The following is a 57281-nucleotide window of genomic DNA, read 5'->3' as shown; positions in this document are numbered from 1 at the left end:
ATCACGGTGGGCGCGGTCGCGTCGAGGACCCGGGCGCCCGGCCGTACGGCGGTGGCGGCGGTGTCGACGACGACCCGCAGCGGCTGGACGGCGCCGTCGATGCCCCGTACACCGAGCTGGGGGTCGTCGGTTCGGGCGGTGCCGGAGCCGACCACGACGGCGTCCGCCTCGGCGCGCAGGCGGTGGACGTCGGCGCGGGACTCGGCGGAGGTGATCCAGCGGCTGGTGGAGTCCGCGGCCGCGATCCGGCCGTCCAGGGTCGCCGCGTACTTCCAGGTGACGTGCGGGCGGCCGAGGCGCACCGAGGTCAGCCAGGCGGCGTTGACCGCTTCGGCCTCCTCGGCGAGCAGGCCCTGCTCGGCCTTGATCCCGGCGGCGCGCAGGGTGTCCGCACCACCGGTGGCCTGCGGGTTCGGGTCGCCGACCGCGTACACGACCCGGACGATCCCGGCCTCGGCGAGCGCCTGGGCACAGGGGCCGGTCCGTCCGGTGTGGTTACAGGGTTCGAGGGTGACGTACGCGGTGCCGCCACGGGCCTTCCGGCCGGCCGCGCGCAGGGCGTGGATCTCGGCGTGCGGCCCTCCGGCGCGCTGGTGGAAGCCCTCACCGACGATGCGTCCCGTCGCGTCGAGGACGACGCATCCGACGACCGGATTGGGGCTGGTGGAGCCGAGACCGCGGGCGGCGAGCATGACGGCTCGGCGCATGGCGGTGGTGTCGGCTGCGGTGTCCACCGGGTCCTCCTGCCTCTTCGGGCACGGACTCCGGGGCCTGTCGATGACGACAGATGAAGCGGAACGCTGAACAGGGACGCCGAATGCCCGAAAAACGGATGGATCGGTCGCCCGAAAACCATCCGCCGACGGCGGCGTACCCGCGAAACGGCCCGCCGCGCACTGCCTCCCATCCGGACTTTAACCGTCGGTCCAGGAATCTCACCTGGTCAACCGGCCGCTGGATGCGGACGGGTCGCGGACTATAACCGCCGGTTCGGAATTGCACCGACCCCGGAGTGCGCTGCTGCTGGTACACGATCAGTGTGCCACGACTGGCCGTGACCCATACGGGTGAACGCTGTGGAGTGGCTCACAAACAGGCTGCGACAGCGGCTCTTTTCGGACACTCGCACCCTATTGGTCCAGACCTATTGACGCAGTGGTCTAGTCCTCTTAATCTCTGCGTCACCTCCGAGGAACGGTTCCGCGGTGTGCGCACACCCGGGAACCAACGCGACCCACCCCCTTGCCAGTTGTGTTCTGCCGACCTCCCCAGGAGGAACCGAACGTGCTGTCCCCCACCCGCGCGAGAGCCACGCTGCTCGCAGCCGGCGCCAGTGTCGCCGCACTGCTGATCGGCTCGCTCTCCGCAACCGTGTCGCACGCCGCCGACCAGGAGTCCTGTCGCCCCGACGGGCTTTACGAGACCCCGGGCGTCGCCGTCCCGTACTGCTCCGTTTACGACTCCGAGGGCCGCGAGAAGATGGGCGCCGACCACCCGCGGCGAGTCATCGGGTACTTCACCAACTGGCGGACCGGCAAGGACGGCAAGCCCGCCTACCTCGCCTCCGACATCCCCTGGGACAAGGTCACCCACCTCAACTACGCGTTCGCCCACGTCGACGGCGCCAACAAGCTTTCGGTCGGTGCCGACGGCCCGGACAACGCCTCGACCGGCATGACGTGGCCGGGAGTCGCCGGTGCCGAAATGGACCCGGGTCTCCCCTACAAGGGCCATTTCAACCTGCTCAACAAGTTCAAGAAGCAGTACCCGAACGTGAAGACGATGGTGTCCGTGGGCGGCTGGGCCGAGACCGGCGGCTACTTCGACGACAGCGGCAAGCGGGTGGACTCCGGCGGCTTCTACTCGATGGCGACCAACGCCGACGGCTCGGTCAACCAGGCCGGGATCAACACCTTCGCCGACTCGACGGTCGACTTCATCAAGAAGTACGGCTTCAACGGCGTCGACATCGACTACGAGTACCCGACCACCATGAAGGACGCCGGCAACCCGCTGGACTGGACCCTGTCCAACGCCCGCCGGGCCGGTCTCGTCAAGAGCTACGCCGCGCTGATGAAGACCCTGCGCGAGAAGCTCGACCGCGCGTCCGCGGCCGACGGCAGGCACTACCTGCTCAGCGTCGCCGCGCCCTCGTCCGGCTATCTGCTGCGCGGCATGGAGACCTTCCAGGTCCAGAAGTACCTGGACTACGTCAACATCATGTCGTACGACCTGCACGGCGCCTGGAACGAGTACGTCGGCCCGAACGCCGCGCTGTTCGACGACGGCAAGGACGCCGAACTCACCCAGGCGAGCGTCTACTCGACCTCGCAGTACGGCGGGACCGGCTACCTCAACACCGACTGGGCCTACCACTACTTCCGCGGTTCGATGCCGTCCGGCCGGATCAACATCGGCCTGCCGTACTACACCCGCGGCTTCAAGAACGTGCAGGGCGGCACCGACGGCCTGTGGGGCAAGGCGGCCACGACCGACTGCCCGGCCGGTGCGGGGCTGACCAAGTGCGGGGACGGCGCCGTCGGCATCGACAACCTCTGGCACGACCTGGACACCAACGGCAAGGAGGCGCCGGCCGGCTCCAACCCGATGTGGCACGCGAAGAACCTGGAGAAGGGCGTCGTCGGCGACTACGTCACGGACTACGGATTCCCCGCGGACACCAAGCTGTCGGGCACCTACGTCCGCAAGTACGACTCCACGCTGGTCGCCCCCTGGCTGTGGAACGCCGAGAAGAAGGTCTTCCTCTCGACCGAGGACGAGCAGTCGGTCAAGACCAAGGCGGACTACGTGGCCGACAAGGGCATCGGCGGCACGATGATCTGGGAACTCGCGGGCGACTACGGCTGGAACGCCGCGAAGGGCCAGTACGAGCCGGGCTCCACCCTCACCTCGACGATGTACGACACCTTCAAGTCGGCCGCGCCGTACGGGGCCAAGCGCTCCACCATCGACCTGCCGGCCCAGGCGCTGGACATCGACGTCTCCTTCGACCAGTTCCCGCTGGGTGACTCCAACTACCCGATCAGCCCCAAGCTGAAGATCACCAACAACACGAAGGCGACGCTGCCCGGCGGCACGGAGTTCCAGTTCGACTACGCGACCTCGGCGCCCGCCAACGCCAAGGACCAGTCGGGCTTCGGCACCACGATCGTGCGCAGCGACCACACCGCCGCCAACAACATCGGCGGGCTGAAGGGCGACTACAACCGCGTCTCTCTGAAGCTCCCGGCCTGGCAGACCCTGGCGCCCGGCGCCTCGGTGCAGGTGGACTTCACCTACTACCTGCCGACGTCCACACCGTCGAACTGGACGGTGACCTTCGGCGGACAGTCGTACGCGCTGGCCGCCGACCTGGCGCGCGGTACGACGGTCGTCGAGCCCGGCACGGGCGGCACGCCGTCACCCGACCCGACCGGCACGACCGGGCCGAGCCCGGACCCGACGGGCGGCGCGTGCGCCGCGGCTGCGTGGAGCGCGAGCTCCGAGTACGGCGCCGGTGCGACGGTCAGCCACGGTTCGCACCAGTGGAAGGCCAAGTGGTGGACGAAGGGTGACACGCCCGGATCCACCGGCGAATGGGGTGTCTGGCAGGACCTCGGGGCCTGCTGACGCTCCCCCCACAGCCGCCCGCCGGTGACCGGATCGCCCCCGGTCACCGTCGGGCTCCGCCGTTTCCGGGGTGCGGGGTTCCGTCCTCAATCGCCGGACGGGCTTGGGTGCGGGTGCTCCGCGGGGGGGTGCGCCGTTCCCCGGTGGGTGGGGGTCCGGGGCCCCTCCGGGGTGTCTCCTCAAACGACGAACGTTCCGCGGGTACGCATAGCAGGTCGGGTATCTGTTCGTCGTCCTGCGGGGACTCCCCTGCACGGCCCCGGACCCGGCCGTCTGGCGTCTGCGGCCGTTGTATCGCCGGTGTGCAGACGCGGGTGAGGCCGGGTGGGGCCGTGCAGGGGCGTCCCCGCAGGAAATGGCGTACGACCCGGGTTCACCGCGTTGCCGGGTGCACACGCCATTTCTGAGGAGACGCCCCGGAGGGGACCCACCCCCACCCACCGGACAAGGCGCACCCGCAGCCACGGAACCCCACTCACACCACCGGGGTGAACAGCGCGTCCTGAGCCGCCTCGCGGGCAGCGAGCAGCGCGCCGCGCAGGACCGCGGTGCCGCCGAGCAGGCCGGCTCTGACCTCGGTGCGCAGCGGGGACATCATGGCCAGCCGTTCCTCCACGCGTGCGGCCAGCGCGTCGCCCCCCGCATGACCGACCTCGCCCGCCAGCAGGACACAACCCGGGTCGAGGACCGAGGCGACCGCGGCGACGCCCAGTGCGAGGCGGTGCGCGAGGGTGTCGAGGAAGGCTTCGCTGTCCCCCTGCCCCGCAAGCGCCGCGCGCACGACGCCCGCGGCGCCGGGCTCCTGTCCCGCAACCGGTGCGGTGATGCCGTGGGCGGCGGCCAGTTCACAGAGCGACGCCGAGCCCGCCAGGGAGTGGAAGCCGCCGTCGCAGTTGACGGCCGAAGGGAACCCGATCGTGCCGGGTACCGGCAGAAAGCCGATTTCGCCCGCACCGCCCGAGGCGCCGCGGCGCAGCTTCCCGTCCAGCATCACGGCCGCCCCGACACCGTGGCCGAGCCAGAGCAGGACGAAGGTGTCGTGGCCGCGGGCGGCTCCGACGCGGTGCTCGGCGACGGCGGCAAGGTTGGTCTCGTTCTCCACGAGCACGGTCGCGGGCAGGCGCTGCTGGAGTGCCCGGACCAGTCGACGGTGCCAGGCGGGCAGTCCGGTGGTGTCCCGCAGCTCCCCGGTGACCGGGTCGATCAGGCCGGGGGCTCCGACGCCGACGCTGTGGAGCGGCGCCGTGCCGGCCGTGTGCGCCGTGCGTTCCAGGAGGGCGACGGCCTGTTCGACGGCGTCATCGGCCGGGGTGTCGCTGCCGATCGGCAGGGTGGCCTCGGCAAGGGTCACGCCAAGCAGGTCGGCGACGACCACGGCGACGCTGTCCGTACGCACGTCGAGGCCGGCCAGATGGGCGCCGTCGGCGACGATGCCGTAGAGCCGGGCGTTGGGGCCGCGGCGGTCGGCCCCGGCCTCTCCGACCACCCTGATCAGTCCCGCGCCCTGCAGCCGTTCGACCAGGTCGGCGACCGTGGGCCGGGAGAGCCCGGTCAGGGTCTTCAACTGCGTGGCCGTCAGCGGGCCGTCCTGCTGGAGGTGGCGCAGGGCGAGCCGGTCGTTGATGGCCCGGGCGGTACTCGGTGATGCGGGCATGCCGGGATCCTTCCAGATCACTGCCGCGGTCCCGGCAGTCTATTTATCAGGCAGGGTTCCTGATAGTTTACTGCCCGCATCGTGGAGAAGGCCGCCGAGGAGCGCCGAGAACCACGCGGACAGAGCATTTCCAGGGGAGGGCACGGCGGTATGACGACGAATTCCACGGTTCCGGTCTTCGGAGCGCAAGAGGTGCGGCGGGCCAGGTACGCCGTCGCCGCGGTCTTCACCGTGCACGGCGCGGTGACCGGCAGTTTCGCCACCCGGGTGCCCTGGATCCAGGACCACGCCGGGGTCAGCGCCGGGCAGCTCGGTATCGCTCTGGCCTTCCCGGCGATCGGCGCCTCGCTCGCGATGCCGCTCGCCGGTGCCGTCAGCCACCGCTTCGGCGCCAGAACCGCGTTGCGCGGGTTGCTGGCCCTGTGGACGCTGGCCCTGATCCTGCCCGCCCTGGCCCCCAACCTGCTCACGCTGTGCGCGGCGCTCTTCGTTTACGGGGCGTCGGCCGGCATGTCCGACGTGGCGATGAACGCGCTCGGTGTCGAGGTGGAGAACCGCCTCGACAAGTCGATCATGTCCGGGCTGCACGGGATGTGGAGCGTCGGAGCCCTGATCGGTTCGGCGGCGGGCACGGTGGCCGCCCATGTGGGGGCGGACGCGCGGCTGCACCACACGATCGTCGCGCTCGTCCTGACCGCCCTGGGTCTGATCGCCTGTCAGCGCGTACTGGATCTGCGCAGCGAACCGGACGAGGAACCGCCGCCGCGCTTCGCCCTGCCGCCGAAGTCGGCCCTGATCATCGGCGCGGTCGGCTTCTGCGCGGTGTTCGCGGAAGGGGCCAGCCTGGACTGGTCGGCGGTCTACCTCCGCGACGTCCTGGACAGTTCGGCCGGACTGGCGGCCGCGTCGACGACCGCGTTCGCCCTGACCATGGCGATCGCCCGCATCGCCGGCGACCGGATCGTCGACCGCTTCGGCGCGGTACGGACCGTCCGGACCGGCGGCGTTCTCGCGACCGTCGGCGGGATCATGGTGGTCACCGCCCCGAACGCGGCCCTGGCGATGTCCGGTTTCGGACTGCTGGGGCTCGGCATCGCCGTGGTCGTCCCGCTCGCCTTCGCGGCGGCCGGGCGCAGCGGCCCGAACCCGAGCCAGGCGATCGCCGGTGTCGCGACGATCACGTACACCTCGGGGCTCATCGCCCCGTCGGCCATCGGGTCCCTGGCCGAGGCCACCTCGCTGGTCGTCTCGTTCGGCGTGGTGTCGGTGCTGGCGTTCGGGCTGGTGCTCGGCGCCGGGGTGCTGCGGGCCGGCGACCGCAAGACCGTGGCCGCCTCGGACGCCGGTGCCCCGAGCGCGGCACCGGCCGGACCGCGCCCCTGAGACGTACTGCCCCCGGCTCCGCCTGGCGAGTTCCCGCTCACGCCGGACGTACGTAAGCGTCGGCCGGCGTGAGCGATCCCGAAGCGCACGGGGATCACTGACGCGCCACCTGGGGCTGCTCACCCATGGGGCACCCGGATGCCCGGACCGCGGCGGTCTCTGTATCGGCGATGGCGCCGTCGCCGCCTGCGGTCTCGCCCCGAGGGGCCTCGCGGCCCGGCTCAGCCGCGAACTCGCCGCCGCTGGGGCGACGAGCCTTCCGGCCACTGCTCGAGCGAGGCGCCGCTCCCGCGTGCCCGGAGCCCGGCCGGGACCGCACCTCGCTCCGGCACTAACATGGCGCTGATCATTTCCTCGGCGTACGTCGGGCCCTCGGGCTCGGCGCCCAGCACGTGGTCGCGATGTCCGGCACCTCGTCACACCCATGACGACCACGGACAGCCGGCGCTTCCCCACAGGACAGGGGGTGCGCCAGGCGGGTGCTCACTCCACGGCAGGCCCTGTCGACGTGCCGCTGAACCGTTTGTCCCGCCAATGATCGAAGCCGTCCGACCTCATCGGCCGGGCCTCATCACCACCCAGCAACACATCAAGGAGCAAGACCATGGCGGGCTTCGGCTGGAAGCTGCACGGCGACGGCAAGAGCCTCGCACCGGGCGAAGTCGTGAAACCGGATGAGCGGCTCACCTGGGGGCGCACCGCCGGCCTCGGTGCACAACACGTGGTCTCCATGATCGGAGCCTGCTTCGTCGCCCCGATCCTGATGGGTCTGGACGCCAACCTCGCCGTCATGGCATCCGGTGTGGCCACCATCCTCTTCCTGCTCATCACCCGTGGCCGCATCCCCAGCTATCTCGGCAGCAGCCTGTCGTTCATCGGCGTGGCCGCCGTCATCAAGACTCAGGGCGGCGACGCGGCGACCCTCACCGGCGCGCTGCTGGTCGTCGGCGCGGTCCTCTTCCTGTGCGGGGCAGTCGTTCGCGCTCTCGGCGCCCGCGTCATCCACGCCGTCCTTCCGCCGGTGGTCACCGGCGCTGTGGTCATGCTCATCGGGTTCAACCTGGCTCCTGTCACCGCAGGCACCTACTGGCCCCAGGATCAGTGGACCGCGCTGCTCACCATGCTCTTCACGGGCTTCGCCCTCGTCGTGCTGCGCGGCTTCTGGTCCCGTATCGCGATCTTCCTCGGCCTGGCGTTCGGCTACCTGATCTCCTGGGTCCTCGACCGCGTCTTCGGCAAGATCCACTCCCCCGCCGGAGGCACCGAATCGGTCGACCACTGGCGCCTCGACCTCTCGGGGGTGGCCAAGGCCGACTGGGTCGGCTTTCCCACCTTCCACGCCCCGAGCTTCTCCCTCTCCGCGGTTCTCGTCGCCCTGCCCGTCGTCATCGCCCTCATCGCCGAGAACGCCGGACACGTCAAGGCCGTGGGCGAGATGACCGGCGACCCGCTGGACGACAAGCTCGGCACGGCGATCATGGCCGACGGTGCTGCCACCGTGCTGTCCACGTCGGTCGGCGGCCCCGCCACGACCACGTACGCCGAAAACATCGGCGTCATGGCCGCCACCCGCGTCTACTCGACCGCCGCCTACTGGTGCGCCGCCGGCTTCGCGATCCTGTTCGGGCTCTGCCCCAAGTTCGGTGCCGTCGTGGCCGCCATCCCCGGCGGGGTCCTCGGCGGAATCACCGTCATCCTCTACGGCATGATCGGCCTGCTGGGCGCCCAGATCTGGGTCCGCTCCCGCGTCGACCTGTCCAACCCGCTCCACCTCGTGCCGGTGGCCGCGGGGCTCATCGTGGGAATCGGCAACGTCGGTCTGACGCTCACCGACAACTTCGAGCTCAGCGGCATCGCGCTGGGGACATTGATCGTCGTCGTCGGCTACCACGCCCTTCGGGCCCTGGCACCTGCTCACATGAAGACCGAGCCGCCGCTCACCGGACCGGACGATCCGGGGTACGTGCGGTAGCGGCGCCCGCCGTCAGGACGGTCGTCCGGGCCGCACCGGCCAGTGACGTCGTCGGGTCGGCGCGACACCAGGCCTCGTGGTGTCACATGCCTCGCCGCGGTGTCCGGTGGTGTTCCACCTGGCCGGAGCCCCCGCAGCCCACTGCCGTCCGGCACCGGACGGCAGTGGGCTCGTCGCTACAGCTCCACATAGATCGCCGAAGCGTCGTCATGCGTTTTGCCGCGGCGGTGTTCACGCCGCAGCGGGTCGGCCGACTCCGCCGCCCTCACCTGGTCGACGAGCCCGTGCGGGCCCTCCTTGCGCAGCAGGCCGAGCAGGGCCTCCCAGTCGCCGAGCCCGAAGACCTCCGTCCAACGAGTCGCGCCGTCGGTGAGTGCCGCCAGCGCCGCGACCTCGGCGCGCGGCGTACTTCCTGTCACCGCGCGACGGGCGACGTCCGGGTCGGTCGCGGCGGTGAAGAACCCGCCCTCGGCATTGCGCAGTCCCTCCACCGCCCGCCCGTACTCCCGCCTCGCCGCCTCCTGTTCCGGGGAATCGAGCGGCAGCTCCTGTACCCGGTCGCGCAGCGCCCTCAGCGGCGGCGGCAGTTCGAGCACGGGCCTGTCGAACACCACGCGCAGCGCTCCGTCCGGCGCCTTGAGCAGCAGCGTCGAGTCGGACAGGACCAGGTGTTCCACTCGGTCCTGGTCCCAGCGCACCGCGACGACGGTGGTCTGCGGGGTGTGTACGTGCGTCAGGTCGCAGCTCGTACGGTGTGCTCCGGCTGTCCGCTCGATCGCCTCGGCCAGGCACTCAGCCAGGGTCAGTTCGTGCCGCGTCCCCACCAGCCCGTGCAGCGCGGCGCCGAGGCGGGCGGTGAACCAGGGCACCGAGTGCACGCACCCCGTGTCGCCGTCGGCCGGCGGGGTCACGCCGTCCAGCACGACGAGTGAGCCGCCGCCGCTGGAGGAGGGAAGAGAGACGGCGACCAGGTCTTCGTTGGGGACATCCGGCGCTCCGGGCACACAGGCCAGTTCGATGCGCATGGCTCCGCTCCTTCCTCGCGGCGGGGGGGGGTGCCAGTCGGACGCGACGTCGTCGCGCCGAGGGCCGTCGACGACATGTCAATGAACGACGACTTCGGCTGCTGAGACGGGAAGGACGCGAGCAAGGATGCGTCGTTCCTGGATGAACATGTCCTGCGGCAGGGCGTCGACGGCGAAGAAGGCCGCCTCCTTGACCTCCGACGCGTCGAGCGCAAGGGAGCCTGGCGGACACGGTGCCGAGTACACCATGGTGACCTTGTAGATCTCGTCGCCGTTCGGATAGCGGTAGTAGAACTCCGGGCCGGAGAAGACGCCCAGAAGGGTGAGGTCTTCCACGACGAGTCCGATCTCCTCCCGGACTTCACGGCAGGCCGTGTCCGTGATGGTCTCCCCGGGTTCCATATGGCCTCCGGGCAAGCTCCATTCGCCGGTGTCCGTGCGCCGGGTGAGCAAGATCCTTCCCTTGTCGTCGATGAGGGCGACCAGTGCTCCGGGCAGCAGGAGCGGTCGCGTTCCGACGTGGCTGCGCAATTCCTTGATGTAGTCCATGTCATCTCCTGTCGACGGTCAGGCCGTGGTGGTCCGGGTGAGGTGGGGCCAGGTCCGGCCGGTACGACAGTCGCTGGCCGGGTCCTTGCGGTGCAGAGATTCCGTCAGCGCCAGGAGATCGCTGTAGGGGGCTTCTGCGTAGTCCTTGAAATCTCCCGCGTCGAGCCGGCCCTTGATCTCCCGGATTCCGTCCACCACCCGTAGGCCGGCGGAGAAATCGAGGTCGCGATGGATGCGGCTGAAGTCGACCCGGTAGTCACGGCTGTCGGTCACGGTGTCCTGCATGACCAGTTCGGTTCCGGGCACCTCCGCGGCGATCAGGCGTGCGACGTCGATGATCTGGTGTCCGTCCGCGAGCGGCCCGCAGTTGTAGACCTGCGGGGTGATGGTCGTGCGGTCCGCCGCCAGCGCCAGGTGGATGGCCTTCGCCGCGTCCTGGACATGCAGGAACGGCCGCCATTGACGTCCCCCGTGCACCGTCACCCTGCCCTTGTGTACGGCGTCGCCGGTCATGACGTTGACAGCCAGGTCGAAACGCATTCTCGGCGCGAGCCCGTACAGCGTGGCGAAGCGCAGGATGAAAGGAGTGAAGTGTTCGTCCCGGTTCACCAGAAGATGGTGCTCGGCCTGCACCTTCGATGCCGCGTACACCGACTGCGGATAGAGCGGCGAGGTGACTTCGGCCGGATCGCTCCCGGAGATCCCGTAGTTGCTGCAGGTCGAGGCGAACACGAAGCGTCCGACACCCGCTCTGCGGCACGCCTCCGCCAGGCGGACTGTCCCCAAGTAGTTCACTTGCCAGGCAAGTTGCGGCGCCAGGCTGCACGCCGGGTCCCCCACCACAGCGGCGAGGTGCACCACGCTGTCCACGCCGGCCAGTTCGTGGGCCCAATCTCCGCAGTCACGAACGTCGGCACGGACGTACGAGACACCGGGTTCTCCCTCCGTACGGCCCGACGTCAGGCCGCTGTCCACGACGACGACGTCGTGTTCGCCGCCCTCGGCAAGCCTCTTCACCAGGGCTGATCCCACGTATCCGCCACCACCGGTGATCAATATGCGTGTCCGCATTCACTCTCCCTGTCGACAACAACGAGACGTACTCAGATCACCAGGTCGTCCGGTATCACGGACCCTGCGAACCATGGTTGTTCGCGGCGCAGCCAGGCCAGCAGCCCGGCGGGTTCCTGTCGTCCCCGCGTACGGAGCCGTGCCCGTATCCGTACGGTGCCGTCGGCGCCGGGCACGGGTTCCAGCTCGCAGGCATCGACCCCCGGAGCGGACTCCACGAGCGAGCGGGTCATCCGCAGATCGACCGCCACCTGGCTGCGGTGGCCTCGCAACAGGCCGCCGGAATCGGGAAAGGCGGGGATGGGGAGGTCCGAGAGTCCGGTGTCCGGGCGGTCGCGGAGCGCGCGGATGACGGCCAGGCAGTGCTGCAGCACGGTGGGGGCGTCTCGGTGCGCGATCACCGGCCGGCGTGCGGTGAGCCACAGGTGGGGTTCCGGCAGATGACGTACCACCAGGACGAGTTCCGGTTTCCCCGAGTGGGGGTCGACACCGGTGGTGGCCAGGTGGACCTCGTCGGTCTCCGGCAGGCGGAGGGATCCCGCCTCCTCGGGGCCCAGGGCGGGGAGGTAGTTGACCTCGAAGGCCGGCTGGAATGCGGCACCGTTGAACATCGTCTCCGAGTTCAGCCACTCCAGGAGTGCGTTCGCGTCGTACACACCGCGCTGAAACGCCGACGCCAGGCTGCGAGCGGTCTTCGCGGCCCTCTCACGCACGGAGTCGTCCTCGCTCCCGTCGATCAGGGCGAAGACCGGCTGGGCCAGCTGCGCGACGGCGCGGAAGTCCGCGGGCCAGAGGCGGTTCGCGAAGGTGACCTTGAATACCTGGCGATGGCTCCCGGACAGTCGGCTCGCGACGACGCTCATGGCAGTGACCCACGCGGTGTGCGGGCTGATGCCGAGCTCCTTGCAAGCGCCTTCCATCCCCTCGGCCTCTTCGGGGTCGAGCGGCTCGTGCGCCTCCTGACAGAGCTCTTCCTTCTCTCGTCTCACCGCGCCGTACGTGCATGATCTCGGAGCGTCGGCGAGAGCCTTCCGCCAATGCTCCGTATTCCTCACGACCATGGGGTCCTCGGGCGATCTGGCGAACGCACCGGCCTGACGCGGAGCACGGAACCCGGGGTCGACGTCCCCGGCGAGGAGCTGCCGCAGATGACGGGCGACGACCTGCGCTCCCAGCGCGTCCACGAACACGTGCGAGAGGGTGAGCTTGATCGCGACGACGAGGGCGGCCCGGGTGAACAGCACGGCCCTCAGGGCGCCTTGTCCGGGCGGCACCGGGACGGGTTGCCAGTCGTCCCCGCCGTCGTCCCGATGCTCGGCCGTCTCCACCAGCTCCGCGAGACGCGCCGCCGACGCGGCCACCTCGGGCGGCAGGACCTCTTGGACCAGCCTGCCCGCCTCATCTCGGGCGAGCCTGCTGCGGAGCCCCTCGTGTGCGCGTATCAGCTCCCCGAGCGCCTCCAGGGTCTCGGCCGCGGTCGCTTCGTGGCGTACACGCAGCTCCAGGTTGAGGGCCCTGTGGGGCAGGTCGGAAGCAGCCCAGTTACGCAGGTTGCGCAGCTGCGACGGATTGAGCTCCAGCAAGGTCCGCTCGTCGCCCATGATCCTCCTCGTCTCCTTCCGGAAATCCTGTCGTCGGCGTGCCGGGCGGGCGGCACTCGTCCGCCGGGCCTCAGCCATCGGCTCTTCGGAGATTGCGTACCGCCGGGACGGCCAGCAGGAGGGCGCAGACGACCAGCCCCATACCCGCGGCCGTGACCAGCACGGGGACCGTCCCCAGGACCACCGCGACCGGGGCGGCTATCGCCTGCCCGACCGGCAGCATGACCAGTGACCCGGCGGCGTCGTAGGCGTGGACCCGTCCGAGGACATGCTGAGGGATGAGGGTCTGCACGCTCGTGTGGAACATGACGCTCCAGAACGCCAGGCCGGCACCACCGATGGCGAAGCAGACCGCGACGAGCGACGCGGAGAGACCGACGGCCACCGCCAGCGGCATGAGGACGTACACGCTCACCGCGAGAGTGGCGGCCCTGAGCGGGTACTCAGGGCGAAGCCTCAGCGCCACCAGGCCGCCGAGCACGTTCCCGACTCCGAACGCCGACATGATCAGACCGAACACCGAGGCCCCGTGGTCGGTCACCAGCGTGCTGTACCCGAGGGTGAGAGTGGGCCCCCAGGAGCTGAGCTGCAGGACCATCCAGAGCACGATGACGCTCCACAGCCACGTCCTGGCGCGGAACTCGCGCCACCCCTCGATCAGGTCCAGACGCAACGACTTCGCCGCGCCGCCGCCCGCACCGGTCATCGACACCGAGCGGACCATGAGCAGGCACACCCCGCTCACAGCGAAGGTCGCTCCGTCGCATGCGACCACCCACCCGGGCGACGCGAACGCCAGCAGCAACCCGGCGAGCGAAGGGCCGACCACCGTGGTGACCGACTGCGCGACGCCGAGGGTGGCGTTCGCCTTCTGCACATCCCGGGCGATCCGCGGCGTGACGCTCGCGACACCGGGCTGGAAGACCGCTCCGCCGGCACCGGTGAGCGCCATCAGCGCAAGGATCTGCCACAGTTCCGGCCGGCCCAGGAGGAACAGCAGGGCGAGTGCCCCCTGGCACACCAGCCGGGCCGCGTCCGCGATCACCATCAGCCTGCGGGCGCCGAACCTGTCCGACAGCACCCCGCCGAAGATCAGAAGGGCAGCAAACGGTGCCACCTGCGCGGCGAGCGCGTAGCCGACGCCTTCCGCGCCGTAACCCGCCTCGATCACGGCGGCCGTGATGGCGACGGGCAGCATCACGTCTCCGAGGAGCGATGCGAAGCGAGCGATGAAGAACAGCAGGAAATCCCGAGTCCACAAGCCCGTCACAGGCTGAGGGTTTCTGATGCGCAGGGCATGAACCATGGACGATCCAGTCAGTGGTGGCTCAACAGGACGGCGCGCTGCTAGGTGTCGGAGCCCTTGAGGGTTCGCGGGGCATCCGGGCTCTTCGGCCGGCGGGGACCGGCTGCCACGGAGAGGAGTTCGACCGGTGCGCCTCCCGGTGTCTCGATCAGGGCCATGCGGACCGATCGGCCGTCGACGGCCGTGGTGATCGGAGCGGCGCGCAGCGCCGCGCCGGCGTCGACCGCTCGGGAACAGTCGGCGTCGACGGCGGTGCTCAGGACACCGATCGAAGGGAAGCCCTGATCGTTCATCGCGTGGCCCACGCCTGCTCGGGTGGACGCGCCGACGGTCCGCGGCTCCAGGACGAGGGCGCCGGAGCTCCCGGGAAACGGCGAAGGAAGGTGCCCCCACGCTTCGTCGGCCGTGACACGAACCCACTTGGCCTTCGCGAAGTCGCTCCAGAACTCCGCCTCGCGCGGCACGTCCCGCACGGAGCACAGGATGCCCGCGAGCCCGTCGGCTGCCGCCGAAGCGTCGAACCAGGCCTCGCCGTGCGGCGCGGGTACCGCCACGCACACCGGATGCTTCACCACGCCTGCCCGGCGCAGCAGTTCACGGGTACGCGGGCGGTCCCGTACCGGCAGACCGCCCGGGGGGCGGCACGCGAAGACGCCGGTGTACGCGCCCGGAACGCCGGACGTCCGGCGGTGCTGCACGACCTCCAGTTTGAGACCGGGGCCGGTCAGAAGGGCGAGCGGCAGCTTGTGGGCGTCGTCCTCGACCTGCTCGAAGGAAGCCGGAAGCGCGACTTCGTCACGGAACCGGAGTCCCAGACCCCATGTCGTAGCGGCGTCGACGCCCCGATCCAGGTTCGCCTCCATCGTCAGGTGCGTGATCCCGGCGATCATCGCTGCCCTTCTGCGGGCGTACCGGCGGTGTTCGTGCCCTGCCATGAGCTGCGCAGACTGCGCGGCACGCCGGGCAGGGCATCCCAGCGCGCGACAACGTGCGGACGGTCCAGTTTGTCCTGACCACCCCGGGGCAGCGGCTCGGTGGTCAGCACCACACGGCATGGCGCCCGTTGCACTCCCAGGGCCTCTCGGAGCCAGGTCAGCAGGGTTGCGGCACTCGCCTCGCCGCCGTCCACGAGCCGGGCCAGGACACCGATGTCCTCACTGCTGTCGGCAAGGCGCAGAGGCACTCCGGCGGCCTCCAGGACATCGGGGTGAGACAACGCCACCTCCTCCACCTCGTTCAGGTGGATGGCATAACTGCCCTTCATCACCACGTCCTTGCTCCGCCCCACCAGGTGGTAGAAGCCGTCCGTGTCACGGCGCGCGATGTCGCCGGTGCGCAGCCAACCGTCGACAAGCGTCTCCCGCGTCGCCGGCTCGTTGCGGTAGTAGCCACCGAAGACCTGAGCGCCGCGCAGTTCGATCTCGCCCTCTCCCGTTCCTTCGACGACCCGTCCCGTCAGGTCACGCAACCGCGCTTCGGCGCGCTCGGGGACCCCGATGCTGTTGGTCGCGAGCCCGTCCCCTCCCCGCCGGCCGAAGAAGGCGGCGGACGAGGTCTCGGAGAGCCCGTACGCGTTGAACAGGGGGAGGCCGAACCGTTGCTGGAATCGGTCCTGTATCCGCGCGGACAGCGGTGCGCTGCCCGTGAAGCAGAGCGGACCGGCACCGGACGTGTCACGGTCGGCGGCGAATCGGTTGATCACATCGATCAACTGCGGGACGAGGAAGGTCTGATCGATGTCGTGCGCCGCCAGCCGGGCCCAGTAGTCCCGCGCGTTCCTGACGGTCAGTTCGGGCAGCACCACCACGCACGCGCCCAGTACGGCGCCCCATGTGTGGTGCAGGTTGATGACTCCGGAGCCGGACATCCGCATCGACCGGGCGATGTGCCGTGGACGGGAGCCGCGCAGACGTTCCGACGCGGAAGCATTGCCGAGCGTGCCTTCGTGAAGGCGTTCGTGCGTGAACACGATGGCCTTCGGGTCGCCGGTGCTGCCGGATGTGTAACCGATGAACATCGCGTCCGCCGGGGCATGTTCACCGGAGTCCGGGCCGATGCGGCGTATGCGTGGCTCGGGTCCGGGTTCGATGAGGAAACCGGGGGTGCTGTGGGCGAGTACGGCTTCGCTGAGCCGGGATCCCCACTTGGGGTCGAGCAGCACCGGAGGGGAGTCGAGCTGCCACAGAGCCAGCAGGAGGGGAACGAGATCCGGGTGGTCGCGCAAAACGAGGGCACACACCCGGTGCCGGCGCACACCGTTCTCCAGCAGGACCTGGCGCAGTTTCTCAGCCCGCACACACAAGTCGGACCAGGTGAGCGTCGTCCCGGCGTGCGACTCGTTGCGGTAGCTGATGGCGGGGTCGTCAGGGCGGGTCCCGGCAAGGTACTCGTGACGCCTGAGTAATTCCCTCACGTTCCGGAAACCTCCCATTTGAGGTGGTGACTCTCCAGCTCGAACCCATTGCGGAGATAGGTTCTGTGCGCCCGCTTCCGGTGATATCCGGTATCCAGGTGGACCGCCTCACAATCGAGTCCTTCAGCCACCTTCTTCACATGTTCGAGAAGGGCTGCCCCCAGACCTTCCCCCCGCTTCTCCTCCAGGACTCCGAGGTCGTCCAGATAGATGATGCGCCCCCACGCCATGGAGTTGACCAAACGGTACCCAGCGATTCCCAGAACCTCATCTTCTCTCTCCAGGAATGAAATTCTGTACCCCTCGGCCCGCTGCTGCCTCCACCGGTCCACATACAGCTCTTCGTCCGGAATGTTGTGGCGCAGTTCACGGAAAACAGGCCAGCATCTGCGGATTTCCTGCTCCGTCTCCGCCTCCGCGATACGCCACTCTCTACCGCGTTTCGCGGTCCGTTCCGTCCCGGCCATCAGGTTTCGACCCTCCTGCGTGATGAGTCATGCAAGTTCGGCGTGGACCCCGTCCCGGAGTGCCGGCATCCGATCGCCCCGGCCAGTTCCATGCCGCCGAGGCAGAGCCCGAATTGCCTGATGAAGCCGTCGCCGGGCTCGCGCTCTCCTCGATGAGCAGATGAGCAGCAGACGAGAGGACGAGCGCGATCTCGTCGATCAGCCGCCCGGCTCACGGTGAGGCCCTCTGCGATCCCAGGCCCCGGGACACGCGTCAGCTTCTGCTTCGACGCACGGACGAGCGGTTGCGGAGTACACCTACGCGAGACCCACATGCATGCGATCCCGAGCGATATCGCGAGACTGACATGTCGAACTCCCAGTGAAATCGACCGAAGGATATCCAAAACAGGCCACACACGACTCAGCGGCCTCGGGGCCATGGATTCAGGCTCGATGGAGGCCCGGTAGAGCATGCAGAACATCGCAACCGTCGTCAATCAGCATCTCAAAATGTGAAATGCACAGTCGGCGCCTCTCCGGCAGGTCCGCCGAGCGCACCTTTCTGTCCCCGGAGCCATCAGGCGCAACATGTTGTTGCCCATCCAACCGACCGGCATCGAAGAAAAGTGCGTTCTGGCTCCGGACCGCGTTCCCGACATTCCGATTCGTCCGGTTGCACGTGTATGGTGACCGCCGTCGCAGGCCCTCCTGAGCCATCACGTGGCTGAACGCTTGCTCGTCCCCGTGGTGGCACCATCATGAGTCGAGGTGCGCATGGTCCTTTGGGACAATCTCAACGACGCCGTTTTCAATGTCGTGGTCAACTCAGCGGGACAGCGGTCACTCTGGCCGGCGGAACGCCACCTCCCCGGCGGTTGGCGACCGACGGGCTTCTCGGGGCACCGCGAGGCGTGCCTCGCGCACATCGACAGGACGAGCGCCGCGACCACGAGCGCCGCGACCCCGCCGTCCGCCCTCCCGGCCCCTGCCGGCACGCCCCGCACCGCACCGTCCGACAGCACTGCGGTCGCGTCCGGATTACGCCGCTCGGTGCCCGATACCTCCATCACCGCACTGGTGAGGGCGCAGGACATCCCAGCCGACCGGCTCGCCGCGACGCACGGCCCGGACCGCATCACCCGCGGGGAGCTGCTGAACACCGCCGCCGCATGGGCTCACGCCCTGGCCGAAGCGGGGTGCCGCCGTGAGGTACCGGTCGCCGTTCTGCTGCCCCGCAGCCTGGACGCGCTGACCGCGGTCCTCGCCGTCCTGGACTCCGGGGGCGCCTACCTGCCTCTGTCATGCGAACTGCCCCTGGAGCGGATCGAGGCGATTCTGCAGGACTCCGGCACCCGTATCGTCATCGCCACCGAGGAGCTTGCGGATCGGATCGCGGCTCCGGGCCGCACCACGCTGACAGTCCGGCAGCTGCGTGCCACTGCGCCGCCCTCCGCGTCCGCGCCGGCCACGGCCGGAGCGGACGATCTGGCCTTTGTCTTCTACACCTCAGGCACGACCGGCGAGCCCAAGGGCGTCGAAGGCACCCATCGGCAGCTGGTCAACTACGCGCTGTGGTGCGGGAACGCGTTCGATCACCGACCTGACGAATCGACGTTCCTGAGCGCGTCCCTGTTCTTCCTGGGCTCCCTGACCACGATCTTCACGCCCCTCCTGAAGGGCTGGCCCCTCACCGTCGTCCCCGAAGGCGCGAGCACCGACGACCTGCTGGAACTGTCGACGACGGCGCGGGGCGGTCTGCTCAAGCTCACTCCGACACACGTCCGCATGATGACGGCGCGCGGGGTCCCGGGTACCGGGCTCGCGCGGCAACTCATGGTGGGCAGCGAAGCGTTGTCCTTCACCGGCGAGCTCAAGGAATGGATGGCCGGATCGCCCGAGCGGGTGGTCGTCAACCACTACGGGCTGACTGAGACGCACGGCTGCTTCTGTCACTGGCTCGGGGGCGACGAGAGGGGCGGAAGCAGGGTGCCCGTCGGACGGCCGATCGACAATGTGGACGCGTACGTCGTCGACAGCAACGGCGAGCCGGTAGGCATCGACGAGGTCGGCGAACTCCTGGTGGGCGGACCGTCGTTGGGGCGCGGTTACCGCAACAGGCCCGGGCTGACGGCTCAGCGTTGGATACCCGATCCATGGGCCTCGGACGGCTCCCGGCTCCTGCGGACCGGCGATCTGGCACGCATGGACGCCGCTGGCGTGACCACGGTCCTCGGCCGCGCCGACCGGCAGGTCAAGATCCGCGGCCATCGCGTCGAGCCCAGCGCCGTGGAGCAGGCTCTGCGGGGCGTGCCGGGGGTCCAGGAGGCACTGGTGCTGCCGCGGACGCGGGACGGCCGGATGACGCTGGAGGCGTTCCTGCTCCACGGTCCGCAGGCCACTCCTGAACCACATGCGGCGAAGTCCGCGCTGGAGGCCCTGTATCCGCCGCAGTGGGTGCCCACGCACTGGGCGGTCCTGTCCGCGTTTCCGGTGAACGCCAACGGCAAGGTGGACACTCAGGCCCTCCCCGAGCCGCTGCCCCTGGGCGCCGGCTCGCCGCACCCACCGGGCGAGCCGAACCGCTGGAGCCGAACGCACCGCATCGTGGCGGCGGCGTACAGCGACGTCCTGGACATCGACGAGATCGGTCTGCACGACAGCTTCTACGCGCTGGGCGGTGATTCCCTGGCCGCCGTCAACGTCGCCGTGCGCATCGGAGAGGAATTGGGCCACGAGGTTCCGGTCCCGTCCGCGGACGCCGCGACCGTACGGGCGTACGCCGAGAAGATCGGCTCGACCACGGCCCCGCGGAGCGCCGTATGACAGCCACTCCGTCCGTGACGCTGCTCACCGGGGCGACCGGGTTTCTCGGCTCAGCGCTGGTGGGACGCTTCCTGGCGGTCGGCGACCGCGTGCGGTGCGTCGTGCGGGGCGCGACGAGTGACGACCGCACCGGGAGACTCCGCTCCGCCGTCGGCGACCTGCCGCCCGGTGCCCAGGAGAGACTGGAGGTGGTTTCCGGTGATCTCGGCGAGCCGCTTCTGGGGCTGTCTAGCGGGGAGTACGAGCACCTCGGGCAGGACGTGACGCGGGTCGTGCACTGCGGTGCCCGGGTCAACATGGCTCTCCCCTACGCCTCGCTCCATCCGTCCAATGTCGCTTCCACGGAAAGCCTGTTGGCACTCTCCGAATCCCGTGGCGCCCGCTTCTGCCACATCGGCAGTCTCGCGGCGGTGGCGCACACCGTGACCGGCGAGCCCTTCGAACTCGTCGATCCGGTCACGGGTGGATACCCACAGTCGAAGTGGGCGGCCGACCGTCTCGTCAGTACCGCCCATCAGGAGACGCGTCTGAACGCGGCCATCTTCCGGCCGGGCCGGGTCACGACGGACTCCCGCACGGGCCGTTCGAACCCCGGCGACCTGCTGGAGCTGGTCCTCCGCCGCTGTGTGCACCTCGGCGTGGTCCCGGATCTGACCGGTTCCGTCCGGCTCAGCCCCGTCGACTGGGTCGCGTCGCTCATCGTGACCCTGTCCGGCCGCACGGACTCCTGCGGCCGTGCGTACCACTTGGTGTCCGAGGAGGCGCTGCCCTGGCGTGACGCGGTCGACGTGCTGCGCGCGGCCGGGTACGAACTCGACGAGGTCCCTTACGCGAAGTGGCGTTCCCTGGTGTACCGCGCGGCGCGCGAGGACGCAGCGACCGCTCGGCTCGCGGCGTCCCTGCCCGAGCGACCGCTTGTCTTCGACAACCGTCCCGGGCTGCGCGCCACCCGTGCACGGAAACAGCTCGACCAGGAGTACCCCCTGCTGCCGCCCGCGGCAGCTCTGCTGGCCGAATGGGTCCGGACCTGGCCCGAGCAGGACCGGAGCGACTCCAGGTCCGCCGTCCGCGGCCCTCAGCCACAGGGAGCGCGATGACCCGGCACCGGCTTCTGCTGCATGACGAGCACACCCGACTCGGCGCTCGCATGGTCGAGTCCGACGACTGGCTGCTCCCGCTCGAATTCGGCGGCCCGTTCAAGGAGTACCAGGCCCACCGCAGACGCTCCGTGGTGTGGGACTCGTCCAATCTGGGGCGCGTCCGGGTAGCGGGCTCCGGTGCCTTCGAAGCGGTCCAGCGCACCTTCACCAATGACTTGCGGCGCACACGGCCGGGCCGCAGCCAGTACACGTTCCTGCTGTCACCTGACACCGGCGACGTGGTCGACGACCTGATGGTGTGGTGGGTGCGCGACGAGGAGTTCATCCTCACGCCGGGCCGGCCCGAGGCCGTGCTCGACGCGCTGCGCGGCACACACGCCGAGGCAACCACAGGGCCGTGCGACATCGAGGACGTCGCAGCCGGTCGCGTTCTGCTTGCACTACAAGGGGCGTGCGCAACCGAAGAGTTGGCCGCGCTGGGGGTGGACCCGGCCGAACTGCCGCTCTCCGCGGTGCGCGAGGTGCTGCTGGACGGGCATCCAGCCCGAATCGCCACTACCGGATTCGGGCGGCAGATCGGCTTCGAGCTGGACCTGCCGGTGGCCGTCGCACGCTCCGTGTACCGACGCCTGGTCGACGCGGGGGTCACACCGGCGGGCCTGGCCATGCGCGAGACGCACCGTCTGGAAGCCGGCATCCCCAGGCCGGGATGCGAACTCGGCCCGTCCATCTCCCCCATGGAGGCCGGCGGTTCACGGTTGGTCGCGCTCGAAACCGAGTTCGTGGGCCGTGCCGCCCTCATCGCGCGTACCCGCCGCGGGCTCGATCGTGTCCTGCGTGCCGTGGTGATGGACACCCGCGAGGCCCCGCCGGCAGGCGCCGTACTGCTCCACCACGGGGATGTGGTGGGCCGTGTCACCAGCGGGAACTACGCCCCTCGGCTGCACCGCGGCCTGGGGTTCGCGTTCGTGTGCCCGCACATCGGCGTGGGGTCCGCCGTGGCCGTGGGCGGCCCCCACGGAGAACTCGGGGGCAGGATCAGCGCGGTCCCCGTCGATCCGGAGGTGGTGTTGTGAGTACACCGGAGCAAGGCAACGGCCCCCCGGGGTTGCGCGACCCGGAGGACGCCCGGCTTCCGAGCGGCCCGGTCGCGGCCGGGCAGCCCTACCCGGCGTATCGCATCGACCCCGGCCTGCGCCGGGTCGCCCGGCTGTACCGGCGCGTCGATCATGCCGACGCGCAGGCCGCACGTCGCGAGGCCGCCCGCCGTGTCAGAGTGGCGCAGCTGGCGGGCCTGTGGACGGCGACCGACCCCGCCGTGCACGTCGAGGACCACGTCGTGCGCGACGACACGGGCCATGAGGTGGCGGTACGGACCTACCGCGCCAAGGCCGAGCCGGGCCCTCGGCCCGCCGTGATGTACCTGCATGGTGGTGCCTTCATCTCGGGCGACCTCGACTTCGAGCACCCTCGCTGCCTGGAGACCTGTCGGGAGACGGGGTGCACCGTTGTGGCCGTGGACTACCGCCTGGCGCCGGAACACCCTTACCCCGCCGCCCTCGACGACTGCGTTGCCGCCTACCGGTGGCTGTGCTCCGAGGGCGCGTCGATCGGCGTGGAGACAGCACGGATCGCGATCGCCGGGGCCAGCGCGGGCGGCGCCCTCGCAGCGGCTCTGTGCATGCGCGCCCGGGACGGCGGACTCCCGGCACCCGCACTGCAGATGCTGTTGTATCCCGTGATGGACGACCGGCTCCGGACGGCTTCCGTGCGGGTGTTCACCGACACGCCCGCATGGGACGCGCCCAACTGCACGCACATGTGGAACCACTACCTGGGGCCGGTGGAGCGCCGCGGCAACGTGTCCCCGTATGCCGCTCCCGGTCGGGCCACCGACCTGTCGGAACTGCCGGACGCCTACGTGATGACCGCCGAGCTCGACCCGTTGAGGGACGAGGGTGCGCACTACGCGCAGGCGCTGGCGGACGCCGGCGTCCCCACCGAACTGCACTGTTTCGCCGGGGCGTTCCACGCCTTCGACACGCTGTCCACGGCGTCGCTCTCGCTCCGGGCCCGACGCGAGCACCACGAAGTGCTGCGCACCGGGCTCGGCCGGAACTCCGGCCGGGCCCGCCGAACCGAGGCACCGGCCACCACCTGAGGAGAATGTCCATGCCCTCCGAGGACGCATTCGTCCAGAACGCCCTTCAGTTCCTGCAAGAGATCGGCGCCGACACGTCGCTGGTGACTGCCGACACCCATCTCTTCGAGGCAGGGTTGCTGGACTCCCTGGGAACGCTCGCCTTCCTCGACTTCCTCGAACAGCAGCGCGGTGCGGAGGTCGAGATCGACTCGCTCGACTTCGACGCGATCGCGACGCTGCGCAGCACCTACGCGTTCGTCTTCCCGCGTTGACACCGTTCGGTCCGACGGAAGGGACTTCGTCATGAAGGTTGGATTCATCGGCCCCGGTCTGATGGGGGCACCAATGGTGGAACGGCTCCTCGCCGCGGAGCACGAGGTCGTGGTCTCCTCGCGGGCCCCCGGCCGGCTGCCGGCCGGGTGGAACGTCGTCGGCTCGCCCGAAGCGGCGGCCGAAGGCGCGGAGGTCATCTGCTCGATCCTGCCGGACTCCGCCGAGGTCGAGTCGGTGGTCGACGCGGTGCTGACCGTGGCCGAGCCGGGTTCGGTCCTCCTGGAAATGACGACGCATTCGCCCCGGGTGGCCCGCCGGCTCGCTGCCCGCGCCGAGCGACACGGTGTGAGCTACCTGGACAGCCCGGCCGGAGGCGGAATCGCCGCGGTACGCGACGGCACACTGGCGTTCTGGGTCGGCGGGCCGCGGGAGGCGCTCGAGCGGGCGCGGCCCGTCCTCACCGCGGTGGGCGACGGGGAACGTCTGCGGCACTGCGGGCCCGTCGGCTCCGGCCTCACCGTCAAGCTGGTCAACAACTACCTGGTCGCGGTGAACGCGGTGGCCTCCGGCGAGGCCCTGGCGATGGTGCGCGAGGCCGGACTCGATGTCTCCGTGGCCATCGACGCCATCACGTCCGGCGGTGGGGGCGCCAACGCCCAGCTGGCGAACCTGTACCCGAAACGGGTCATGGTGGGCGACTTCACTGCGGGCTTCAAGCTGGAGTACATGGTCAAGGACCTGGGGCACGCCTTCGATCTGGCGGCGGAACTGGGCGTCGGCTCCCCCGTCGGGCGCGCCGCCGGGGACCGCATGTCCGAGGCGCTCGATCAGTACGGTGGCGAGGTCGACTTCGGCTCGGTGTCCCACCTCAACGAATGGTGACCGCCTCGCCGACGCCACGCCGTCCCGAGGCTCCGGCTCGTGGACTCCCGTCGGCCGGTCCCATGTGCTCTGACGCCAGAAGCGATGAGGAGTGACGAAATGCAGCCGTGGTTCCATGTCCCCGCACTCACCGGCTCCCTGGTCCGGTTGGAGCCGTTGTCCGCCGATCACGCGGCCGACCTCGCTCAGGCCGTCGAGGAGGATCGCAGCAACTACACCTTCACGCTCGTCCCCCGGGCCGAGGAGGTGGTCGGCTATCTGGCAGCTCAGTTCGACCGCATGACGGACGGACTCGTCCCGTTCGCGCTGGTCCGGCGGAGCGACGGTCGCGCCGTGGGCTGCACGGCGTACTGGGAACCCCGGTACTGGCCGGGTCGAAAGGATCTGCAGGCTGTCGAGATCGGCTTCACCTGGCTCGGCGCCTCCGCGCAGGGCAGTGGGATCAACGCCGAGGCCAAGCTGCTGTTGATGCGCTACGCGTTCGAGGAACTGCGGGTGGTCCGGGTCGATCTCAAGACGGACGCCCGCAACCATCGGTCACGCCGGGCCATCGAGGCGACCGGCGCCACCTACGAGGGTGTCCTGCGCAACTGGTCGATGTCATGGGCCCCCGGCGAGGAGGGGCGGCTCAGGGACTCCGCCATGTACTCCGTCGTGAGCGCGGAATGGGCCGGCGTCGAGGCCCGCTTGCTCGAACGGCTCGCCGAGCAGCATGGCAGCATCCGGACGGAGCGCCCCGGGATCTCCGAAGGCTCGGCCGCCTGAGACGGAGAGGGGAACACCCGACTCAGCCGGGCCAAAGGGCCCGTGAAGGTTGCCGGCCCAACTGTGCGAATGCCGTGGAATTCCTATGAATGGGCGGCCGGGCGCCGCACCACCCCGCCAGAAAAGACCAGTTCCTTACTTACCGCCTATTGCCAATTGAAGACAGGCGTGGAAGGGACACGGTCCGACGGGTCAAGAGATCCCAGTCGCGGGTTTCAGAGGCTTCCCCTACCGGAACCGATACCCATTCCGGGCAACACGGTCACCAGCCATTGCGCAGGCCCCGGTGGCTGATTTGTTTCGCTGCCCGCAATGGCATCATCGCCACAGGAGCGGCGGCGTCGAGTGCCGGCTCCCGATGGCGTTCGACGCCGTCCGCCTCCGTCGAATCCCTTCGACGTCTCAGTCATCGGACTTGACGGTCTTCATCGTCAGGTGCGAGTTCACCCTCGTCACGACGGGCAGCACGATGAGCCTGCCGGTCAGGAACTTCTCGTACGCCACAAGGTCCTCAACTGCGACCCGGATGAAGAAATCGGGCTGCCCGAACATCCGCCGCACCTCGATGACCTCGTCGTACGCGGCCACCTGACGCTCGAACTCCTCCAGCGAGGCGAGGTCGCGGCCACCGACATCGACGGCGATGACGACCTCGACGTTGCGTCCCATGACCGCCGGGTCGATACGGGCGCGGTAGCCGGCGATCACGCCCGCCTCACGCAGACGCTTGACCCTGCGCAGGCAGGGCGGGGGGCTCAAGCCCACACGCTGCGCCAGCTCAACGTTGGTGAGCCGCCCGTTTCTGGACAGTTGGAGCAATATTGCGCGGTCTATGGCATCCAGTGACCGGTCGCTACTCATGAGAAGCACTTTAGCAACGAAGTCGAACAACTTCCGTTTCTTTAGAGTTCTTGAATAACTCGACATCGCACTCGGCGGTCTCATTAACTGAGATGGCACTTGCTGAACCCACGGGCAACTCGTGTACCGTGAAGTCTACTTAATGGATTCAACGGCCCCTGACTCACTGATTCGACATATCTGTCCACAAGTGGCGTTGGACTGAAATCCCGTTATTCACTGCACTGCCGGTCCGGAACCCGAGTTCGTCTCTTCGGGGCGGTGGGCGTGATTCACGCCTCAGGGGCTGCACGCGTAAGCCGGCCGGGGAAGTGATGCGGTCTACGTCGCCCACCCGGTGCACGGTCACGTCGCACATCCTCAACGGGCCGCTCCGGCCCGGCGCGTGACGATGCGCGAGCCGGCCCGCGCAGCTCATCACCGGACCCTGGACCACGCAACGCCGGCGGCGGACTCCCCCGGGGCATCCGCCGCCCGACGCTCCGGACGAACCACCCTCCTGTGCACCACGACTGCTGTCACGGCGAGATCCACGAGGGGAAGCCATGCCCGTGTCTGTGTCCTTGTCGAACACCCACCTTGCCGGTATCGACACGGCGGCGGCATTTCGCGCCGCCGTGGGTGCGTCACCGGATCCGAACTGCCTGGCCGGCGTCCTCGGCGCGTGCCTGCGCCCGCTCGTGTACAGCCGCCACCACTGGCTGGTGTACCGGGGCGAGTACCGGGTGCGCGCCGACTTGCGCTCGGCCCTGGAGTCGCTGCGCGAGCGTGCCCCCGGGGAATGGCACGACGAGGAGGCGGACCTCGCCCTGACCCTGTTCGCGCTGGACGCCGCCGCCGTCGGACTCGACGAGCTCGAGGACCGGGCGGACTCGGCGGCGGCGCGCACCACGCTGCTCGCGCGCCACGCGCTGTACGCGTCCGTCCTCGATCCGGACGAGTCCGCCCCGCAAGCCCTGCTCGACCTGGCATTCCGGGTGGCGCGCATGCGCGCACTGGTCGAGGAGACGCACGAGCTGTACTCGGTCATCGACGGCCGCGCCTGGTTCCGTACCGAGGGAGTGATCCCGGGCAAGGACATCGATCGCAGCGTGCTCCCGGTGCCGGTCGAGGAAGCACTCGACGCCCTGCCCGGCTCCGGCAACGGGACCTCCGCGTCCGCTCGCCTGACCGCCGCGACGCGCAAGGCCGTCGCCCTGGACGCACAGAGCGCCTCCGTGCTCCGCGCGATCATGGCGGCGGCTCTCGAGGACCCTGTGCTGCGCGCGGACCATGTCACACTCACCTGCCCCATGGGCAACATGCTGGACCAGCCGCACGAAATGACGACCAGTCAGGCGTTTTTCACCGAAACGCAGTTGCGCGAGGGAATCGAACTGGAGGACTTCGCCGATCGGTTGGGGCACGCGTCCGACGAGCAACTGCAGCGCACCGTGCGCGCCCGCATGCTGAAGCTGAAGCGCGGGGCCATCCGCAGCCTGTACGGCCCCGGCTGCATGCAGGGCCAGTTCGTGGAGAAGCACGGCGGACACATGCTGTTCCGCAACGAGGACGCCCACTACCGGGGCCACCAGAGCATCGGTTGCTCCAGCGGCGGCCGGGCCTCGTTCGCCCTGGGCTACCGCCTGGCCGAAGGCGCCGAGCACGTGCTGACATCCATGGTCGGCGACTTCCGGGTCGTGCGGATGAGCCACGACCCGCGCGACGAGTTCACCGTCGACGAACTCAAGCACACCATCCGCTACGCCGAGTGGATCCGGGTCGTGGTGGAGGAGACCTACCGGGCCGGCGCGGTCATCCGCAGGGACGACGCGTAGGCATCGGCGAAGCCCCCGTCCGAGAGGAGACGTCATGCGCATGTGGATCGACCAGTCCCAGTGCCAGAACAGCGGCCTGTGCGAGGAGGAGGCACCGGAGCTGTTCGCCATCGGGGACGGCTTCCTGGCGTACGTGCGCCAGGACGGCGAAGTCCTCGACCAGCCAGGCGGCGAGGGCAGCCAGGCCGAGGTGCCCGAGCACCAGGTGGCACTCGCCGAGCAGTGCGCCAAGGCGTGCCCTGCCTTGTGCATCCACCTCGTGGACTGAAGAGAGGCGGGCCGCCGGACGTGGACCGACAGACCCGGAGCCCGTCGCACCACTCAAGGAACACAGACACCCAACGTAACGGAGCAGATGTGACCGTCATTTCGGATCAGCCGTCTCAGCTCTCGCTCGACGAGGCGCACAGCCGCATCCAGGCCCTGGCACACGGATGCGCCGAGCACCCCGCCGTGAAAAACGCCTTCTACGACATGTGGATCGCCGAAGAGCTCACGGCCGACGAGGTGGAACTCGTCGCCAAGAACTTCTACGAGCGCGTGCGACGCACCCCGATCCGCATCGCACTGGCCTTTCTGCACATGGAGGACATCACCGCACGTGCCGAGACGGTGGAGAACCTCTATGACGAGATGGGGCACGGAGATCCCGCCAAGGCCCACTCGGTGATACTGCGCGACTTCCTGGAGAGCCTGTTGAGCCGGATGCGCGGCCACGCCGTCGACCTGGCCACGGTGAAGGCCCCGGTGCTGCCGTCGACACTGCGCCTCATCGAGGAGAGCGAGAAGGTGTTCAGCAGCCCGTATCCGCAGGAGGTCTGCGGCGCCCTGCTCGCCCAGGAGTGGCACGCGTATCCGCAGCTGGTCAGCCTGTACGAGGGTGTGCGCAACTACCGCCGTCACTACGGGTTCGAGGAGTTCCACGAGCAGTGTGAGTTCTTCTATCTGCACATAGGGGCCACGGAGAAGGAACACAAGGTCCACTCCCTGTCGACCGCCGCCAGGGCCTGCAGCTCGCCGGAGGACATCGAACAACTGGAGAAGGGCTTCGCGACCTACCTCGACCTGCTCGCCGAGAACTGGGCCGAGATCCATAGCGTGCTCAGGCCCAGCTGAACCACGGCCGCCGGCCCGGCACCGAACACCCTGGCACCCCGGCACCGGGCCGGTGCGCGCCAGGGTGTTCGGTCCGGCCATGGCCGCCCCGGCCGACTCACACGACAGGAGTCCGTAATCGCCACGCAAGCTGCCCTGATTCCTGCGCACAGCATCGGCCGAGGGCCGTGCGCCGCGGAGCCCGACCATATGTGGGGGACCTTGTTCGAGAAGGTCTCGGCCCTGTCGCGACGTGAGTTCGAGGTCTTCTGTCTCCTGGCCGAGGGGGCTTCGAACCGTTCGATCTCGAATTTCCTGAAGGTCACCGAACGGACGGTGAAGGCCCACGTGGCACAGGTGCTGGCCAAGCTCGACGTGGAGTCCCGTCTGCAGGCGGGGATCGTCGCCTTCGCCTGGGCGGTGCACATCAGCAACCGCACCTCACCCGTACTGCCCTCACCTCCGTGCTCCACGCCTCTCGTGCACGCCCGCGGACACGGCTGATCCGGCGGATGCCCGCCCCCGCCCGTGCACCGGACGGGCACCGTGCGCGCTCAGGAGACACCCACCAGCCGCAGCAGGGCCGTGCACGCGGCGGCCGCCAGGACCACCACGACGAACGGCACCTTGCGCCAGGCGAGAAGACCTCCCACCAGCACTCCGATCGGGCGGGCCACCCCCACCCACTCATGGGCCTCGAACAGCGCGGCGGTGGCGACCAGGGCGGCGAGCAGCACCACTGCGGAGCGCTCCATGAGCTTCTCCACCGCGGGCGGGAACGCGACCTTGGAGCGCAACGCCGGGCCCGCCAGACGGAATGCGTACGTACCGACGGCCAGCACGAGCATCGCCCCCACCAGCAACGGAGTGTTCGTCATCGCGCGCCTTCTTCCTCTCGTACCCGCCCGGTCGCCAGGACGAGACCGGCCAGCGCCAGCAGGACGGGCAGCCCGACCGGCAGGAACGGTGTCGCGACAAGGGCGAGCGCGGAACCGGCGAGTGCCGCGTTCCGGGTCTTCCGGTCTCGCAGGGCCGGCAGGATGAGCGCCAGGATGACCGCCGGGAACATGGCGTCCAGGCCGAGGGCATCCGTATCCTTGATCACCGAACCGGCCATGCCGCCCAGGAGGGCGCCGAGCGGCCAGCACACCAGGATGCCGAGTCCGCACAGCCGGTACGCGGCACGCTTGGCGGGCAGCTCCTTCTGCGCCAGGGCGAAGACGACGGTCTCGTCGTTCATCAGGTGGGTACTGAGGAGCCGGCTCCAGCCGCGGCCGATGACCTCCGGGATCGCCAGCCCGAAGGGCAGGTGCCGGGCGTTGACGAGCAGCCCCGCCAGAACGGCCGCGATGGGGCTGCCGCCCGCGGCGATGATCCCGATGAACAGGAACTCCGAGGACGCGGCGACGACGAGCACTCCCAGCAGGACCGGCGCCCACAGAGGAAACCCGGATGCCACCGCGATCGCGCCGTAGGACAGACCGATGACACCGACCGCCAGACACACCAATGCCACGTCCCGCAGCACTTCGCGCTCTAGAGTTCTCCATAACGAACGCATGGGATACATAATGAACGCCACGACGGTCGTTCGTCAAGGCGAACACTCGACCGGTGGAGCGAACGACAATGAAGACACCCCCGACAGCGGCCGACTCCACGAAGCCCCCGATCGAGGCCATCGCCGCCGCTCTGCGCCGAGAACGCAACCGCGCCGGCCTGAGCCTCAGCGAGGTCGCGCAGCGGGCCGGGATCGCCAAATCCACCCTCTCCCAACTGGAATCGGGCTCGGGAAACCCCAGCCTGGAGACTCTCTGGGCGCTGTGCGTCGCACTGGACACGCCGTTCTCCCGGTTGGTCGAACCCCGCCAGCCCCAGGTCCACGTGATCAGGGCCGGGGAAGGTGCCGCCGTCTCCTCCACCCAGGCCGACTACCACGCGGTGCTTCTGTCGGCCTGCCCGCCCGGCGCGCGACGCGACATCTACCGCGTCACCGCCGAGCCGGGGCACCAGCGCACGTCGGATCCGCACATGCCGGGAGTCATGGAGCACGTGGTGCTGGGCGCCGGCCGCGCGCTGGTGGGGCCCGCCGACGACGCCGTGGAACTGGGCCCCGGTGACGCCATCACCTACCCGGCCGATCTGCCCCATGTGTTCCGCGCGCTGGAGCCGGGCACCTGGGCCGTACTCGTCAGCGAGCACGTGTAGGGCCCGCGGGGTTCAGTGCCCCATCCCCATGCCGCCGTCCACGGGGATGACGGCCCCGGTGATGTACGAGGCCTCGTCCGACGTCAGGAACCGTATCGTCGCCGCGACCTCCTCCGGCGTGGCCAGACGTGCCAGCGGGATCTTCGCGAGCGCGGCGTCGCGCTGCTTTTCGGTCAGAGCCCGGGTCATGTCGGTGTCGACGAAGCCGGGGGCAACGACGTTGCAGGTGACGCCGCGCGGGCCCATCTCACGGGCGTAGGAACGCGCCAGGCCCACCAAGCCCGCTTTGGAGGCGGCGTAGTTGGTCTGCCCGGCGGAGCCGTGCAGACCAACTACGGACGAGACCAGGACGACCCGCCCCTTGCGGGCCTGCAGCATGCCCGCCGTGGCCCGTTTGAGGACACGGAAGGTCCCGACGAGGTTCGTCTCGAGCACCGCGCCGAGGTCGGCCTCCGGCATGCGCAGCAGCAGGTTGTCCCGTGTGATGCCGGCGTTGGCGACCAGCACATCGACGGGGCCGTGCCGTGCCTCGACGTCCTTGAAGGCCATCTCCACCTGCTCGGTGTCCGTGACATCGCAACGCACCGCGAGACAGCCCGCGTCCACGAGGTCACGAGGCGGCTCGCCGGAACGGTGGGTGATCGCCACCCGCTCGCCGGCTTCCGCGAAGGCCCGCGCTACCGCGTGGCCTATGCCCCGATTCCCTCCGGTGACGAGTACGGATCGGCTCACCGAATTCCTCCCTCTGATCGTGTCGGGCGTGCGGTGCGGGCGGTGCTCAGGCGAGTTTGTGGACCCAGCCGTAAGGGTCGGGACGCTCGCCGGCCTGGATGCCCATGAGCTCGTCCCGCAGCCGTATGGTGACGGGCCCGACGTCGCCACCGCCGACCGTCCACTGGCCATCGGCGCTCCTGACCCGGCTCACGGGGGTGATCATCGACGAGGTGCCGCAGGAGAACACCTCCGTGAGCGCTCCGGCTTCCGCGTCCGCACGCCACTGGTCGACGCTGATCCTCCCCTCCTCCGCCCTGTAACCGAGATCCCCGGCCAGGGTCAGCAGGGAGTCCCTGGTGACGCCCGGCAGCAGCGTGCCGGTCAACTCCGGTGTGACCAGACGGCTTCCGTAGACGAAGAACAGGTTGCTGGTGCCCATCTCCTCCACCCAGCGACGCTCCACCGCGTCCAGCCACACCACCTGTTCGCATCCCTGCTGCCGGGCCTCCTCCATGGCCAACAGTGTCCCCGCGTAGTTGCCGCCGCACTTCGCGGCACCCGTGCCACCCGGCGCTGCCCGCACGTGCTCGCTCGGCACCCACACGGAGACGGGCTGGGGCCCGGCCTTGAAGTAGGAGGCCGCCGGCGACGCGATCACCACGAACAGGTACTCGGTGGACGGCTGGTAGAAGCCTATGGACCGTTGCGTCGCGATCATGAAGGGCCGCAGGTACAGACTGTGTCCAGCCCGGCGGGGAACCCACTTCCGGTCGGCGGCGACCAAGCGCTCCAGCGCTTCGACGTAGGTGTCCTCGGGGAGGGGCGGCATCGCCATCCGCCGGCAGGAGGAGTTCAGCCGCGCGGCATTCGCGTAGGGCCGGAACGACACCACCGACGCGTCCGGGCGGCGATACGCCTTCATGCCCTCGAAGAGGGCCTGTCCGTAGTGGAAGACCTGGGCGGAGGGCTCAAGGGCGATCGGGCCGTACGGCTCGACCCGGGCGTCGTACCAGCCGCGTCCCTCCGCCCATCTGATCGTCACCATGTGATCGGTGAACACGTCGCCGAAGGCGGGGTCGGACATCAGCCGCTCCCGCTCGGAGTCCGGGGTCGGGACGGCGGGCTGGTGGGTGAACTCGACCGGCATGGGGCTCCTCCGGGACGGGGTGGGCTGGGGCGTTCAGACTGGTGGGTTGCCGTGCTTGCGCGCCGGCTGCTCACCGCACTTGGCGCGCAGCATCGTCAGCGCGCGCACAAGGGTGACGCGGGTGTCGGCGGGATCGATGACATCGTCGACGAGGCCGCGCTCCGCCGCGTAGTACGGATGCATGAGCTCGGCCTTGTACTCCTTGACGACTTGCTCGCGTACCGCCTCGGGGTCCTCCGCCTCGGCGATCCGCCGGCGGAAGACGACGTTGGCGGCGCCTTCCGCGCCCATCACGGCTATCTCGTTGGTCGGCCAGGCGAAGGAGAGGTCGGCTCCGATGGAGCGGGAGTCCATCACGATGTACGCCCCTCCGTATGCCTTGCGCAGAATCAGCTGGACGCGGGGCACGGTGGCGGTGCAGTAGGCGTAGAGCAGTTTGGCGCCGTGCCGGATGATGCCGTTGTGCTCCTGGGCCACACCGGGCAGGAAGCCCGGCACGTCGAGCAACGTGATGAGCGGAATGTCGAAGGCATCGCACATCTGCACGAAGCGTGCGGCCTTCTCCGATGCCTTGATGTCCAACACCCCTGCGAGACGCAGCGGTTGGCTGGCCACGATGCCGACCGTCCGGCCGTCGAGGCGCGCCAGACAGCAGATCACGTTGGGCGCCCAGCGCTCGTGGATCTCAAGGCACTCGCCGTCGTCGACAATCCCTTCGATGACCTCCCTCATGTCGTACGGCACCTTGCCGTCGGTCGGGACGATGCGCAGCAGGTCCTCGCAGCGACGGTCAGGAGGGTCGGTCGTCGGGCAGACGGGCGGCGTCTCCCTGTTGTTGGAAGGCAGCAGCGACAGCAGGTAGCGCACCTCGGAGAGGCACGTCGCCTCGTCGGCGAACGAGAAGTGCGCGACGCCCGATGTCCCGGCGTGCACGTCCGCGCCTCCGAGCCCGTTCTGCGTGACCTCCTCGCCGGTGACCGCCCTGACCACGTCAGGCCCGGTGATGAACATCTGCGACGTGTCGCGAACCATGAAGACGAAGTCGGTCAGAGCCGGGGCGTACGCGGCCCCTCCGGCGCACGGGCCCAGGATCACCGAGATCTGCGGAATGACGCCGGAGGCCCGGGCGTTGCGGCGGAAGATGCCGCCGTAGCCGGCGAGCGCGCTGACGCCCTCCTGGATGCGGGCGCCCGCGCCGTCGTTGAGGGAGACGAGTGGCGCTCCTGCCGCCACCGCCATGTCCATGATCTTGTGGATCTTCTCGGCGTGGGCCTCACCCAGCGCACCGCCGAAGATGCGGAAGTCGTGGGCGTACACGAAGACGGTCCGGCCCTCCACGGAGCCCCATCCCGTGACCACGCCATCCGTGTGCGGCCTCTTCGCCTCGAGGCCGAAGCCCGTGGCGCGGTGGCGGCGCAGTGCCTCCACCTCGGTGAACGAGCCCGGGTCCAGCAGCAGCTCGATCCGCTCCCGCGCCGTGAGTTTGCCCTTGGCGTGCTGGGCCTCCGTGGCGCGCTCGCTCGGTCCGCGACGCGCCACCCGCTTGATCTCCCGCAGTTCGGCCAGGCGGCTCAAGGCGTCAGTGGGTACCGCCGGATCTTCGTACGTCCGTGCCTGAGGGGGCATCACCAGCTATCTCCTTCCGAGACCGGCAGCGTGCCGGGGACGGTGACGGCCTCCTTCTCGCTGCCGAAGGCGCGGCAACGCTGGCGTTGTGCGCCGAGGCCAGCCACCTCCGCCTCAAGCAGGTCTCCGGGGCGAAGAAAGTCCACGTCGGGCCGGGCCAGAGAGATGCCCGCGGGAGAACCGGTCAGCACCACGTCTCCCGGTTGAAGCACCATGAACTGGCTGAGGTACCACACGAGATGGGAGACGTCGAAGACCATGTCACCGGAGTGGCCGTCCTGCATCCGCCGTCCGTTCACATCACAGGTGAGCCTCAGCGACCGCAGATCACCCACCTCGTCCGGGGTCACCAGGTGCGGCCCCAGCGGGGTGAAGGTCTCGAACGACTTGCCCTTGATCCACTGCCCGCCCCGCTCCAGCAGCCAGCCGCGCTCCGAGACGTCGTTGGCGGTGCAGAAGCCTGCGACGTGGTCGAGAGCGTGGTCCGGGCCGGCCAGGTACTGCGCACGACGCCCGATGATCACTGCGAGTTCCACCTCCCAGTCCGTCTTGCGGCTGCCGGGCGGAATGACGAGGCCGTCGAAGGGCCCGACCACCGTCGAAGGCGCCTTGCTGGAGACGTAGGGCTCGGCGGGCACCTCCATCCCGGCCTCCAGCGCGTGCGCCCGGTAGTTCAGGCCGATGGACAGCACGTGGCCGCCGGGCCGCACGGGCGGGCCGACCCGCTCGTGCGGCCCGGCGACGGGCAGACTCGGACCCTCGTGTCCCAGGCGCTCGCCGAGTTCACGCAGCCGGCAGGGATCGAGTGCGGCGGCGCTCCAGTCGGGAACCCATGCCGACAGATCGCGCACCGTGCCGTCGGTGTGGACGGCGCACGGGCGCTCCTGCCCCGCCGGTCCGATCCGCAGCAGGCGCATTCACTCCTCCTCTTCGAGGAACTTCGCGAAGAAGTTGAACTCCGCTTCGGTGAGCCGACGTGGGCGCCCTGCCTTGTAGTCGAAGGGGGCCATGACCGTCGAGGCGGACGCGTACACGGTGTCGCCGTCCTTGACGTCGTAGTCGACGGCGACCGTGGCCGACTGGAGCCGCGACACCCACATCTCGATCTCGACCGGCTCATGCCGGTGAACCAGCTGCCGCTTGTACGAGATCTCGTGGCTCACCACCACGGAACCGTCCCTGAAGAAGGCGTCGCCCTCGGTCGGGGCCATGCGGAAGACGAAGTCGACGCGGGCCTCCTCCAGATACCGGAGGAAGTTGACGTTGTTGACGATTCCGTAGACGTCCATGTCCGCCCAGCGCAGCGGGCAGTGGTACACGTGCCGGGCCATGGTCACTTCTCTCCTGTCGCGGTGGCAAAGGGGCCGGCCCCGGTGAGCGCCTGGAAGGCGGAGACGTAGTCGTCCGCGGCTATCGGGGCGCGGAGCAGCTCGGGCGACAGCCGGAAGCCGTCGATGAGCAGCGACGTGTGCGGGAGAACGCGTGTGCACGTCTCATCGATCAGAGCAGGCAGCGCCCGCACCTCGTGAGCAGTCAGCGCGCCCTGCGCCAGGTACCAGCCCGCATCGCGCTGGAGCTCGGTCAGTGCGTAGAGCAGGGCCAGTTCGTGCAGCGCGGCACGGACGGACGGATCGTGCGCTTCGGCGACGGCGTCGGTGAAGCAGCCGAGCGTCACCCGTACGGCCTGCGTACGGGCCATGGCCAGCGCGGAGTTCATGGTGCTGTTCCACGCTTCGAAGTACGTGCGGTCGTCGCCGTCCGTCATCCGGGCGCGGCCCTCCTCGTGCAGCGACCGCTCCCGCTCGCCCAGGATCCCCACCAGCAGGCCCAGGTCCAGGAGACCGTCGGGACCACGCCGGGCCCGGCGCTCCGCGGCGGGCTCGGCGGGCTCGGCGGGCTCGGCGGCCGGTCGGGCGAGCATCTGGCCCGCGGTGGTCGCGAGCAACACCTGGTTGTCACCCTCCGCAGTGACCAGGCCCTGGAGCAGGGAACCGTAGTCCGCTATCCGGTTGGCGCTGAAGATGCCCTGGGCGCCGCATCGTTCACGGCAGACGGCGATGGTCTCCGTCATCTCCCAGGTGGTGAGGGTCTTGGTGAGAGCGATGAGCACGTTGAGCTCGGCCGAGACCTCGCCGGCCTCGCTCACGTAACGCCGCTTGGCGTGGTTGAGCAGGAAGGTCATCGCGTAGACCTTGGCCAGCTGCGTGAAGAGGGACAGCTGGTGGCTTCGGTATTCGAGGACGGGCATGTCGTTGCGGCCGGGGGCGTTGGTGAGCCGCTGCGCGGCGTACCTCAGGGCGATGTACACGCTCGCCCGGCCCGCTCCGACGGCCGCGCTGGACACACAGAGCCTGCCGGGCTGTATGCGGCTCATCGCCTTCAGGAACCGCTTGCGCTGATTGCCGGCGGCCGGCTTGAAGGCGCCGTCCCGCGTGAACTCGCCCATGTCGCCGAGAAGCAGGTTGCGGCGCGGCACGCGCACCTGGTCGAACCGGGTCAGGCCGTTGTCGAGACCCTGCACGGGCTTCTCGGGACAGGGCACGGCGTGGATGCCTTCGCGCAGGCCCGTCGCATCGCTGATGCGGACGACGAAGGGGTAGACGCCGTGATCCTTTCCTTCGGCCTTCAGCCTGGCCAGCACCACCGCTACCTTCGGAACATCCTGGAAACCGCTGTACGACATGTACTTCTGTGCGAGCGGGTCAGGCGTGTCGATGACGAAGGTCTCGGTGTGGCGGTCGTAGACCGCCTCCGTGCGCAGGGCCGCCACGTTGTTGCCGTAACCGAGTTCGGTGGCCATGTACGGGCCGAAGGACTCCAGGCCGTCGAGCTCTTCCAGGTAGTCCTTCAGGTCCTCCCGGTCGCCGCCGTGCTCCGCCACGGTGCCCAGGCAGAGGTTGTAGTGGACCATCAGCAGCGAGAACGTCGACACGTCCAGCAGGGCGGGCCATTCAGCCAGAGCGAACAGCCGGCGCGGGTTCTTCAGGATCTCCAGCGGCCGCTCGATGCGCCCGTGAACGAAGCGGGAGCGCTCGTAGCTCAGGCGCCCCGCCTCGGGCAGGCTCAGTCCGTCACGGGCGTCGAAGACCGGGTCCAGCAGCAGGGCCCGGATGTCGGCGTGCACGTCCTCGTAGGCGCCGTCGAAGAGCAGTCGGGTCAGCTCTGCACGAGCGGCGTCGTCCTCGCCGGACTCGGCCGGGCCCGAAACTGTGGCACTGGTCATCTCGTCTCGGTCTCCTCATATGCGTGGTCGGTCAGGGCTTTGAGGTCAAGGGGCGATCAGCAGAGCCGTGTTCTGGCCGCCGAAGCCGAAGGAATTGCTCAGAGCGATGTCGACGGAGCCCGCGCGTGGCTCCTTGTAGACAAGGTCCACGTCGATACGCGAGTCCGGATCCTCGAGGTTCGCCGTCGGCGGGACGAGCCCGTGGTACGCGGCGAGCGCGGCGAAGGCCGCCTCGATGGCGCCCGCCGCGCCGAGCGGGTGGCCGGTGACACCCTTCGTGGAGCTGACCGCGGCGTCGGGGCCGATCACGCGGCGGATGACACCGGCCTCGATGACGTCGTTGAGCGGGGTGGACGTGCCGTGCGCGTTGACGTACCGCACGTCGGACCCGCTCACAGCGGCATCGGCGAGCGCCGCGCGCACCGCCAGTTCCGCGCCCCGCCCCTCAGGATGCGGGGACGTCACGTGATGGGCATCGGCCGAAGCGCCGTAGCCGATCACCTTGCCGTACGTACGCGCCCCGCGCGCCCGGGCGTGCTCCTCGGACTCCAGGACGACCACTCCGGCACCCTCGCCGAGCACGAACCCGTCTCGCGTCCCGTCGAAGGGCCGTGACGCCGTCTCCGGTGTGTCCGTCCGGCGCGACAGCGCGCGCATGCGGGCGAACGTCGACGCGTACAAGGGCGTGACGGGAGCCTCCGCACCGCCGGCGATGACGATGTCGGCGACACCGGTCCGCAGCATCTCGCGCCCGATCCCGATGGCGCTGGCCCCGGAGGCACAGGCCGAGCAGGGCGCCAGGCAGGGGCCGTTGGCGCCTACGTCGATCGCCAGCTGGCCGGCCGCCATGTTGAGCAGCCCCATGGGCAGCGTCAGGGCCGAGACCTCCGAAGGCCCTTCCTCCAGCAGGATCCTGTGCTGGGCCTCGAGCGTCGCGGTACCGCCGGCACCCGATCCGATCACCACGGCCACTCGGGCACTGTCCGCCCAAGCGCCCGGCTGGTGCCCGGCATCGGCCAGGGCTTCACGCGCGGCCACGATGGCGAATTGCGCGTACCGGTCGAACTGCCAGGCGTTGCGCAGCCCGCTGCGCGCCGGGGAGAAGCCCGGTACCCGGCATGCGATGTCCACGGGAAGACCCGTCAGTTCGGGATCACGGGCGGCCGTCTTCTTCGCCTTGAGGACGTTCTGCCAGTTCTCCTCGACCCCCGTCCCGGCCGGCGTCACCAGGCCGATTCCTGTGATCGCGGCGGCGAAAGAGGTCATCGGACATTCACGCCCTTCTCCTCGACCAGAGAGACCAGGTCGGCGACCACGGAGATCTCGGACAACTCCTCGTCCGATATCTCCACTCCGAGCCGCTTCTTCACAGCGGTCGCGAGTTCGAGCTGAGAAAGCGAGTCGAGGCCCAGATCGTCGAAGGTCGCGGTCGGCGAGATCGCGTCCTTGTCGATGTCGAACCTGTTGACGAAGACCTCGATGACAGAATCCTGGACAGAGCTCATTCTTTTCCTCCCGGAAGACATGGCTTGATTTGATTCTCGGTGGTCCGGCTACTGCACGCCCTCGACCGGGATGTCCGGCCAGGTGAGCACGGTCGATCCCCAGGAAAGGCCGGCGCCGAACGCGGACAGCAGCACGCGGTGACCGGGCCGGAGGGCGCCGGAATGCGCGATGTCGTTCAACAACAGCGGAACCGAAGCGGACAGCGTGTTTCCGACCCGGTCGATATTGACCGCGACGCGGTTCCTCTCCACTTCCAGCTCGTCCGCCACGGCGTTGACGATGCGGACGTTTGCCTGGTGGCCCACGAACCAGTCGATGTCCGCGACCGACCACCCCTTGCGGTCGAGCACGCCCCGCGACGACTCGGCCATCCGCTCCACGGCCTGCTGAAAGAGCGGCCGGCCCTCCATCCGCAGATACCAGTCCCCGGCCGGGACCTCGGCGTGGCCGAGTCCCGCCGAAGCCGAGCGCTGGCGCGAACCGCCCGCGGGGATGGCGAGCAGATCGGCGCGCGCGCCGTCACTGCCGAGGTCGAAGGGCCCGAGTGCGCCCTGCTCGTCCGCGTCGCCCCGGCGGAGTACCACCGCACCCGCGCCGTCTCCGAAGATCGGCGCCGTACTGCGGTCCTCGGGGTTGACCAGGGTGGTGAAGGCCTCCGCCCCGATGAACAGCACGCGGTCGGCCACGCCCGATGCGATCAGCCCGCTACTGGTTGCGAGTCCGTACAGGAAGCCGCTGCACGCCGAGGTCAGGTCGAAGGCGGGAACCGTCCCGAGTCCGAGCAGATGCGCGACCTCCGGAGCCACCGCGGGGCACAACCGGTCGAAGGACGTGGTCGCGAGAACGACTGCGTCGACCGTCGCCGTTCCGGCCGACTTCAGGGCCTTCGCGCCTGCCTCGACAGCCAGATCACGGGTCGACAGGCCATTCGACACCATGCGCCGCTCAGATATGCCGGTGCGGGTCTCTATCCATTCGTGGGTGGTGTCGAGCGTTGTGCACAGATCTCCGTTCGTGACAATCCGGGGTGGAAGCCATCCCCCGATTCCCTCGATCACTGCCGCCATGAGAATCCCCCCTTCGTGGATGACGCTTCGGCGAGTCTCACCGAAAAGGCAAGACCAACTCAATTGGCCTTTGGTGCATACATGTCCGGCCGTACCAAAGGACAATTGAGGGTTGCCTGAGCCGCGGATACCGTACTCACGTGGACACAACAGCCCTGGAGAAAACGGTCCTGGAAATCGTGCACGCCCTTCCGCCCGGGCGCGTCGTCACCGACCCCGCCATCCTCGCCACCTATGCGCGAGACGAAGCGGAAGGCGCCCCCTACTCCACACCCGCCGCCGTCGTACGACCGCATGAGACCGCCGAGGTCGCGGCAGTGGTCTCCAGATGCGCCGAGCGGGGTGTCACCGTCGTGGCCCGCGGAGCGGGTACGGGTCTTTCGGGCGGAGCCAACGCGGTGCCCGGCTGCGTGGTGGTCTCCTTCGAGGCGATGAACGGGATCCTGAGCATCGACCCGGACGAGCGCGTCGCGGTCGTGCAACCCGGTGTCATCAACGATGGACTGCGGGACGCCTGCGCACAGTGGGGATTGTGGTACCCACCCGATCCGGCCAGCTCTCCGTGGTCGACCATCGGCGGTAACGTCGCCACCAACGCGGGTGGCGTGTGCTGCGTGAAGTACGGGGTGACGCGCGACTACGTGCTGGGGCTGGAAGCCGTGGTGGGCCACGGCGAGGTGGTCCGGCTCGGCCACCGCACGGCAAAGAGCTCCGCCGGCTACGAACTCGCCTCTCTGATGGTCGGTTCCGAGGGAACCCTGGGACTGATCACCGAGGTCACGCTTCGGCTGCGCGGGGCCCGCTCCCCGGAACGCACCGTCCTCGGCTACTTCGACGACCTGGTCGCCGCCGGACGCGCGGTCGCCGCTGTGACCGCGTCCGGTGTGGTTCCCAGCGCGCTGGAACTCGTCGACCGTTACTGCCTCCAGGCAGTGGACGAGTGGAAGAACATGGGCCTGGCCGACGGCGGCAACATACTGCTCCTCGCCCGGACCGACGCACCGGGAACGGCCGGCGCCGAGGAGGCCGACACCGTCCTGCGCGCCTTTCGTTCGGCGGGCGCGACGTCGAGTGCGCAATCGTCCGACGCCACCGAGGCCGAGGCTCTGTTCGCGGCGCGGAGACTGGTCTACCCCGCACTCGAGCGGCTCGGCTCGGTGCTCACCGAGGACGTCTGCGTACCGCGTATGAGCGTGCCCGACATGCTCGACCGCATCGAGCGCATCGCCGCCGGGCGAGGTGTGCGCATCGCCGGCCTCGCGCACGCGGGGGACGGCAATCTGCATCCCATGGTGGTGGTGGCGCACGGCGACGAGGACGCCCGCCGTCGCGGCCACGAAGCCCTGGAGCAGATCGTCGACGAGGCGGTCGGAATGGGCGGCACCGTCACCGGCGAGCACGGCGTCGGACTGCTCAAGATGCGCGGTCTGACAGCTGAGTTGAGCCCGGCCACACTCGACCTCCACCGGCGGGTCAAGCACGCCATGGACCCGGCGGGCATCTTCAATCCCGGCAAGGTCTTCGCCCCGTGACCCCGGCCACCTGTCCTTCGCTCCGGCAGTCCGCCCCGCCGCGGCACTGTTAAGACAGAGCCATGACGTCATCACCTCCACGACCTCTTCGGTCACCCAGGAGCACGGCCGACGACGCCCGTGGGCCGAAAGGCTTCTGGACTCCCGACCTCGCGCTGTTCTTCACCGCACGCACCATGGCCAGGCTCGGCGACATGATGCTTCCGGTCGCCCTCGCCGCCGGGCTCGTCCGGCACGGCTATGCCGCGGGGGGAGTCGGGCTCGCGCTGGCGGCGTACACCGCTTGCTTCGCGGGATTCGTCATCTTCGGCGGCGTAGCCGCGGACCTCTTCGGCGCCCGGCGCCTCATGATCGGTGCTGACCTCGTGCGGGTCGGTACGCAGTCCACGGCGGCAGCGCTCTTCTTCTCCGGGAACGTCACCCTGTGGCACCTCTGTGCGATCGGTGCGGCCAACGGCGTCTGCGCGGCCTTCTTCCAGCCGGGCATCGCCAGTACCGTGCCCGGCATCACCAACGATGTGCAGAAGGCGAACGGCGTCATCCGCACCGGGGAGTCCGTGATGGCCGTCCTCGGGCCCGCGTTCGCCGGCGTGCTGATCGGAATCGCCTCCGTGGGCTGGGTGTTCGCGGTGCACGCCGCCACCTACCTGGTCAGCGCCCTGTGTCTGGGGCTCCTCCGCTCCCCCACCCGCGCCAGAACCCGGCCGAAGGGGTTCTTCGCGGGGCTGGTCGGCGGCTGGCAGGAGTTCCGCAGTCGCACGTGGATCTGGTCGGTCATCGTCATCTGGATGGTCTTCATGGTCACCGTGTGGGGTCCGACGATCCCGCTGGCGGCCGCGGAGCTGATCACGGAGCACGGCGAGCGCGCGTACGGCATCGTCAACTCCGGTCTCGGTGCGGGTATGGCGGTCGGTGGGCTGCTCGCACTGCGCATCCGGCCGGTACACCCGTTGCGCGCCGGCGCCATCGCGTTGTTCGGGTTCGTCCTGGAGCCGCTGACGGTCGGGGCCCGCGTTCCCCTCGCGGCAGTCGTGCTGGGATGGGCGGTGGCAGGCGCTGCCATGGCCTTCTGGAGCGTGATGTGGGCCACCAGCATCCAGACCCAGTTGCCCAACGACGTCCTGAACCGCATCGCCGCCTACGAGGTCGCCGGTTCCGTCGCCATGATGCCGGTCGGCCAGCTGATCGCGGGTCCCGTCTCCGGAGTCGTCGGAACTCACCACGTGCTCCTGGTGAGCGCCGGGCTGGCCCTCTGTACCTGCACGGCCCTGCTGACCGTGCCCGCCATCCGCGACCTCGTACGGGTCGACGCCCCCGGATGAACGCGCCGTTCACGATCACGGTGGGCGCCTCCGGCCGCCGGGGCGCGCGGCGTCTCACTCACCAGGGTCGGGCGCCCGGCCGTCCCCCGTCGACGTGACGGGCACGGAGAGCCAAGCCGCCTCGTCGGAGGTGTCCCCGGGTGCCCCGTCGCACAGCACGTAGCGTGCCGGCGCGATGGCTCCGTCGAAGTCGGGCAGGGCCGCCATACAGGCCTGGTGCAGAGCGTACGAGGTCAGCGAGGTTCCCGAGCCGTCCACGTACGCGACCAGTTCGCCCCTGCCCGGGGCCGACGCGTCCGTCACGAAGACCGCCGAGCGGCGCCCGCGCGCCACGGCCTCCACGAGTCCGCGGACCGCGTCCACGTCCACCAGGGAGCCGGCGATCGGCTGCCACTGCGGACCGCGCGGCACCGGCACGACTCCGCTGATCTCCTGGAGCCGGCCCAGAGGGATGTCCTCCTTCGCCGCAGCCACCAGGAGCCTCTCCATTCCGGTGAGGAACGCCCGCAGCTCGGGCTCCGGGAGATAGCGGGTGTCGGACCACAGGGCGATCTCTGCCGTGCCGTCCGTGCGCACGACGCGCAGAAAGAACCGGACCGGCATGAACGTGGCCTGCTCCACGCGGATGGTCGACCTCTCTCCGGGCGCGGCCTGGTCACTCACCTCGATGCCGCCCGGCACGCTGCGGTCGTTGAACACGCAGTCCCTGGCGAAGCGGATGCCCCGCCGGGACCCCGCCTTCTCCATCCGGTCCCAGAGCTCCAGCGGATGGACCTGACTGTGCTGATACGCCGCGAGACTCCCCGTCCAGGCCCGCCGTACCAGTGCGTCGAACGTCCCGTCGCCCGGTGTGAGCAGGACCAGTGCGTCCTGGGAGATGGTGCCGACGTACCGTGCCGTGCGCGGTGTGTTCCGATTCGCGGCTATCGCGGTGAGCGCGCACCGGGACAGACCGGCCCGGTGGGCGAGTACTGCGGCGGTGGCGGCCAGCATGACGGCGGAAGTGCTCGCCCTGGTCCTGGCCGCGATCACGGGGAGCGCCTCCGCGACGGCGCGGGACTCCAGCACGCCGCAGACGTAGCGGTCGGCGTCACCGCCCGTGGCCACCGGCACGGCGAGCATGGACTGCGGGACGCGCTCCATGGCCTTGTCCCAGTGGCGCAGGGCGGCGGCGTTGCGCTCCTGCCAGGCAGGCGACTGCTGCTCCAGGCCCAGTTCGAGCGGTTGCGCGGCGCCGGAGCCGCCGGGTTCCCCTCGTCCGGTCAGCGCGTTGTGCAGGTCCTCGATGACGATCCGGAGCCCTTCGCCGTCCACCGCGATGTGGGAGTAGACGACGACCAGCCGGGCGGGACGGCCCCCGGGCGCCAGGACCGCCGCTCGGAGGGGGAATTCCCGGGCGAAGTCGAAGGGGTTGTGAGTCAGCGAGTCGACGACGCGTTCGAGCGCCTCCTCGTCGTCAGGCACGTCGTGCACTGTCAGCGTCAACCCGCCTCTCCCCGAGACGTGTTGACGCCTGCCGTCGTCGGCGTAGACCGTGCGCAGGGACTCGTGTGCCACCAGGAGCGCGGCGACAGCCTCGGCCACCCCGCTCCGTGACGTGGCGACCGGCAGCTCGGCGGTATGGGTGAGGAAGGAGCTGTACCGGTCGTGCGGGTATCGGGCGCGCCGGTGGAACGTCTTGAGCTGAGCCCAGCTGGTCGGGCCTTCCTTGTCCGGTCCGGCGTCGAAGCTGACGGTGAGCGTGTCCGACGGGTGCACCTAGGGCCTTTCGTTTGGATCAGGCCGGATCAGGGAGGCGGGTCCGGTGCGGGCGGCTGCAAGGCGGAGGAGGGAGTCACTGAGTCGCTGCGGGCATTGGCGACCGACGACAACGCCGCAGATGTGCGTGCCGCACCCCGCGAGCCCGGCATGATCCCGACGAGAGGTCCTAGGACCGTTCGTTGGTTCGGCGCCTGCCAGGGGTGGTGATCGCCGTCCGCAGGACGTCGGGCCAGTTGTCCGGATCGCCGCCGAGGTGGCCGTGTATCCATTCCGCCCAGCGGTCCAGGCCGAATCCCACACAGGCGGAGTGGGCCGGTGTGCCGTCGGGCAGGGTGATGCCGAACTCGACCCCGAAATGCTGTTTGTGCAGATTGACGGAAGTTACGGCCACCGCCGACGAACCGTCCGCCGGCAGTCCGCGCAGCTCGTGCTTGAGGCTCAGCGCCGACTGGTATCCCAGCAGGTCGGCACGCTCGGAGGTGAAGAAGGGGTCGCTGGCCGTCGTGAGCGTGCTGGGCAGACCCACGTCGCGGGCGAGGTCCGCGACGGCGTTCAGCATGGTGTCGCGGAACGACTTGGCACCGGCGGCGTCCCCGACGAAGACCAGCTCCCTCATGTCGAAGGACCACAGGCGAGTGGCGACGGCCTGCGCCCCGGCCTCGTACCGGCCGCACATGCCGCGCGCGGTGAGGGTGATGGGGGCGGGCAGCGTGCCGTCCGCGAGTCCGGCGAACAGGTTCATGCACACCGCGGGTGCCAGTGCCACGGGAGCAGGGGTCAGCTCGGCGGCCGCGGCCACCACGTCCGGTGCCTGGGCAAGCCGGTCGAGTGCCCGCAAGTCCTCCCGCACCACCGCGCAGGCCGTCAGATGCTGGGGGAAGTTGCGCGTGTACCCGGTGCGGCGGAGCGTCTCCCAGGACACCAGGTGCGGCACGAGCCGCTCCATGGCGCCCACCTCGTCCGCCAGTCCGAGGAGTAGCGTGTCCAACGCGCGGACCAGACGGGCCAGTTGCGTTCCGCCGACACGCAGTCCGGGCCCTACCCACGTCGCATCCGACGGAGGCGCACCGGAGCCGGAAGGGCCGTCGAACTCGTACAGCACGTGCGGTGCGCGCGCGGTCTCCAGCGCCGCCCGCGCGTGGGCCTCATCGAGCAGTACGGCGGTCGCCTCCGTGCTGTGACCGGGCGCCGCGACGTAGCGCACCTTCACCCCGGGTTCCGTGTGCTCCAGCCAGAACCTGCCGTCGCCGGGCAGGCAGTAGGACAGAAGATCCTCGAACACCCGGCGCTGGGAGGGTGCCAGCGGCGTCGGCGCCTGCCAGGTCACCACGTCGCTCATGTCGTCCTCACCGCGCCGCTCATGCCGTCCTCACCACGTCGCTCACCACGTCGCTCATGTCGTCCCGCCCGCGTCGCTCACGGCACGGAGCCGGTAGGCGCATTCGGAGTCGCGGACCGCGCGGAAGGTGCGGCCCTGAGCCGTGGCCAACGGCCCTCCGGTCAGCTCGAGTTCCTCGATCCGGTCCAGCACGCCGTGGAGCACGATCTCCAGCTCCTGCTGGGCCAGTCCCATGCCAAGACAGACGTGCCGCCCCATGCCGAAGGTGAGCGGCGTCCTGGCCGTCCGCTCCGGGTCCCACACGTGCGGACTCGGGTACACGGCAGGGTCACGGTTCGCGCTGGCGAGCACCACCTGGAGCGGCGCGCCTTCGGGAATGTCGACGCCGCCGAGTGTCACATCCCGGGAGGCGAAGCGCAGAGTGACGTGAAGGGGCGGCTCGTGACGCAGCGTCTCGGTCACGACCGCGGGGACCAGGGAGCGGTCGTCGCTCAGGCGTCGGAAGACCTCCGGCTCGGCGGCCACCCGGCTGAGCAGATTGGTGATGCCCGCCGCCGTGGTCTCCGTACCCGCCGCCAGCAGCAGTACGGAGGTGTTGACGACGTCGGCCTCACTGAGTGTCCCGTTCTCGGCCAGCGCGTTCAGCAGGCCGTCGGCACCCGGACCCGCCGGCAGCGCGTCGCGCAGGTAGTCCCGCAACTCACCGCGCGCGGCCACGACTTCCTCCAGGCTCACGGTGCCGTGATCCACGTACTCCACCAGGGGCCGCATCAGGTCGCGCAGCCTGCCGGAATCGCCGTCGGGGAGGCCCATGACGTGGCAGACGACCGCCATGGGCAGCCGCTCGGCGAGCCGGGCGACGAAGTCACCGCGCCGTTGCCTCAGGAGGTCGTCCAGCATCCCTTCGGCCAGCGGCGCCACCACGCGGCGGCCGAACTCCGTGGCCGCACGGGGCCGGAAGGGCGCGGCCGCCGCCGACCTCAGCCGTGCGTGATGCTCCCCCTCCTGGTCGAGCATGGTCGGCCCGAAGGCCCGGCGGCTGACCCGGAAGGGGTGGAACGCGGTGAAGCCGGGCGACGTCATCACCCGGCGTACGTGTTCGTAGCCGAAGACGAAGTAGGCGCCATAGCGCTGCGACAGATGCACGGGCTCGTGCTCCCGGTACCAGTCGTACGACGGCCAGGGGTCCCGCTGGAATTCCGCCGCCGCGAAGTCGATGTCGTCGACGGGCCGGTTCCCCCGCAGGCTGTCCTTCGTGCTGGTGGACACGTGCGACCTCCTCGGCTAGGGGTTGAACTTGAGTGGGCCGGAACCCGCGATGAACTCGTCGAGGCCCGTGAGATCGGCCAGTGTCCGCTGCTGCTCGCGCATCGTCCGGCGCAGCCGGTCCTCCCGCACGCGCAGTACCGAGCCCGAGGCGAGAACGGCCGATACATGGCTCTCCGGCAGGAGCAGGAAGCCGTCCTCGTCGCCGAAGATCCAGTCCCCGGGGGTCAAGCGGCATCCCGCCACATCCACCGTGTCGGGTACGGCCTCGGCCAGTACCGAGGTGGTCCTCGCCGACACGAAGTTCACCTCGGTGGAGAAGACCGGCACAGGGATGTCGGCGAGGGCCTCGAGGTCCCGTACCGCCCCGTTCACTACGATCCCGCCCAGGCGCTGCACTTCGGCGGAGGCGACATAGATGTCGCCCGCCAGCCCTTCGGACGGGCTGATCTCGTTGTGGATGAAGATCACCCAGCCCGCGGGCGCAGCGGCCAGCGCCTGGAGGCAGGGCAGCATGTCGTCCGACGTGGTGACAGGGAAGACCGGTCCGCATACCCGGGGCAGGCCGTTGCGTGCCACCAGCGGCAGCGCGAGCGCGTTGGTGAACTCGGCTGCGCTGTCAGCGAGTTGTGCGCACGACACCTCGGCGAAGCGGCTCCGGAGGGCGGCGATCTGCTCTTCGCTGTACTTGGAGGACACGGTTGTCATCGGGTGGCCCCCTCCGCCTGGACGAGATCCCACAGGCCGCGCATGGTGTAGAAGCTCTCGATGTCGTGCTCGGCCAGGTCGAGGGAGCAGCCCGTCAGTGTCTCGATGAAGACGATCATGCGGATCACCGAGAAGGACGTGACCAGACCGAGATCGAAGAGGTTGTCATCGTGCCCGAGCCCCTCCAGTACGACCCGTTTGGCCTCCTGGTCCGGCTGCATCGACAGCAGGGATCCCCGTAGCTCGTCGTAGAATGTGGCGCTTTCCATGTGTCCTCCTGAGTTCTCCCATGGGGTGGGACGGATCACGCCCGGCTGCCTGCCAGCGCTCCGCCCACCACGTCAAGGCCTTCGATGATCTGTTCCAGTGGCGTGGTCAAAGGGGGAGCTATCCGGATCCGCCGGCCTCGGGCGCCCCCGGACAGCATCAGCACTCCGCAGTCGAAAGCCGTCTGCACGGCCTCACCGCTGGCCACCTTCGTGGGCTCGAACGACAGCGCCGGGCCCGTGACGTGCAGGTCACGCACCAGGCCGTCGGCCGACCACTTCCCGGCCCGGTCGCGGAAGAGTTCCGCTATGCGCTCCCCCATCCCGGCCACCGGGTTGCTGTCCAGATAGCCGAAGACCCGAAGTGCGGCGCGGAATCCGAGAGTTGCCGTCTGGAAGGTGTGCGCGAGGTGGACCCTCCCGGCGACGGATCGCTCCAGTTCGGCCTGATAGACGACGGCGGAGAGCGGATACGTCCCGTTGGTCAGGGACTTCCCGAACAGGACGATGTCCGGGGTGAGCCCCCACGCCCGTGACGGACTCAGCGAGCCGTGCCGGTGGAATCCGCACTGGATCTCGTCGGAGATGGTGAGCACACCGTTCTTCCGGGCCCTTCCCTCCAGCTCCGTGAGCCAGCCGGCATCGAGCGGCACATAGCCGTTCGCGCCCTGGACCGGTTCGTAGATGACCGCCGAGATGTCCTGCCAGTTCTCCGGGAAGGAGCCCACGGGCAGGTGCTCGATCTGCCCGGACAACAGGGCGGACAGCCCGGTGTCCTGCAGCGCGATGTCCCGCTGCACGGTTGTCGCGGCCAGCGCGTCCAGGCCCAGTCCGTGAAACGCCCCTTCGATGGCCACGATCCGACCCGGCCTGCGCCTGCGGGCCAGCGCGAAGGCGGTGGACACCGCGAAACTGCCGCCCACCTGGTACAGAACTCTCCGCGCGCCACCGCCGACCGCGGCGCACAGCCGCCGGGAGAGCAGTTCCGCCTCCTCCGGGTAGAAGAGGGCCGCGAGGTCCGACCCGAGGGTGAGAGCCTCTTCCACCTCCCGGTTGCGGTGCCCGAAGTTGACGGAGGCGTAGGCCGACATGAAATCGGAGCACGTACGCTCCCGGCCGTTGGTGTCGCGGAGCACGAGGGTGGCGTTGTCGGCGTCGACCAGCACATGCGGGTCACCCAGCGCCCCACTCTCGTCCAGACCGCTGAGACTCCGATGACCTGAGGGATTTAGCGTGTCCATGCCATTCCTTCCAGGAAGACTCGCATCCGGCTCATCGCTTCGGTCAACCGCTCGACCGACTCCGTGCAGGCGATCCGCACATGCCCGCCGCCTTGCCGGCCATAGGCGCTGCCCGGCACCACGGACACCCCGGCCTCGGTCAGCAGGCGGCGGGAGAACTCCCGGTCCGACAGTCCCGTCCCCCTGATGTCAGGGAACAGATAGAACCCTTCGCCCACCGCTTCCGACCGGACACCGGGCATGCTGACGAGTTCGCCGTGCACGAGGTGTCTGCGCCGGGCCGCCTCAGCCACACGCCCGGTGATCCACTCCCGGCTGTTCAGGGCCGCCGGGATGACTCTCTGGACCATGGCCGGCATGCAGCAGGTGGTGTTCACCATCAGGTCCGCCAGGTCCTTGGCCAGCTCCGGCGCGGTGATGGCGATACCGGCCCGCCAGCCGCACATGGAGTGACTCTTGGACAGGGACTCCATGAAGACCGCCCGCGGGTGCGCCGCAAGGTCCCCGTGCAGGGACGACCGGCCTCCGCCGGGCTTGAACTCCCGGTAGGCCTCGTCGAAGACCACGTACAGTCCGCGGTGGTCGACGACCTCCATGATCTCCTCGATCAGTCCGGCGGGGATCACCGAACCCGTCGGATTGTTCGGGGAGTTGATGATGATCAGTCGGGTGCGCCGGGTGACCAGGGAGCCGATCTCGTCCGCGTCGGGCAGGAAGCCCGCCTCACGACGCAACGGATAGGGCACGGGAACCGCGCCCGCGAGCCGGACCAGCTCCGCGTACGGCGGGAATCCTGGATCCGGTAACAGCACCTCGTCCCCGTGCCCCGCGACGGCAAGCAGCGTGAGGTAGAGCACCATGTTGCTGCCCGGCACCAGCACGACGCGCCCGGGGTCGACCCGCGAGCCCATCAACTCCGTATAGCTGGACGCGACTTGCAGGCGTACGTCAAGCTCTCCGGCCGCCTCCGTGTACCGCCGGCCACCATCGGCGAGGGCGGCCGGGAGCGCGTCGATCACGGCAGGCGGTGGCTGCCAGTCCGGCTCACCCAGCTCCAGGTGCACAACGTCCTGGCCCGCTCTCTCAAGGCGCGCGGCTTCGGCCCGCACGGCGAACGCCGAGCCCCGTTCCAGGCGGTGCACCGGCGCCGCCCGCGACCGGGTGTCCACGAGGGCGGTCGCCGGAGCGGTCCGGGCAGCGGTCGAGGCCACTTCCGCGCAACTCATCGGCCGTCCTTCAGCAGCTTCAGCGCGGCGTCCACCACGTCCTGCTCCAGCGGCCATGTGTGCTGCTCCAGGGCCGGCGTCGACGGCACAGGCACATCAGGGCAGCACACGAACTCGACCCTGCCGCCCAGTCGCGCGGCCACGCCCTCCACGTCGTACAGCGCGGAGAGGATCTGGGCGGGTGCACCCGACCGTGGCCCGTCGTCGACGAACACCAGGCGTCCGGTGCGACGCACCGACTGTGCGATCGTGCCGACATCCAGGGGAACGAGGGTCCTGGGGTCGATCAGATCGCAGTGCACCCCCTGCGAGGCGAGCAGCGCCGCCGCCTCCACTCCGACCTTCACCGCACCGCCGATGGCCAGCAGGGTCACGTCCGACCCGGAGCTCAGCGTCGCGGCCCGGCCGAAAGGGATCGGCTCGGCGGCCAGGGCGGCCGCCAGGCGCACGCCACGCGCCAGCTCCGGCGCCACGAAGAACATCGTCGGGCCGGCGTCCCGGACGGCTGTGCGCAGCAGACCGCACGCGTCCTCGGCCGACCCCGGCACCACCACCTGAAACCCCGGAAGCTGCATGAACACCCCGTACGGGCACTGCTCGTTCTGCGGGCCGAGCTGCTGACGGCCGCGGGTGGCCGACGTGACGACCATGGGTACCCGGTAGCCGCCGTCGGACATGTAGTGCAGCCTGGCGGCGTGGTTGACCAGCTGATCCATGACGAGGAAGGTGAAGGACGCACGGTTGAGGTCGAGGACGGGCCGCAGTCCGGTCATCGCGGCCCCGACCGCCATGCCGGTCATGGCCTGCTCGGATATGGGGCAGGTGCGGATGCGCTCCGGCCCGAACTCCTGCTGCCAGGCCGGGGACGTACCGGTTGCGAGAAGGACGATGCGCTCGTCCCGCCGCATTTCCTCTTCCAGTACGAGGTCGAGCACGGCCAACTCGTTCACGACGCCTCCGGCCGGATGTGGGTGAATACCTGGCTCCGCTCGGGCCACGGCGCGGTCCGGGATCGCTCCACGGCATCCGTGACGACAGCCCGTGACCGTGCCTGGGCGCGGTCCAGCTCCTCCTGCGCGACACCGTCGTCCAGAAGCCGCCGGGCCAGCAGGGTCAGTGGATCGCGCGACCGCCAGTGCCGCAGCTCTTCCTCCGGGCGCTTCTCCGTCGACGGCCTGTCGAACTGGAGATGGAACTCCGTCAGGTACGTACGGGCCTCGATGAAGGAGGGTCCCGCTCCGGCCCGTGCCGCCGAGACCGCTTCACTCGCTGCGCGATACACGGCCGTCACGTCGTTGCCGTCGACCGAAACGGCACGCATACGGTGTCCTTGGGCCACCCTGAGCAGCGAGGCGTCCGGGTACACCTCCTCGGTGCGCGTGCCGCCCTGGTAGCCGTTGTGCTCACACACCATGATCAGGGGAAGGCGCTGCACCACAGCCATGTTGAGGGTCTCGTGGACCACCCCGCTGCCGAGCGCCCCGTCGCCGAAGAAGACCACGGCCACGCCGCCGGTGCCGCGCACCTGCTCCGTCATCGCCGCGCCGGCCGCGATCGGAACGCCCGCACCCACCAGGCCGCTGGAGACCAGGATGTTGTTGGCCGGGTCGGATATGAGTGCCGCCGCCTTGCCGCCGCACAACCCCGTGCTCCTGCCGAACAGTTCGGCGGTCAGAGCGACCGGTGACGTGCCCCGGGCCAGCGCGTGCCCATGTCCGCGGTAGTGGCTCACCAACTGGTCCCGCGGCTCCAGCGCATCGCAGACTCCGACGGCGACGGCCTCCTGCCCGACATACGGATGGACCGGCCCGACCACCTCGCGCGCCGTCCGCAGTTCCATCATGCGGTGTTCGTACACACGGATGAGGCTCATGGTCTCGTAGGAGGACAGCAGGTCCTGAGAAGAGCTCATGTCCTTGGCCGGGACATCAACCAGCCCGGTATCACTCATCAGTCGTCTCCTGGAGTGAGGAAAGAGAATCGCGCACGGCCACACGGAGTACGCCGTGGAAGAGAACGGGCGGCATTCCCGGGTCGTCCGTGGAACGCACGGACGGCGAAGAGGGCCGATCCGTCGTCGCGTCTCAGTCGTGACGCTTGGTGGCCACCATGATCCCGCTGCTCACGGGGAGATCCACCGCCACGAGACGCGGATCGGAGAGAATCGAGTCGCGTACACGGGTCACCGATTCACGGTGCTCGGTGGATTGGTAGCGGGACAGGTCCATGTCGTCGACGACCAGCATTCCCGAGGGCCGCAACGCCGCCACGGTCAGGTCGAGTCCGGACCACTTTCCGCCTTCGGCGTCGGCGAAGATCAAGTCGAAGCGTCCCAGCTCCGGGAGCTCCTTCTCCACGTCGGCAACCCGCACCTCGACCCACTCGGGCCATGGCAACTCGCGTGCGGTGGCAGCAAGTTCCGGGTCCCGCTCCAGCGTAAGAACCGTCGCGTCACTTCGGTGCCCGAGCCCCGAGGCCAGCCAGGCCGCACCCACGCCGGCGCCGGTGCCCAGTTCGAGGACCCGCCCGCCGGGAGGAACAGCACTTGCGAGAGCGGCCAGGAGTCTGCCCACCGTTTCCTCGCAGGACAGCTTGAAGCCCCGCGCCTCCGCGGACTTCATGGTCTCAAGAACAAGTTCAGGAACGTTACTCATCGCCATCCGATTCCTCGATCCCGTACCTACATGCACGCCGTGACCCGTGGCGCGCGCAAGGCAAACCCACAGGCAATATCAGGCAATGCGCCAATACGCCGCCGTTGCGTCGTCGTGAAGCTTCGTCAGACTATTCCGAGCGCCGCGGAAGGCCCTTTGCTCCGCGTCCCGGATCCTTCGTACGAGAGCGGCGGGTTCATCCTCCAGAGTGTCGAGCAGCCCCGCCCAGTCCATGAGCCGGTAGCGGTCGACGGCACACGACACCCCATCCGTCATCAGCGCGAGGCGCCGGACGTCACCTACCGGAAAGCTCCCTTTCACCGCCGCCCAGGCTGCCGCCGGTTCGCTTGCCGCCACCCAGTAGCCGCCAGGCGTGTTGCGTCGTCGTCTCTTCGCCTCGAGCAACGCGGCGTACGCGGAGCGCGTCGGATCCTTCAGCACAGCCCTGCGCTCCGGGAGGTCGAGCGCGGACAGACGGTCGTCGGTGATCCGCTGTACGGTCCCGCCGATGTCCGCCACGATCGTGCAGTCGCACAGGACCAGGTACTCCATACGCCCCTGGCGCTCCCGCACCACGGCCAGGGCCGCGGCCGGCGGATCGGGCAGCGAGAGATCGCACGCATCACCGTGCAACCCGACGACGTCGGCCAAGGCCCGGTACAGCACGTCATCAAGGCCGCCTTCCGGCGCCTGAGCATGTTCCAGCAAGCGGCCCGCAAGCTCACCCGCGAACCAGGCCGTGCCGTGATGGCACCCGGACCCGTTCCCCGGCACAGTACTGACACCGTCGAGCACCACCACCGTCGTGCCCTCCGCGGCCACGAAGTCCTCGTTGGGGCCGCCGACCGTACCCGCTTCACTCATCAGCTGGATCGACATCGCGACAGCCCCCTCCTCCCGTACCGCCCGTCACCCGTCCAGTGCGTTGCGGAGGGCGGATGAGCCGTGCGCGTCCGCTCCCCGTCCCCGCCCGGACGATCCTTCCGGTGGCCAACCCGCCGGTCAATCGACCTTTGGTACAGGGCGCGGACACACCCGACGCATGCCGCCTCAGCCGTGCGCCGCCCCGGAGTCCGCCGCGGACGGCGCCGGCCTCGATCCCCCGCCGCTCAGAAGCAGTCGCCGTACCAGTGGACGGCCCCGGGCGCCGTGACGGTGGCCCGGACGGAGGCCGGCGTGGCGTGCAACGGCCGTGCCATGCCCACGTGTTCCGTCACCTGCCGGGCATCCGCCAGGAGGGCGGGAAGGGCAGCCGTCACTCCAGGCGCGCCGGGGATCCGGACGCGGGCCCGGGTCAGCCCCGCCGCCCGGCCGCGTGAACCGACGGCCGCGAGCAGTGCACCCAGGCACTCGGCCGCGCCCGCGAACTCGCGCACCTCCACGCAGTCCCCCACGTGCTGCGCCACGATCCAGCCGGTCAGCGCCCCGGAGGCGGGGTCCACCGCGACGAGCGAATCCTCGACGGGGCCGTACCAGGCGGGCACACGCACCGCCCAGTCCTCGGCCGCCCGCAGTGAGCTGAGCGGCCGGCTCGCGTTGTACGCGTGGTGCAGCGCGGCCACCTCCACGGCGTCCTGCGGGGTGGCCGCGCGGACCGGGAAGGCGCCGGGGACTGCCGTCGGGGTGATTGTCCCCTCGGTGCAGGTACTGCCGAACTCCTGCCATCCCGAGCTCCGGTAGACGCCGGGCGTGCCGGTGAACAGCAGGGACCAGGCGCACTGTTCGGCGGTCATGGTGCGCTCCGCCGCCGCGAGCAGCAGCCTGACCAGGCCCTGTCCCCGGGCCTCGGGGCGGGTGGCGACGCTGCCGATGCCGCCGACGCGCTGCGGGGTACCCGCCGCGTCACGGATCAGCCTCGGCACATAGACGACGACGGCGTCGATCCCGCCGCCTTCGGCGCTCTCGGCGACGAAGGTGTGCCGGTGGCGCTCCGGGTCGAGGGCGTGCAGGGCGGCGATGTGCGGGGCCTCGAAGCACCGATGCCACAAGGCTGCCAGGGCGGGATCGTCGGCGGCGGTCGCCGTGCGGATGAGGGCGCTCACAGGATGAGGTTCCCGTCCGTGCGCACCGTGTCGCCGGCGGGGGGCATCGCGCTGCGCCGCGTGCCGTCCTCGACGCACGTGGTGTGCAGGACCGACGCGAGGGCCTCCGGCGCCAGATGGAGCGTGCCGCCGGTGAAGCGGCTGCCGGTGGCGGCGTAGTGGTTCGTGCCGTCGGCGATCCGGATGTGCGCGGTGTCCGGTCCGGCGGCCGCGCTGCTGAGGCCGGTGATGTCCCAGGTCGCCTTCCCCGGGCCGTCCGCACGGCCGAGCAGCGCCTTGGCCTTGTTGCCGCCGGTGAACCTGGCGCCGCCCGTCACGGTGATCCGTTGGTCGCGCACGCCACTGAGCTCGATGCCTGTGTTGTCGTACGTCCCGCCGTCGATCCGCAGGTCCGCGGAACCGACGGAGAGCGGGGCCGCGTTCTCGGCGCCGGTGACCGTGCAGTCGGTGAAGTGGACCGGGCCCGCACCGCGCAGGACCGCACCGTCCACACCCTCGAACGTGCAGCGCACGAAGTGCACCGGCGCGGTGACCGGCGTCTGGACGAGGACGGCGCCGGCGGGCAGTTCGAAGGAGCAGTCGCTGATCGTGGTCGGGCGGGTGGAGCGGGCGGAGCGCTGGGCTATGGCGAAGGTCTTCGCGGTGCAGCCGCGCACCTGGGCCCCGTCGGCGTTCACCGTGAGGGTCCCTGCCTGGTCGAAGGTGGGACGCGCGATCACCGTGATGTCCTCCAGCGTCAGATCGGTGATCTTCGTGTTGGCGGTGAACCACGAGCACACGTGTCTGCGTACGGTGATCCGCTTGGCGGAGATGCCCCACTGGGCACCGGAGTTGGCGATGTCCATCAGTCCGGAGTTGCCGTCGAAGAGCAGGTCGTGCTCGTACTGGCCGTGGGTGGTGAAGGGGTTGCCGCCCGCGTCGTCCCCGTCGCCGTGGCAGTTCACGACGGTGCAGTAGGCGGAGGCGGTGAGGTCGTTGAGGTGGCGCACGTTGCTGGTCGTGCAGTCGGCGACCCGCCCGTACAGGCAGTAGATCTGCTGGGTGAGGTAGCCCGCGCCGCCGTACATGACGGTCGGCGGGTTCTTCAGGGAGCAGTCCTCGGTGCGGAAGCGGGTGCACCAGCGGCGCATGATGACCGGCCAGAACGTACCGGTGGCGTGGATGCCGGAGACGTCGCAGCCGACGGCGTACTCGAAGCTGACGGGGTGGGAGCCGGTGTACTCGTCGGGCCCCGCGCCCTCGAAGACCATGTTGCGGATGTGGGTGTCGCGGACCGGCTCGATCAGGGTCCAGGTGAGGGTGCGGCCTTCGGCGAGCTCCCAGCCGTTGAGATAGCCGATCCGGATGTGGCCGGAGTCGATGATCTCGGTGATCTCGACCAGCTTCTGCAGCTCGCGCTCGTCACCGCCGCCGCCGGCGACCGGGTCGACCTGTACGGCCCACCACTGGCCGACCGCGAACGCCTTGGCGTCGGGGACCGGGAAGGTGTCGGTGAGTTCGATGACCTTGCCGGAGAGCGCGTGCTTGACGGTGGTGTCGGTGGGGGTGCCGCGGAAGGAGAGGACGGCGCCGAAGGGGTTGTCGTGGGTGTTCTTCTCGATGCCTTCGGTGCGGATGTGGT

General features: G+C 69.6%; 52 protein-coding genes, 1 pseudogene and 1 riboswitch (1 of these 54 running past the window's edge). Of the genes and pseudogenes, 18 read left to right on the top strand and 35 right to left on the bottom strand.

Annotated elements, in window-relative coordinates; translation table 11 throughout:
- Window positions 1–734, bottom strand: partial view of a bifunctional diaminohydroxyphosphoribosylaminopyrimidine deaminase/5-amino-6-(5-phosphoribosylamino)uracil reductase RibD gene (ribD, locus tag ACIOEW_RS38555; RefSeq protein ID WP_401969998.1) — the 5' portion only. 367 nt of this gene lie to the left of the window's left edge; 734 of the gene's 1101 nt are visible here — the first part of the coding sequence; the start codon lies at window positions 732–734; its stop codon lies beyond the left edge, outside the window.
- 155 nt (window positions 735–889) lie between these two features.
- Window positions 890–1020: riboswitch (FMN riboswitch) on the bottom strand.
- A 264-nt stretch (window positions 1021–1284) separates the two neighbouring features.
- On the opposite strand from ribD, the gene ACIOEW_RS38550 reads away from it, so the two are divergent.
- Complete coding sequence (locus ACIOEW_RS38550; protein ID WP_401969996.1) at window positions 1285–3630, top strand: chitinase C-terminal domain-containing protein; 2346 nt, start codon at window positions 1285–1287, stop codon at window positions 3628–3630.
- Window positions 3631–4105: 475 nt separating this feature from the next.
- On the opposite strand, the gene ACIOEW_RS38545 is transcribed toward ACIOEW_RS38550, so the two are convergent.
- Window positions 4106–5284, bottom strand: coding sequence for an ROK family transcriptional regulator (locus ACIOEW_RS38545; protein WP_362554759.1), 1179 nt, complete (start codon window positions 5282–5284; stop codon window positions 4106–4108).
- A 150-nt stretch (window positions 5285–5434) separates the two neighbouring features.
- On the opposite strand from ACIOEW_RS38545, the gene ACIOEW_RS38540 reads away from it, so the two are divergent.
- Window positions 5435–6667, top strand: coding sequence for an MFS transporter (locus ACIOEW_RS38540; RefSeq protein WP_362554761.1), 1233 nt, complete (start codon window positions 5435–5437; stop codon window positions 6665–6667).
- A 604-nt stretch (window positions 6668–7271) separates the two neighbouring features.
- A complete protein-coding gene (locus ACIOEW_RS38535; RefSeq protein WP_401969995.1) occupies window positions 7272–8639 on the top strand; it encodes a uracil-xanthine permease family protein in 1368 nt (455 codons plus the stop codon).
- A gap of 176 nt (window positions 8640–8815) precedes the next feature.
- Here the strand turns inward: ACIOEW_RS38535 and ACIOEW_RS38530 are convergent, their stop codons facing one another.
- The 8 genes from ACIOEW_RS38530 to ACIOEW_RS38495 form a co-directional block, all read right to left on the bottom strand.
- Window positions 8816–9664 carry a hypothetical protein gene (locus ACIOEW_RS38530; RefSeq protein ID WP_362554765.1) on the bottom strand — a complete coding sequence of 283 codons (849 nt, stop codon included), beginning with the start codon at window positions 9662–9664 and terminating at the stop codon, window positions 8816–8818.
- Between the two features lie 78 nt (window positions 9665–9742).
- Window positions 9743–10213, bottom strand: coding sequence for an NUDIX hydrolase (locus ACIOEW_RS38525; RefSeq protein WP_362554767.1), 471 nt, complete (start codon window positions 10211–10213; stop codon window positions 9743–9745).
- 18 nt (window positions 10214–10231) lie between these two features.
- Window positions 10232–11284, bottom strand: coding sequence for an NAD-dependent epimerase/dehydratase family protein (locus tag ACIOEW_RS38520; protein WP_401969992.1), 1053 nt, complete (start codon window positions 11282–11284; stop codon window positions 10232–10234).
- A gap of 32 nt (window positions 11285–11316) precedes the next feature.
- Window positions 11317–12885, bottom strand: coding sequence for a hypothetical protein (locus ACIOEW_RS38515; protein WP_401969990.1), 1569 nt, complete (start codon window positions 12883–12885; stop codon window positions 11317–11319).
- Window positions 12886–12955: 70 nt separating this feature from the next.
- Window positions 12956–14155 carry an MFS transporter gene (locus ACIOEW_RS38510; protein WP_401969989.1) on the bottom strand — a complete coding sequence of 400 codons (1200 nt, stop codon included), beginning with the start codon at window positions 14153–14155 and terminating at the stop codon, window positions 12956–12958.
- Between the two features lie 77 nt (window positions 14156–14232).
- A complete protein-coding gene (locus tag ACIOEW_RS38505) occupies window positions 14233–15081 on the bottom strand; it encodes a hypothetical protein (RefSeq protein WP_401969987.1) in 849 nt (282 codons plus the stop codon).
- Window positions 15078–16604: a class I adenylate-forming enzyme family protein gene (locus ACIOEW_RS38500; RefSeq protein ID WP_401969985.1), complete on the bottom strand. Its 1527-nt coding sequence runs from the start codon at window positions 16602–16604 to the stop codon at window positions 15078–15080. The genes ACIOEW_RS38505 and ACIOEW_RS38500 overlap by 4 nt, the downstream gene beginning before the upstream one ends.
- Window positions 16601–17071 carry a GNAT family N-acetyltransferase gene (locus ACIOEW_RS38495; RefSeq protein WP_401969983.1) on the bottom strand — a complete coding sequence of 157 codons (471 nt, stop codon included), beginning with the start codon at window positions 17069–17071 and terminating at the stop codon, window positions 16601–16603. The genes ACIOEW_RS38500 and ACIOEW_RS38495 overlap by 4 nt, the downstream gene beginning before the upstream one ends.
- A 756-nt stretch (window positions 17072–17827) precedes the next feature.
- On the opposite strand from ACIOEW_RS38495, the pseudogene ACIOEW_RS38490 reads away from it, so the two are divergent.
- From ACIOEW_RS38490 to ACIOEW_RS38455, 8 genes and pseudogenes are all read left to right on the top strand, one after another.
- A pseudogene (locus ACIOEW_RS38490) lies at window positions 17828–17971 on the top strand (MbtH family NRPS accessory protein); the annotation flags it as partial.
- Between the two features lie 132 nt (window positions 17972–18103).
- Window positions 18104–19876, top strand: coding sequence for an amino acid adenylation domain-containing protein (locus tag ACIOEW_RS38485; RefSeq protein ID WP_401970027.1), 1773 nt, complete (start codon window positions 18104–18106; stop codon window positions 19874–19876).
- Complete coding sequence (locus ACIOEW_RS38480) at window positions 19873–20973, top strand: thioester reductase domain-containing protein (protein ID WP_401969980.1); 1101 nt, start codon at window positions 19873–19875, stop codon at window positions 20971–20973. Before ACIOEW_RS38485 ends, ACIOEW_RS38480 begins: the two co-directional genes overlap by 4 nt.
- Window positions 20970–22052 (top strand): glycine cleavage T C-terminal barrel domain-containing protein, encoded by a 1083-nt coding sequence (locus ACIOEW_RS38475; RefSeq protein WP_401969978.1) that lies wholly within the window; start codon window positions 20970–20972, stop codon window positions 22050–22052. The genes ACIOEW_RS38480 and ACIOEW_RS38475 overlap by 4 nt, the downstream gene beginning before the upstream one ends.
- Window positions 22049–23137 carry an alpha/beta hydrolase gene (locus ACIOEW_RS38470; protein WP_362554787.1) on the top strand — a complete coding sequence of 363 codons (1089 nt, stop codon included), beginning with the start codon at window positions 22049–22051 and terminating at the stop codon, window positions 23135–23137. Before ACIOEW_RS38475 ends, ACIOEW_RS38470 begins: the two co-directional genes overlap by 4 nt.
- Window positions 23138–23148: 11 nt before the next feature.
- A complete protein-coding gene (locus ACIOEW_RS38465; protein WP_362554789.1) occupies window positions 23149–23391 on the top strand; it encodes a phosphopantetheine-binding protein in 243 nt (80 codons plus the stop codon).
- Between the two features lie 31 nt (window positions 23392–23422).
- On the top strand, window positions 23423–24274 hold the full coding sequence (locus ACIOEW_RS38460) for an NAD(P)-dependent oxidoreductase (RefSeq protein ID WP_362554791.1): 852 nt from the start codon (window positions 23423–23425) through the stop codon (window positions 24272–24274).
- Window positions 24275–24373: 99 nt separating this feature from the next.
- Entirely contained in the window at window positions 24374–25039 is a 666-nt protein-coding gene (locus ACIOEW_RS38455) for a GNAT family N-acetyltransferase (protein ID WP_401969975.1), read from the top strand.
- A gap of 402 nt (window positions 25040–25441) precedes the next feature.
- Here the strand turns inward: ACIOEW_RS38455 and ACIOEW_RS38450 are convergent, their stop codons facing one another.
- On the bottom strand, window positions 25442–25900 hold the full coding sequence (locus ACIOEW_RS38450; RefSeq protein ID WP_350993584.1) for an Lrp/AsnC family transcriptional regulator: 459 nt from the start codon (window positions 25898–25900) through the stop codon (window positions 25442–25444).
- Between the two features lie 545 nt (window positions 25901–26445).
- Here ACIOEW_RS38450 and ACIOEW_RS38445 point away from each other — a divergent pair.
- The 4 genes from ACIOEW_RS38445 to ACIOEW_RS38430 all read left to right on the top strand — a co-directional run bounded on the left by ACIOEW_RS38445 (window position 26446) and on the right by ACIOEW_RS38430 (window position 29316).
- Window positions 26446–27717 carry a hypothetical protein gene (locus ACIOEW_RS38445; protein WP_401969973.1) on the top strand — a complete coding sequence of 424 codons (1272 nt, stop codon included), beginning with the start codon at window positions 26446–26448 and terminating at the stop codon, window positions 27715–27717.
- 34 nt (window positions 27718–27751) lie between these two features.
- A complete protein-coding gene (locus ACIOEW_RS38440) occupies window positions 27752–27985 on the top strand; it encodes a ferredoxin (RefSeq protein ID WP_362554797.1) in 234 nt (77 codons plus the stop codon).
- 89 nt (window positions 27986–28074) lie between these two features.
- On the top strand, window positions 28075–28833 hold the full coding sequence (locus ACIOEW_RS38435; RefSeq protein WP_401969971.1) for an iron-containing redox enzyme family protein: 759 nt from the start codon (window positions 28075–28077) through the stop codon (window positions 28831–28833).
- Between the two features lie 189 nt (window positions 28834–29022).
- The gene (locus tag ACIOEW_RS38430) at window positions 29023–29316 is read left to right on the top strand and encodes a helix-turn-helix transcriptional regulator (protein WP_401969969.1); all 294 of its coding nucleotides are present in this window, start codon (window positions 29023–29025) and stop codon (window positions 29314–29316) included.
- Between the two features lie 50 nt (window positions 29317–29366).
- Here the strand turns inward: ACIOEW_RS38430 and ACIOEW_RS38425 are convergent, their stop codons facing one another.
- On the bottom strand, window positions 29367–29690 hold the full coding sequence (locus tag ACIOEW_RS38425) for an AzlD domain-containing protein (RefSeq protein WP_362554803.1): 324 nt from the start codon (window positions 29688–29690) through the stop codon (window positions 29367–29369).
- Window positions 29687–30373: an AzlC family ABC transporter permease gene (locus ACIOEW_RS38420; protein WP_362554805.1), complete on the bottom strand. Its 687-nt coding sequence runs from the start codon at window positions 30371–30373 to the stop codon at window positions 29687–29689. Before ACIOEW_RS38420 ends, ACIOEW_RS38425 begins: the two co-directional genes overlap by 4 nt.
- Window positions 30374–30441: 68 nt before the next feature.
- Here ACIOEW_RS38420 and ACIOEW_RS38415 point away from each other — a divergent pair, with 68 nt between their 5' ends.
- Window positions 30442–31020 carry an XRE family transcriptional regulator gene (locus tag ACIOEW_RS38415; protein ID WP_362554807.1) on the top strand — a complete coding sequence of 193 codons (579 nt, stop codon included), beginning with the start codon at window positions 30442–30444 and terminating at the stop codon, window positions 31018–31020.
- A gap of 12 nt (window positions 31021–31032) precedes the next feature.
- Here the strand turns inward: ACIOEW_RS38415 and fabG are convergent, their stop codons facing one another.
- The 9 genes from fabG to ACIOEW_RS38370 are packed head-to-tail and all read right to left on the bottom strand — an operon-like array spanning window position 31033 to window position 40303.
- The gene (gene fabG, locus ACIOEW_RS38410) at window positions 31033–31752 is read right to left on the bottom strand and encodes a 3-oxoacyl-[acyl-carrier-protein] reductase (protein WP_401969966.1); all 720 of its coding nucleotides are present in this window, start codon (window positions 31750–31752) and stop codon (window positions 31033–31035) included.
- Between the two features lie 46 nt (window positions 31753–31798).
- Window positions 31799–32881, bottom strand: coding sequence for a branched-chain amino acid aminotransferase (locus tag ACIOEW_RS38405; protein ID WP_401969964.1), 1083 nt, complete (start codon window positions 32879–32881; stop codon window positions 31799–31801).
- 33 nt (window positions 32882–32914) lie between these two features.
- On the bottom strand, window positions 32915–34507 hold the full coding sequence (locus tag ACIOEW_RS38400; protein WP_401969962.1) for an acyl-CoA carboxylase subunit beta: 1593 nt from the start codon (window positions 34505–34507) through the stop codon (window positions 32915–32917).
- On the bottom strand, window positions 34507–35424 hold the full coding sequence (locus ACIOEW_RS38395; protein WP_401969960.1) for a fumarylacetoacetate hydrolase family protein: 918 nt from the start codon (window positions 35422–35424) through the stop codon (window positions 34507–34509). Before ACIOEW_RS38395 ends, ACIOEW_RS38400 begins: the two co-directional genes overlap by 1 nt.
- Window positions 35425–35838, bottom strand: coding sequence for a thioesterase family protein (locus tag ACIOEW_RS38390; RefSeq protein ID WP_350993609.1), 414 nt, complete (start codon window positions 35836–35838; stop codon window positions 35425–35427).
- A 2-nt stretch (window positions 35839–35840) separates the two neighbouring features.
- Window positions 35841–37730: an acyl-CoA dehydrogenase gene (locus ACIOEW_RS38385; protein WP_401969957.1), complete on the bottom strand. Its 1890-nt coding sequence runs from the start codon at window positions 37728–37730 to the stop codon at window positions 35841–35843.
- Window positions 37731–37775: 45 nt separating this feature from the next.
- The gene (locus tag ACIOEW_RS38380; RefSeq protein WP_401969954.1) at window positions 37776–38996 is read right to left on the bottom strand and encodes a beta-ketoacyl-[acyl-carrier-protein] synthase family protein; all 1221 of its coding nucleotides are present in this window, start codon (window positions 38994–38996) and stop codon (window positions 37776–37778) included.
- A complete protein-coding gene (locus ACIOEW_RS38375; protein WP_401969952.1) occupies window positions 38993–39235 on the bottom strand; it encodes an acyl carrier protein in 243 nt (80 codons plus the stop codon). The genes ACIOEW_RS38380 and ACIOEW_RS38375 overlap by 4 nt, the downstream gene beginning before the upstream one ends.
- A 48-nt stretch (window positions 39236–39283) precedes the next feature.
- Window positions 39284–40303 (bottom strand): beta-ketoacyl-ACP synthase III, encoded by a 1020-nt coding sequence (locus ACIOEW_RS38370; protein ID WP_401969950.1) that lies wholly within the window; start codon window positions 40301–40303, stop codon window positions 39284–39286.
- A 140-nt stretch (window positions 40304–40443) separates the two neighbouring features.
- Between ACIOEW_RS38370 and ACIOEW_RS38365 the strand changes: the two genes are divergently transcribed.
- A complete protein-coding gene (locus ACIOEW_RS38365; protein ID WP_362554825.1) occupies window positions 40444–41835 on the top strand; it encodes an FAD-linked oxidase C-terminal domain-containing protein in 1392 nt (463 codons plus the stop codon).
- 62 nt (window positions 41836–41897) lie between these two features.
- Complete coding sequence (locus tag ACIOEW_RS38360) at window positions 41898–43157, top strand: MFS transporter (RefSeq protein WP_401969947.1); 1260 nt, start codon at window positions 41898–41900, stop codon at window positions 43155–43157.
- A 54-nt stretch (window positions 43158–43211) separates the two neighbouring features.
- Here the strand turns inward: ACIOEW_RS38360 and ACIOEW_RS38355 are convergent, their stop codons facing one another.
- The 13 genes from ACIOEW_RS38355 to ACIOEW_RS38295 all read right to left on the bottom strand — a co-directional run.
- A complete protein-coding gene (locus ACIOEW_RS38355; RefSeq protein WP_401969945.1) occupies window positions 43212–44915 on the bottom strand; it encodes a condensation domain-containing protein in 1704 nt (567 codons plus the stop codon).
- Between the two features lie 169 nt (window positions 44916–45084).
- Complete coding sequence (locus ACIOEW_RS38350) at window positions 45085–46257, bottom strand: hypothetical protein (protein WP_362554828.1); 1173 nt, start codon at window positions 46255–46257, stop codon at window positions 45085–45087.
- A gap of 54 nt (window positions 46258–46311) precedes the next feature.
- A complete protein-coding gene (locus ACIOEW_RS38345) occupies window positions 46312–47526 on the bottom strand; it encodes a cytochrome P450 (protein ID WP_401969942.1) in 1215 nt (404 codons plus the stop codon).
- A 15-nt stretch (window positions 47527–47541) separates the two neighbouring features.
- Window positions 47542–48231, bottom strand: a complete 690-nt coding sequence (locus ACIOEW_RS38340; protein WP_362554832.1) for an RraA family protein — start codon at window positions 48229–48231, stop codon at window positions 47542–47544.
- On the bottom strand, window positions 48228–48500 hold the full coding sequence (locus tag ACIOEW_RS38335) for a hypothetical protein (protein ID WP_362554834.1): 273 nt from the start codon (window positions 48498–48500) through the stop codon (window positions 48228–48230). The genes ACIOEW_RS38340 and ACIOEW_RS38335 overlap by 4 nt, the downstream gene beginning before the upstream one ends.
- Window positions 48501–48535: 35 nt before the next feature.
- Window positions 48536–49738, bottom strand: a complete 1203-nt coding sequence (locus ACIOEW_RS38330) for an aminotransferase class III-fold pyridoxal phosphate-dependent enzyme (RefSeq protein WP_362554836.1) — start codon at window positions 49736–49738, stop codon at window positions 48536–48538.
- A complete protein-coding gene (locus ACIOEW_RS38325; RefSeq protein ID WP_401969937.1) occupies window positions 49726–50964 on the bottom strand; it encodes a pyridoxal phosphate-dependent aminotransferase in 1239 nt (412 codons plus the stop codon). The genes ACIOEW_RS38330 and ACIOEW_RS38325 overlap by 13 nt, the downstream gene beginning before the upstream one ends.
- Complete coding sequence (locus tag ACIOEW_RS38320; protein ID WP_362554840.1) at window positions 50961–51914, bottom strand: transketolase C-terminal domain-containing protein; 954 nt, start codon at window positions 51912–51914, stop codon at window positions 50961–50963. Before ACIOEW_RS38320 ends, ACIOEW_RS38325 begins: the two co-directional genes overlap by 4 nt.
- Complete coding sequence (locus ACIOEW_RS38315; RefSeq protein ID WP_362554842.1) at window positions 51911–52915, bottom strand: thiamine pyrophosphate-dependent dehydrogenase E1 component subunit alpha; 1005 nt, start codon at window positions 52913–52915, stop codon at window positions 51911–51913. The genes ACIOEW_RS38320 and ACIOEW_RS38315 overlap by 4 nt, the downstream gene beginning before the upstream one ends.
- Window positions 52916–53048: 133 nt before the next feature.
- Window positions 53049–53618: an O-methyltransferase gene (locus ACIOEW_RS38310; protein WP_401969934.1), complete on the bottom strand. Its 570-nt coding sequence runs from the start codon at window positions 53616–53618 to the stop codon at window positions 53049–53051.
- Between the two features lie 78 nt (window positions 53619–53696).
- On the bottom strand, window positions 53697–54497 hold the full coding sequence (locus ACIOEW_RS38305; RefSeq protein ID WP_401969931.1) for a protein phosphatase 2C domain-containing protein: 801 nt from the start codon (window positions 54495–54497) through the stop codon (window positions 53697–53699).
- Between the two features lie 230 nt (window positions 54498–54727).
- Complete coding sequence (locus ACIOEW_RS38300) at window positions 54728–55660, bottom strand: GNAT family N-acetyltransferase (RefSeq protein ID WP_401969928.1); 933 nt, start codon at window positions 55658–55660, stop codon at window positions 54728–54730.
- Window positions 55657–57281 (bottom strand): peptidase C14 (locus ACIOEW_RS38295; RefSeq protein ID WP_401969926.1); only part of this gene is annotated, 1625 nt, incomplete at its 5' end. The genes ACIOEW_RS38295 and ACIOEW_RS38300, both read right to left, overlap by 4 nt.

The organism is Streptomyces sp. NPDC087901, from assembly GCF_044742205.1.
GTDB lineage: Bacteria > Actinomycetota > Actinomycetes > Streptomycetales > Streptomycetaceae > Streptomyces.
This window is presented reverse-complemented; position numbering and strand designations above follow the sequence as displayed.

Bases quoted from the DNA above. Each gene is read 5' to 3' on its own strand.
- ACIOEW_RS38515 (WP_401969990.1), bottom strand. From the start codon at position 12,885: ATGGGCGACGAGCGGACCTTGCTGGAGCTCAATCCGTCGCAGCTGCGC.
- ACIOEW_RS38370 (WP_401969950.1), bottom strand. From the start codon at position 40,303: ATGGCGGCAGTGATCGAGGGAATCGGGGGATGGCTTCCACCCCGGATT.
- ACIOEW_RS38425 (WP_362554803.1), bottom strand. From the start codon at position 29,690: ATGACGAACACTCCGTTGCTGGTGGGGGCGATGCTCGTGCTGGCCGTC.
- ACIOEW_RS38455 (WP_401969975.1), top strand. From the start codon at position 24,374: ATGCAGCCGTGGTTCCATGTCCCCGCACTCACCGGCTCCCTGGTCCGG.
- ACIOEW_RS38520 (WP_401969992.1), bottom strand. From the start codon at position 11,284: ATGCGGACACGCATATTGATCACCGGTGGTGGCGGATACGTGGGATCA.
- ACIOEW_RS38430 (WP_401969969.1), top strand. From the start codon at position 29,023: ATGTGGGGGACCTTGTTCGAGAAGGTCTCGGCCCTGTCGCGACGTGAG.
- ACIOEW_RS38475 (WP_401969978.1), top strand. From the start codon at position 20,970: ATGACCCGGCACCGGCTTCTGCTGCATGACGAGCACACCCGACTCGGC.
- ACIOEW_RS38445 (WP_401969973.1), top strand. From the start codon at position 26,446: ATGCCCGTGTCTGTGTCCTTGTCGAACACCCACCTTGCCGGTATCGAC.
- ACIOEW_RS38395 (WP_401969960.1), bottom strand. From the start codon at position 35,424: ATGCGCCTGCTGCGGATCGGACCGGCGGGGCAGGAGCGCCCGTGCGCC.
- ACIOEW_RS38380 (WP_401969954.1), bottom strand. From the start codon at position 38,996: ATGACCTCTTTCGCCGCCGCGATCACAGGAATCGGCCTGGTGACGCCG.
- ACIOEW_RS38315 (WP_362554842.1), bottom strand. From the start codon at position 52,915: ATGAGTGATACCGGGCTGGTTGATGTCCCGGCCAAGGACATGAGCTCT.
- ACIOEW_RS38460 (WP_362554791.1), top strand. From the start codon at position 23,423: ATGAAGGTTGGATTCATCGGCCCCGGTCTGATGGGGGCACCAATGGTG.
- ACIOEW_RS38495 (WP_401969983.1), bottom strand. From the start codon at position 17,071: ATGGCCGGGACGGAACGGACCGCGAAACGCGGTAGAGAGTGGCGTATC.
- ACIOEW_RS38305 (WP_401969931.1), bottom strand. From the start codon at position 54,497: ATGTCGATCCAGCTGATGAGTGAAGCGGGTACGGTCGGCGGCCCCAAC.
- ACIOEW_RS38310 (WP_401969934.1), bottom strand. From the start codon at position 53,618: ATGAGTAACGTTCCTGAACTTGTTCTTGAGACCATGAAGTCCGCGGAG.
- ACIOEW_RS38335 (WP_362554834.1), bottom strand. From the start codon at position 48,500: ATGGAAAGCGCCACATTCTACGACGAGCTACGGGGATCCCTGCTGTCG.
- ACIOEW_RS38480 (WP_401969980.1), top strand. From the start codon at position 19,873: ATGACAGCCACTCCGTCCGTGACGCTGCTCACCGGGGCGACCGGGTTT.
- ACIOEW_RS38325 (WP_401969937.1), bottom strand. From the start codon at position 50,964: ATGAGTTGCGCGGAAGTGGCCTCGACCGCTGCCCGGACCGCTCCGGCG.
- ACIOEW_RS38525 (WP_362554767.1), bottom strand. From the start codon at position 10,213: ATGGACTACATCAAGGAATTGCGCAGCCACGTCGGAACGCGACCGCTC.
- ACIOEW_RS38330 (WP_362554836.1), bottom strand. From the start codon at position 49,738: ATGGACACGCTAAATCCCTCAGGTCATCGGAGTCTCAGCGGTCTGGAC.
- ACIOEW_RS38440 (WP_362554797.1), top strand. From the start codon at position 27,752: ATGCGCATGTGGATCGACCAGTCCCAGTGCCAGAACAGCGGCCTGTGC.
- ACIOEW_RS38340 (WP_362554832.1), bottom strand. From the start codon at position 48,231: ATGACAACCGTGTCCTCCAAGTACAGCGAAGAGCAGATCGCCGCCCTC.
- ACIOEW_RS38535 (WP_401969995.1), top strand. From the start codon at position 7,272: ATGGCGGGCTTCGGCTGGAAGCTGCACGGCGACGGCAAGAGCCTCGCA.
- ACIOEW_RS38530 (WP_362554765.1), bottom strand. From the start codon at position 9,664: ATGCGCATCGAACTGGCCTGTGTGCCCGGAGCGCCGGATGTCCCCAAC.
- ACIOEW_RS38505 (WP_401969987.1), bottom strand. From the start codon at position 15,081: ATGATCGCCGGGATCACGCACCTGACGATGGAGGCGAACCTGGATCGG.
- ACIOEW_RS38360 (WP_401969947.1), top strand. From the start codon at position 41,898: ATGACGTCATCACCTCCACGACCTCTTCGGTCACCCAGGAGCACGGCC.
- ACIOEW_RS38420 (WP_362554805.1), bottom strand. From the start codon at position 30,373: ATGCGTTCGTTATGGAGAACTCTAGAGCGCGAAGTGCTGCGGGACGTG.
- ACIOEW_RS38465 (WP_362554789.1), top strand. From the start codon at position 23,149: ATGCCCTCCGAGGACGCATTCGTCCAGAACGCCCTTCAGTTCCTGCAA.
- ACIOEW_RS38405 (WP_401969964.1), bottom strand. From the start codon at position 32,881: ATGCCGGTCGAGTTCACCCACCAGCCCGCCGTCCCGACCCCGGACTCC.
- ACIOEW_RS38415 (WP_362554807.1), top strand. From the start codon at position 30,442: ATGAAGACACCCCCGACAGCGGCCGACTCCACGAAGCCCCCGATCGAG.
- ACIOEW_RS38540 (WP_362554761.1), top strand. From the start codon at position 5,435: ATGACGACGAATTCCACGGTTCCGGTCTTCGGAGCGCAAGAGGTGCGG.
- ACIOEW_RS38375 (WP_401969952.1), bottom strand. From the start codon at position 39,235: ATGAGCTCTGTCCAGGATTCTGTCATCGAGGTCTTCGTCAACAGGTTC.
- ACIOEW_RS38385 (WP_401969957.1), bottom strand. From the start codon at position 37,730: ATGACCAGTGCCACAGTTTCGGGCCCGGCCGAGTCCGGCGAGGACGAC.
- ACIOEW_RS38350 (WP_362554828.1), bottom strand. From the start codon at position 46,257: ATGAGCGACGTGGTGACCTGGCAGGCGCCGACGCCGCTGGCACCCTCC.
- ACIOEW_RS38450 (WP_350993584.1), bottom strand. From the start codon at position 25,900: ATGAGTAGCGACCGGTCACTGGATGCCATAGACCGCGCAATATTGCTC.
- ACIOEW_RS38400 (WP_401969962.1), bottom strand. From the start codon at position 34,507: ATGCCCCCTCAGGCACGGACGTACGAAGATCCGGCGGTACCCACTGAC.
- ACIOEW_RS38545 (WP_362554759.1), bottom strand. From the start codon at position 5,284: ATGCCCGCATCACCGAGTACCGCCCGGGCCATCAACGACCGGCTCGCC.
- ACIOEW_RS38390 (WP_350993609.1), bottom strand. From the start codon at position 35,838: ATGGCCCGGCACGTGTACCACTGCCCGCTGCGCTGGGCGGACATGGAC.